At 44.2% G+C, this 57,671-nt stretch carries 48 protein-coding genes (2 of these 48 only partly in view); 30 read left to right on the forward strand and 18 right to left on the reverse strand.

From position 1 onward, the window contains the following. Positions 1–134 carry the 3' portion of a hypothetical protein gene (locus J3L18_RS02590; protein WP_129570641.1) on the forward strand. Its footprint begins 91 nt before the window's first position, so 134 of the gene's 225 nt are visible here — the last part of the coding sequence; its start codon lies off the left edge, out of view; it ends in the stop codon at positions 132–134. Positions 135–297: 163 nt separating this feature from the next. Here the strand turns inward: J3L18_RS02590 and J3L18_RS02595 are convergent, their stop codons facing one another. The 4 genes from J3L18_RS02595 to J3L18_RS02610 form a co-directional block, all read right to left on the reverse strand. Next, positions 298–1,704, reverse strand: coding sequence for a sugar porter family MFS transporter (locus J3L18_RS02595; protein ID WP_129570640.1), 1,407 nt, complete (start codon positions 1,702–1,704; stop codon positions 298–300). 7 nt (positions 1,705–1,711) lie between these two features. Beyond that, the gene (locus J3L18_RS02600) at positions 1,712–4,594 is read right to left on the reverse strand and encodes a glycoside hydrolase family 38 N-terminal domain-containing protein (protein WP_129570639.1); all 2,883 of its coding nucleotides are present in this window, start codon (positions 4,592–4,594) and stop codon (positions 1,712–1,714) included. 53 nt (positions 4,595–4,647) lie between these two features. Continuing rightward, entirely contained in the window at positions 4,648–6,450 is a 1,803-nt protein-coding gene (locus J3L18_RS02605) for a class I mannose-6-phosphate isomerase (protein WP_223266230.1), read from the reverse strand. Positions 6,451–6,520: 70 nt separating this feature from the next. Beyond that, on the reverse strand, positions 6,521–7,255 hold the full coding sequence (locus J3L18_RS02610) for a GntR family transcriptional regulator (RefSeq protein WP_091169993.1): 735 nt from the start codon (positions 7,253–7,255) through the stop codon (positions 6,521–6,523). A gap of 314 nt (positions 7,256–7,569) precedes the next feature. On the opposite strand from J3L18_RS02610, the gene J3L18_RS02615 reads away from it, so the two are divergent. The 7 genes from J3L18_RS02615 to J3L18_RS02645 all read left to right on the forward strand — a co-directional run bounded on the left by J3L18_RS02615 (position 7,570) and on the right by J3L18_RS02645 (position 21,766). After that, positions 7,570–8,868, forward strand: a complete 1,299-nt coding sequence (locus J3L18_RS02615) for a GH36-type glycosyl hydrolase domain-containing protein (protein WP_129570638.1) — start codon at positions 7,570–7,572, stop codon at positions 8,866–8,868. A gap of 206 nt (positions 8,869–9,074) precedes the next feature. Continuing rightward, on the forward strand, positions 9,075–12,149 hold the full coding sequence (locus tag J3L18_RS02620; protein ID WP_129570637.1) for a SusC/RagA family TonB-linked outer membrane protein: 3,075 nt from the start codon (positions 9,075–9,077) through the stop codon (positions 12,147–12,149). Between the two features lie 46 nt (positions 12,150–12,195). After that, a complete protein-coding gene (locus J3L18_RS02625) occupies positions 12,196–13,704 on the forward strand; it encodes a RagB/SusD family nutrient uptake outer membrane protein (protein WP_129570636.1) in 1,509 nt (502 codons plus the stop codon). Between the two features lie 467 nt (positions 13,705–14,171). Then, entirely contained in the window at positions 14,172–17,351 is a 3,180-nt protein-coding gene (locus J3L18_RS02630) for a SusC/RagA family TonB-linked outer membrane protein (RefSeq protein ID WP_129570635.1), read from the forward strand. A 15-nt stretch (positions 17,352–17,366) separates the two neighbouring features. Then, positions 17,367–19,313 (forward strand): RagB/SusD family nutrient uptake outer membrane protein, encoded by a 1,947-nt coding sequence (locus tag J3L18_RS02635; RefSeq protein ID WP_223266229.1) that lies wholly within the window; start codon positions 17,367–17,369, stop codon positions 19,311–19,313. 48 nt (positions 19,314–19,361) lie between these two features. Continuing rightward, positions 19,362–20,540: a DUF5000 domain-containing lipoprotein gene (locus J3L18_RS02640; RefSeq protein WP_189549353.1), complete on the forward strand. Its 1,179-nt coding sequence runs from the start codon at positions 19,362–19,364 to the stop codon at positions 20,538–20,540. Positions 20,541–20,563: 23 nt separating this feature from the next. Further along, the gene (locus J3L18_RS02645) at positions 20,564–21,766 is read left to right on the forward strand and encodes a DUF4998 domain-containing protein (protein ID WP_091169975.1); all 1,203 of its coding nucleotides are present in this window, start codon (positions 20,564–20,566) and stop codon (positions 21,764–21,766) included. Positions 21,767–22,497: 731 nt separating this feature from the next. Here the strand turns inward: J3L18_RS02645 and J3L18_RS02650 are convergent. The 4 genes from J3L18_RS02650 to J3L18_RS02665 form a co-directional block, all read right to left on the reverse strand. Then, positions 22,498–24,048, reverse strand: coding sequence for a RagB/SusD family nutrient uptake outer membrane protein (locus J3L18_RS02650; protein ID WP_129570633.1), 1,551 nt, complete (start codon positions 24,046–24,048; stop codon positions 22,498–22,500). 16 nt (positions 24,049–24,064) lie between these two features. After that, entirely contained in the window at positions 24,065–27,349 is a 3,285-nt protein-coding gene (locus J3L18_RS02655; protein WP_189549351.1) for a SusC/RagA family TonB-linked outer membrane protein, read from the reverse strand. A gap of 203 nt (positions 27,350–27,552) precedes the next feature. Further along, positions 27,553–28,635: a FecR family protein gene (locus J3L18_RS02660; protein ID WP_129570631.1), complete on the reverse strand. Its 1,083-nt coding sequence runs from the start codon at positions 28,633–28,635 to the stop codon at positions 27,553–27,555. Between the two features lie 87 nt (positions 28,636–28,722). Next, positions 28,723–29,298, reverse strand: coding sequence for an RNA polymerase sigma-70 factor (locus tag J3L18_RS02665; RefSeq protein ID WP_129570630.1), 576 nt, complete (start codon positions 29,296–29,298; stop codon positions 28,723–28,725). Between the two features lie 576 nt (positions 29,299–29,874). Between J3L18_RS02665 and J3L18_RS02670 the strand changes: the two genes are divergently transcribed. Both J3L18_RS02670 and J3L18_RS02675 read left to right on the forward strand, forming a co-directional pair. Continuing rightward, positions 29,875–30,228 carry an alpha/beta fold hydrolase gene (locus J3L18_RS02670; RefSeq protein ID WP_129570629.1) on the forward strand — a complete coding sequence of 118 codons (354 nt, stop codon included), beginning with the start codon at positions 29,875–29,877 and terminating at the stop codon, positions 30,226–30,228. Positions 30,229–30,283: 55 nt separating this feature from the next. After that, complete coding sequence (locus tag J3L18_RS02675; protein WP_129570628.1) at positions 30,284–30,514, forward strand: hypothetical protein; 231 nt, start codon at positions 30,284–30,286, stop codon at positions 30,512–30,514. 379 nt (positions 30,515–30,893) lie between these two features. Here J3L18_RS02675 and J3L18_RS02680 read toward each other — a convergent pair whose 3' ends face one another. From J3L18_RS02680 to J3L18_RS02700, 5 genes are read right to left on the reverse strand one after another with little or no spacing between them, the layout of a single operon-like run. Beyond that, the gene (locus J3L18_RS02680; protein WP_129570627.1) at positions 30,894–31,613 is read right to left on the reverse strand and encodes a LytR/AlgR family response regulator transcription factor; all 720 of its coding nucleotides are present in this window, start codon (positions 31,611–31,613) and stop codon (positions 30,894–30,896) included. Further along, on the reverse strand, positions 31,610–32,668 hold the full coding sequence (locus J3L18_RS02685) for a sensor histidine kinase (RefSeq protein WP_129570626.1): 1,059 nt from the start codon (positions 32,666–32,668) through the stop codon (positions 31,610–31,612). The genes J3L18_RS02680 and J3L18_RS02685 overlap by 4 nt, the downstream gene beginning before the upstream one ends. A gap of 9 nt (positions 32,669–32,677) precedes the next feature. Then, complete coding sequence (locus J3L18_RS02690) at positions 32,678–33,082, reverse strand: c-type cytochrome (RefSeq protein ID WP_091169946.1); 405 nt, start codon at positions 33,080–33,082, stop codon at positions 32,678–32,680. Continuing rightward, positions 33,079–33,612 (reverse strand): YceI family protein, encoded by a 534-nt coding sequence (locus J3L18_RS02695; RefSeq protein ID WP_129570625.1) that lies wholly within the window; start codon positions 33,610–33,612, stop codon positions 33,079–33,081. Before J3L18_RS02695 ends, J3L18_RS02690 begins: the two co-directional genes overlap by 4 nt. A gap of 6 nt (positions 33,613–33,618) precedes the next feature. Continuing rightward, positions 33,619–34,638, reverse strand: coding sequence for a metallophosphoesterase family protein (locus tag J3L18_RS02700; RefSeq protein WP_129570624.1), 1,020 nt, complete (start codon positions 34,636–34,638; stop codon positions 33,619–33,621). A gap of 265 nt (positions 34,639–34,903) precedes the next feature. On the opposite strand from J3L18_RS02700, the gene J3L18_RS02705 reads away from it, so the two are divergent. The 11 genes from J3L18_RS02705 (at position 34,904) to J3L18_RS02755 (ending at position 42,081) form a co-directional block, all read left to right on the forward strand. Next, entirely contained in the window at positions 34,904–35,443 is a 540-nt protein-coding gene (locus J3L18_RS02705; RefSeq protein ID WP_129570623.1) for a TetR/AcrR family transcriptional regulator, read from the forward strand. A gap of 98 nt (positions 35,444–35,541) precedes the next feature. Beyond that, on the forward strand, positions 35,542–36,528 hold the full coding sequence (locus J3L18_RS02710; RefSeq protein ID WP_129570622.1) for an alpha/beta fold hydrolase: 987 nt from the start codon (positions 35,542–35,544) through the stop codon (positions 36,526–36,528). Between the two features lie 39 nt (positions 36,529–36,567). Continuing rightward, the gene (locus J3L18_RS02715; protein ID WP_129570621.1) at positions 36,568–36,972 is read left to right on the forward strand and encodes a DoxX family membrane protein; all 405 of its coding nucleotides are present in this window, start codon (positions 36,568–36,570) and stop codon (positions 36,970–36,972) included. Positions 36,973–36,999: 27 nt separating this feature from the next. Continuing rightward, positions 37,000–37,872 carry an alpha/beta fold hydrolase gene (locus tag J3L18_RS02720; RefSeq protein WP_129570620.1) on the forward strand — a complete coding sequence of 291 codons (873 nt, stop codon included), beginning with the start codon at positions 37,000–37,002 and terminating at the stop codon, positions 37,870–37,872. 69 nt (positions 37,873–37,941) lie between these two features. Further along, positions 37,942–38,388: a DMT family transporter gene (locus J3L18_RS02725; RefSeq protein WP_129570619.1), complete on the forward strand. Its 447-nt coding sequence runs from the start codon at positions 37,942–37,944 to the stop codon at positions 38,386–38,388. A gap of 39 nt (positions 38,389–38,427) precedes the next feature. Beyond that, complete coding sequence (locus J3L18_RS02730) at positions 38,428–39,240, forward strand: haloacid dehalogenase type II (RefSeq protein ID WP_129570618.1); 813 nt, start codon at positions 38,428–38,430, stop codon at positions 39,238–39,240. 252 nt (positions 39,241–39,492) lie between these two features. After that, complete coding sequence (locus J3L18_RS02735) at positions 39,493–39,783, forward strand: hypothetical protein (protein ID WP_091169918.1); 291 nt, start codon at positions 39,493–39,495, stop codon at positions 39,781–39,783. A gap of 62 nt (positions 39,784–39,845) precedes the next feature. Beyond that, positions 39,846–40,289 (forward strand): DM13 domain-containing protein, encoded by a 444-nt coding sequence (locus J3L18_RS02740; protein ID WP_129570617.1) that lies wholly within the window; start codon positions 39,846–39,848, stop codon positions 40,287–40,289. 12 nt (positions 40,290–40,301) lie between these two features. Further along, the gene (locus tag J3L18_RS02745) at positions 40,302–41,231 is read left to right on the forward strand and encodes a hypothetical protein (protein ID WP_129570616.1); all 930 of its coding nucleotides are present in this window, start codon (positions 40,302–40,304) and stop codon (positions 41,229–41,231) included. An 18-nt stretch (positions 41,232–41,249) separates the two neighbouring features. Next, a complete protein-coding gene (locus tag J3L18_RS02750; protein WP_129570615.1) occupies positions 41,250–41,717 on the forward strand; it encodes a GNAT family N-acetyltransferase in 468 nt (155 codons plus the stop codon). 70 nt (positions 41,718–41,787) lie between these two features. Next, positions 41,788–42,081 carry a putative quinol monooxygenase gene (locus tag J3L18_RS02755; RefSeq protein ID WP_129570614.1) on the forward strand — a complete coding sequence of 98 codons (294 nt, stop codon included), beginning with the start codon at positions 41,788–41,790 and terminating at the stop codon, positions 42,079–42,081. 12 nt (positions 42,082–42,093) lie between these two features. Here J3L18_RS02755 and J3L18_RS02760 read toward each other — a convergent pair whose 3' ends face one another. Together J3L18_RS02760 and J3L18_RS02765 are read right to left on the reverse strand one after the other, a co-directional pair. Beyond that, entirely contained in the window at positions 42,094–42,441 is a 348-nt protein-coding gene (locus J3L18_RS02760) for a hypothetical protein (RefSeq protein ID WP_129570613.1), read from the reverse strand. A gap of 200 nt (positions 42,442–42,641) precedes the next feature. Then, positions 42,642–43,232 carry a TetR/AcrR family transcriptional regulator gene (locus tag J3L18_RS02765; protein ID WP_129570612.1) on the reverse strand — a complete coding sequence of 197 codons (591 nt, stop codon included), beginning with the start codon at positions 43,230–43,232 and terminating at the stop codon, positions 42,642–42,644. A 259-nt stretch (positions 43,233–43,491) separates the two neighbouring features. Between J3L18_RS02765 and J3L18_RS02770 the strand changes: the two genes are divergently transcribed. The 9 genes from J3L18_RS02770 to J3L18_RS02810 all read left to right on the forward strand — a co-directional run bounded on the left by J3L18_RS02770 (position 43,492) and on the right by J3L18_RS02810 (position 54,330). Continuing rightward, complete coding sequence (locus tag J3L18_RS02770; RefSeq protein WP_129570611.1) at positions 43,492–44,553, forward strand: efflux RND transporter periplasmic adaptor subunit; 1,062 nt, start codon at positions 43,492–43,494, stop codon at positions 44,551–44,553. Positions 44,554–44,562: 9 nt separating this feature from the next. After that, entirely contained in the window at positions 44,563–47,670 is a 3,108-nt protein-coding gene (locus J3L18_RS02775; protein WP_129570610.1) for an efflux RND transporter permease subunit, read from the forward strand. A gap of 10 nt (positions 47,671–47,680) precedes the next feature. Beyond that, positions 47,681–48,973 (forward strand): TolC family protein, encoded by a 1,293-nt coding sequence (locus J3L18_RS02780; RefSeq protein ID WP_129570609.1) that lies wholly within the window; start codon positions 47,681–47,683, stop codon positions 48,971–48,973. A gap of 37 nt (positions 48,974–49,010) precedes the next feature. Continuing rightward, complete coding sequence (locus J3L18_RS02785) at positions 49,011–49,595, forward strand: TetR/AcrR family transcriptional regulator (protein ID WP_129570608.1); 585 nt, start codon at positions 49,011–49,013, stop codon at positions 49,593–49,595. Positions 49,596–49,769: 174 nt separating this feature from the next. Continuing rightward, on the forward strand, positions 49,770–50,360 hold the full coding sequence (locus J3L18_RS02790) for a TetR/AcrR family transcriptional regulator (RefSeq protein ID WP_129570607.1): 591 nt from the start codon (positions 49,770–49,772) through the stop codon (positions 50,358–50,360). A gap of 213 nt (positions 50,361–50,573) precedes the next feature. Continuing rightward, the gene (locus J3L18_RS02795) at positions 50,574–51,671 is read left to right on the forward strand and encodes an alkene reductase (protein WP_129570606.1); all 1,098 of its coding nucleotides are present in this window, start codon (positions 50,574–50,576) and stop codon (positions 51,669–51,671) included. Between the two features lie 28 nt (positions 51,672–51,699). Continuing rightward, positions 51,700–52,503, forward strand: coding sequence for an SDR family NAD(P)-dependent oxidoreductase (locus tag J3L18_RS02800; protein WP_129570605.1), 804 nt, complete (start codon positions 51,700–51,702; stop codon positions 52,501–52,503). 16 nt (positions 52,504–52,519) lie between these two features. Then, the gene (locus tag J3L18_RS02805) at positions 52,520–53,287 is read left to right on the forward strand and encodes an SDR family oxidoreductase (protein ID WP_129570604.1); all 768 of its coding nucleotides are present in this window, start codon (positions 52,520–52,522) and stop codon (positions 53,285–53,287) included. A 38-nt stretch (positions 53,288–53,325) separates the two neighbouring features. Then, positions 53,326–54,330, forward strand: coding sequence for an NADP-dependent oxidoreductase (locus J3L18_RS02810; protein ID WP_129570603.1), 1,005 nt, complete (start codon positions 53,326–53,328; stop codon positions 54,328–54,330). 348 nt (positions 54,331–54,678) lie between these two features. Here J3L18_RS02810 and J3L18_RS02815 read toward each other — a convergent pair whose 3' ends face one another. The 3 genes from J3L18_RS02815 to J3L18_RS02825 form a co-directional block, all read right to left on the reverse strand. Beyond that, on the reverse strand, positions 54,679–55,125 hold the full coding sequence (locus tag J3L18_RS02815) for a carboxymuconolactone decarboxylase family protein (protein WP_208102514.1): 447 nt from the start codon (positions 55,123–55,125) through the stop codon (positions 54,679–54,681). Positions 55,126–55,743: 618 nt separating this feature from the next. Continuing rightward, the gene (locus tag J3L18_RS02820; protein WP_189549349.1) at positions 55,744–56,346 is read right to left on the reverse strand and encodes an alcohol dehydrogenase catalytic domain-containing protein; all 603 of its coding nucleotides are present in this window, start codon (positions 56,344–56,346) and stop codon (positions 55,744–55,746) included. A gap of 106 nt (positions 56,347–56,452) precedes the next feature. Next, positions 56,453–57,671: the 3' portion of an NAD-dependent succinate-semialdehyde dehydrogenase gene (locus J3L18_RS02825; protein ID WP_311086352.1), read on the reverse strand. Its footprint extends 92 nt past the window's final position; the window shows 1,219 of its 1,311 coding nt (coding positions 93–1,311); its start codon lies beyond the right edge, outside the window — the gene reads right to left on this strand; it ends in the stop codon at positions 56,453–56,455.

The following is a 57,671-nucleotide window of genomic DNA, read 5'->3' on the forward strand; positions in this document are numbered from 1 at the left end:
CCGCTGCTAATGCCATCAGGCTTTGGGTGATAAGTACTGCTATTACCGGGGCCTCACAAAGCTCGATTTATCCGACCGGAAGTCCTGCGGTGGGCATACAGGCGGTGCATTTGTTTCAGCAAAAAACGAAGTGATTGAAAATATACCTTTTACGTTATAAAGAACGTTAATGCCCTGAATAATACGATTGGGGGCGACCTGCGATACTCAGAAAATTGCCAACCTGTTGCCGGGAGTGAACCTCAGGCGGAAGGTTAAGCAGCACTCTGAAGTGACCTTTCTGAATGCAAATTCAGGTTAGTGCCCAGCCCAGATTTCCTGAACCTCCTCCAACGATTTTCCTTTGGTTTCGGGAACCATTTTATACACAATCAGTAAAGAAAAAAAGCAACACGCCGCAAAGAACCAGAAGGTGACCGCCGGCCCGATTGAATTTAAAAACATAGGGGTTAGCTGCCCTACGATTGTATCTGCCACCCACATGGTCATGATGCTTAAGCCTAAAGCCCGACCTCGGATCCTTGTTGGATAAATTTCGGATGCGATAACGAATTTTAACGGCCCTATCGAGAACGCGAAACAAGCTAAAAACAGGATGATGCTAACAACTAATGCAATGCCGGTTGTAGTACCTGTATAAAAGCAAACGCCGGTAAAAATAAGGCAAACCGTGGCACCTAAAGCACCGGCTATATATAAGGGCCTGCGCCCCATCTTATCAACTTTCCAAATAGCTATTAGCGTAAAAGCAAAGTTAGCAATGCCAAATATGATTTGGCTAAGCAGGGCGTTGCTGATATTGATGCCTGCATCGCTCAATATTCTGGGGCCATAATAAATAACGGCGTTAATACCACTGAACTGAGAGAACAGCGGCAGCAGCAAGCCAATTAGCAATGGTTTACGCATAGCTGGTGCAAATATCTCGCGGTAGGTGCCTATGTCACGGCTTTGGGTGTTCTTTATTAGTGTGACGTCTTTTAGAGCCGTTGCATAGTCGGTTACTTTTGAGAGGACGGCAATGCCATCGTCGGTTTTTCCGTTTTGAATAAGCCAGCGTGGGCTTTCGGGTACAAAGCACAAGCCAACAAAAAACAGCAGGGCAGGGATGGCGCCCAGGCCAAGCATGCTGCGCCAAACTTCTTTAACCATCACCAGATCGATAATTGTACTTAAGCTATTGCTCTTATGGTGTAATGAAAAATTAAGTAAACAGGCATTGGTAAGGTAAGCTACAAGAATGCCAGCGGTGATAGCCAGTTGATAAAAAGTTACCAGGCGGCCGCGTATCCGTGCCGGGGCAATTTCTGATATGTACAGCGGTGCCACAATTGATGCTACGCCAACACCCATACCGCCCAGCATCCGGGCTAAGATGAGCAAGGTAAAGCCCGATGACAAGGTCGAACCCAGGGCAGAAAGTAAAAAAAGCACCGCCGATAACATCAGCATTTTTTTACGGCCTACCCGGTCGCTTAAGTCCCCCGAAAAAGCTACACCGATAATACACCCAATGAGCGCAGATGATACGAACCAGCCTTCGGTAGCGGCCGATAGTGCGAACTGGCTTTTCACAAACGGGAGCACACCCGAAATAACGGCCATATCAAAACCAAAAAGCAGGCCGCCCAATGTGGCTATAAGGGTTACAGCGGTTAAAAACAGGGCGGAGGTTTTGGTTTCCGGCGATAGTTTTTGTTTCATGGCGATTTTATTTTTCGATGCGTACAGTGATTATTCCTTTTGCCGGAATCTTAAAATTGTTATCAAGTGCGGCCACCTTTTCTTCGGTCAGATTGCTTTTCCAGATCTTTATCGTCGCTTTTGCTTTCGGAGTGATGTTCACTTCGCTATCGCCGGTGCTCACTATCTGTGCAATAACGCCATTGCCATCATCGGCAGGTTTTAAGGATTCTACATAGATCTGCTTACCACCGATATTAAAAAACAGTTCGTCATCCTGATTATCCGAAGCGGAAACTACTAATGGCTGATGATTATTAAGGCCAAACCGGTTGGCATCAAAACTATCGTATCCTAAGGCGTGTGAACGGAAGATATAACGGAAGGTGCCCGGCCCTTTTTCCTGCCCGGCGCGGAAATTGGTATGCCATAAGTTGTTCATTACCCACGAATAAATCTTTGGCGACTGTGCCGTGAATGTTAACCACTGCGGCGCGTGATGCAGACCACCAAGCAAATCGGCAGTTGTGATCTTGCCTATCTCAAACAAAGGCGCATCCGGACTTGACCAGGTAATACCGAACGCCGAGTTTGATACATCAACCCAGCGCTGCATGGTAAACCAATTTTTATTGGCGTTAGGGAGTTGGTCGGCTTCGGCAGCAGCACTTCCCCATGGAATACTATAACGTACCTGCGCACCTGGAACACTAAACGGAAACGCGAAGTGAACGCTCTCTTTAGAGCGAATACTTTCCTTATCAATGGTATTGATCAGCTCAATTTTATCAAGCCCGTTAACCAGCCTTATTTCGCGGGTCAAGCCATAGGCTCCGGGCGCTTTTGAGGTAACCAAAAGGCTCACCACCAATGGCCCATCTTCTTTAATGCTAATGATGGCGTCGGTACTTGTTTGTTGCCGCTGCAGCGAATCGCCGGGCATATAAATGTATTTGTTAAAACCGGTGCTATCCACCAATACCTGTTTTTTGCCACCCTCGATCTTTACTAGTTTGCTTATATCGCCGGTTTTACTGTCAATTGTGACAGTGTAGATGCCGTTAGCCAAGCCGTTTAACGAAATGACAGCTTTGCTCTTTGCAAAAGTTTTACCACGGTTAATGGTGTAAGTTTTTTTACCAAACGCCGGTACCCCGGTGGCTACAAAAGCCAGCTCGCCCGAGCTTAAGCGTTGCGATGGGATTGCATTGCCTGTTGCATCCTTAACCAGGTCGCCCGCTTTGCTTAAACCGGCCGGTACATAAACAACATCGGTACGCGGCCATGACAGGGTGTTGTAAACGTCTACTTTATTTGCTGCTGCTGTTTTTATAGCCAATATCAAATTGCTGAGCGAATCGGTTTGTTTTTGGGCGCTTAGTGCATAGCCTTTTTTAATAGCCCACTCGCTTTTAACTTTTGCATCTTCGGGGTCATCAACGCTGTTATATGCGCCCCAGGTATGTTCATTGTAAAGCAGCAGGTTTTTCCAGGTGTCGTCAAAATCATCAGCAGGGTAGGCCCGCTTATTACGGATGGCCCACAGAGCCGATGCCTGTTTCAGCTTATCAGATGTTTGGCGGCTGATGGCCGTTTCTTTCGCCGCTGACGACACTCCGTCCGTCCAGTACTCAGTATAATCGCCGGTGAACGACGGGATTTTGTCTTGATATTGTTTCTCAAAATCCTGGAAAAATTGTTTTACCGAGGTGATCACCAGTTTTGGCGAAGCAAAATGCTCGTTCCAGCTTTTAACAGCATCGGGAAGTTCAGGATCGATAGGAGCATTATCGCTCATAGCCCAGGTTAACAACGACATGTTATACGGAAAGTTATTTTGTTCAAGGCCGCCGAGATATTGGAAAAGATGCGGGTTTAGAAAATTATCCGATGGGTGACCAGTGTAAAAAGGTTTAGGATCATCTATGGTAAAAAAATTAGGGATCCTGGTTCCTTTTAGCGCATAGCCTATCGAGTAAGGCTGGCATTGCCAGAACAGTAGTTTTTGTTCACCCGATGGGGAAATCCAATAGAATGGTTTATCCTGCCATTTGGCAAGGTTGCCTATCCTGTCGGATGCGTTTGGGCCTGATAAAAAATATTTGATCCCGGTTTGTTCGCTTTGCGCAGCAAGGCCCCAACTGGCACCCGGCACATCGCCCTGGAACATGGTATGGATCTCAACCTCATTCGCCTTAGCCAGTTTTTGAGATTTGGCGAACATTTGCATCAACTGGTAGGAGTCTGTCATGCTGGTGTTGATATTACCGTAAGCGCCATCCAAATTGATCCATCCTTTTTTCACCGCGTTCCAAAAGCGCTCTTTTTTAGCTTCATCTGCCGCTTTCAGGTAATTATCAACTACCCAAATAGCTTCTGTTGTCCATTTATAGCGGGCTTCCACTGGGTAATTGGCCGTTTTTTTAGCCAGATCAATAGCCTCATCAATATTATCCATGTGCAGCTTCAAAACCTTTGCCTGTGTGTTGGTGTAACCGATATCTACATGCGAGTGAGGGAGGATATACATGGTCCAGTTGTTACGGGCCGGTTCAACAATGCAGCGGGCCATATAGGTTTGCCCGCCGGAATTTAAGGTAACAGTAACCTGTGCTGCCGAAGTTATTGGCGAGCCGGGAAGCGGAAGCTCAAATACATCAGTGCCCTCTTTACTGGCCGGTATTATAACATGATCGGTTATGCCATTGAAGGAAACGGTGACCTCTGTGGCTGCGAAGCTTTTACCTTCATGAAATAGTAGCCGGGCCATTCTGCGGGACTGTCCCTGGTAATTGATATAGGCTATTGTTGGTTGCAGGGTGATTCCATTAAAATGCTTACCACCTGTTTGCGCCATTGCTGATGTGCATATGAAAATGAATGCCGACAGGATGGAAAAAATCTTATTCATAACTTAGAAGGTTTTAAGAGGATGCGTTTTTGAGTTTGACTTAAGCAGAGATATTAACAACATTCGTCTTTAACAAAAGCTTTGATAACCTTAGCCCTTGTTTTGCCCGTATTTTTAAGTGTATAGCTTTTAACCGCGGCCGGAATAATAAAGGTTTCGGCATAATGAATAACCTGTTCACGACCGTTAGTGATCACTGCAATGCTTTCGCCCTCAACCAGGCTCAATACATGGCATTGGTTATTGGTATCTTCAGTTATCTCGGTATCAAACTCAAAGCGCTCAATAGCGTAAAAGTGCTCAGGATGAGTTGATAAGCTAATGATCTCCCAGTTATGGCCTTTTTTTAAGGTGGTTTGTTTGGAGATGAGTGTTTCCGTTACTACATCACCTTTCCTTTCGAAATTGAGGTTTTCAAAGGCCCGGTCGATATTCAGCGTTCGTGGATTTCCGCTTAAGTCGGGACGGAGCCAGTCGTACATTTTAAAGGTAAAGATGTACGGCGTGGCGCTAATCTCCAGTACCATATTATTTTTGCCCGAGCAATGTACCGTACCATTCGGGATCAGGAACAAGTCGTGCCTGGTTGCCGGGAAGGTTTGTACGTAGTCTTTGATCTCTACCGGTTCGTTTTGCTCAAAACTGTTCTCTAAAACACTCCTGAAATGTTGTTTATTGATGTTTTCCCGGAAACCAAGGTAAACTTCGGCGCCTGGTTCTGCATCGAGGATGTAATAAGTTTCATCCTGCGTAAAATCTTCGCCGAAGTTATTTTTAATATATTCAACAGAAGGGTGGCATTGCAATGAAAGGTTGCCACCGTCAAAAGTATCCAAAAAATCGAACCGAATAGGAAAGGCATCGCCAAACCTGGCTGCCGCTTTGCCTAAAATGGCTTCGTTATCCAGTAACAGCAAGGTATCCAACGATACCTCTAACATATTGTTGCCGCTTTGCAGCAGGATGCCGTTCTCCGGGGCGATAAGTTCAAATGACCAGGCATAGTTTACAACATCTTTGTTCAAGCCATTGATGTTGTTTTTAATCCATTGGCCTCCCCAAACCCCGGGCTCAAACCATGGCCTGGCCCTAAACATGTGGCTGGACATGGTTTTAAGTCCGTTTCTTAACGCATCGCCAGTTGTCCACGATATTTCATTGATCTTTTGCTCATCGATGATTGCATCTATCGCAGGCAAAAGCTGTTTTTTATGCTTGTTGAGTACTGGCCAATCTATAAAATAAAAACGTTTGTATTGATTTTTGGGATCGGAAGGCTGCTTTTCGCCAAGGTTGCAGATTGTGTTGGCCCTTGACCGGAACTGGATCTCATTTTTAGGAACATCGATATAGAGCAAAGTACATTTCCATCCCGCAAGAGCGGCACCCGCACCATACAATATGTTTAATTTATTTGGTTCGGGTTTAATACTTTGAAGCTTTTCTACGTCAAAAAAATCGCTCAGCTGTCCATTGTATAGCTTACCAAATAACGGGTCATCGTCACCATCGTAATTAGCGGTTATTTCATGAATAATGCTTTCCGGTTTTAATGTTTTATTTACATTAATCCAATTGGCCTGGATGCCTAAAGCGGCAAATTCATCGTTCAGACAGGAGATAAGTACATCCCAATATACGCCCGAATAGCCATCTATAACGATATCATGGTTGCATGCAATGATCCAATTGGCTAAAGTTTTATAACCGGTATATATTGGCCCGGCAATGTCGAAAGTGGGGTAAATGTCATACTCCTGCCTTTTCGCAGCTTTCTTCAAGTCCGGAAGCAGAAACTGTTTGGTGTTCCTCATTGTTTCGATATTAACCGAGTTCAATAAAATAGATTTATTCATGCACTTATATGTTGTAATGTGCAAACATATTTTATTTCGTTTATATTTCAAATAAGTCAAAAAAATAAATTTAGGAACTGCGCCTGCTTTCTACCGTATAAACAAAGCTTTCGGCTTTATAATAGCCCAGGTTATACTCCATCGGCCGTTCGCCCTGATCGTAAACAAACCGTTTCCTGATCAAAACAGGACTGCCCGGATCTATCTCCAGTTTACCTGCTATGAATTTATCGGCTGCCTTGGCGCTTATTTCTTCTTTTGACAGGTCTGCAACTACAGAATGCTCACTCTCAAGCATTTCGTAAAGTGGTTTCTTGAAATCTTCCTCGCCCGTAAGCCCGATTCTCGGATGAAAATACGAAATAAAATATACAAAAGCCTCTTCGGCGTTTCCCCTTAACCTTTCCATTTTCAAAATTTTCTTATCTGTTTTGATATCGAAAAAATTCGCGATATGATCTTCGGGAAAGACCCAGCTAATATGAAGCTCGTAATTTTTTATGGGGATGCTGCGGGCTTCCATCTCCTGTGTAAAGCTCAACCAATTCATTGATTTGGAGCTCATTTTGGCATGGGCCACTTTGGTTCCAAGCCGTTTTTTTCTCACCAGTAGCTCTTCGTATACCAGTTTGTTAATGGCCTGACGTAAAGTGGTGCGCGATATAGCCAGCTTTTTAGCAAGGTCAACCTCATTAGGCAATAATTTACCTGCCTGATATTCAGGCTCGCGGATGAGCTCTCTTAGCAGGTTCTCTGCCTGGATATGTAAGGGTACGGCGCTTTTATGATCGATGGAAATTTTCATAATGAATTAAGTGGCAAGGTAGTAATTTATCAGGAAAACGGCAGGGGCCGGCATGTAGTGGTATCACTTTTGGAGGAGGAACATCTACGGAGCAGAAAAAGGTTGAATTTTTTTATAATACGGTTTTGGGGTTCAGTAGCAGCTTCCTTTACTAAGGTAATTTTCTGACCTCTGTTCATTTTTTATCATAGTTAATAAAAAAACTTTGGAAAAACTTTGGAATATAGTATTATGATACTATGTTTGTACATACTATAACAATCTGTCTCCATTTCTATCTGGTAAGGCAGTAACCTAATTACATATTTACCTGCATGAAAAAACGTTTACTCATTTCTACGGCATTGTCTTGCTTTATTTTTTCCATTGCCGGAGCACAACAGTCCTCCAACAAAGCTTTGGCGGGGAAAATTCTTGCCGATATCCGGCTTGATACAGTCCAGGCGAAAGCTTTACAACTGTTATCCGGTTTTTCTGCAGGTACATCCTACAGCGAGGTGTGGATCCGCGATTTCAACACTTTCATCAATGGCTCATTAAAAGTACATCCCAAAAAAGAAGTAAAAACCAAACTATTAATGTTTTTCCGCATTCAGGGCCAGGGCGGGGATATTGTGGATGGTGTAGTTGACAGCGCTAAAGCCAGTGTAGGTTATAAATATCGCTACTCATCCTTATTGCCGGGTTGGGCAGCGCATAAAAACACGGTAGAGACCGACCAGGAATCGTCATTGATCCAGGCTGTCAAAAAATACATTGATTTTACCGGAGACCAATCTATTTTAAACGAGTGTATTGGTGGTAAAACGATTTTGCAACGAATGGAGGCGGCGCTGGCCTATCTGCATAAAGATCGCTGGTCGGAAAAATATGGTTTGATAACCGGGGCCACCACTATTGATTGGGGCGATGTGCAATCCGAAAACGGCTGGGGCGTGGCCATTAATGATAAAACCAAATGGGCTTTGGATATTTATGATAATGCGATGTTTGTGAAGGCAGTTCAAGATTTCCTTGCGATGGCACCTCGAGGCTACAAAGCCCAAACTGATTGGAAGGCCGTTGCTTCAAAAGTCACTGCCAATGTTCGTAAATACCTTTGGGATGCTGCCGCTCAAAAATATATCCCACATATTTACCTTGACGGCAGCCCTTTCTCATCGGATTTTAATGAAAAAGAGATCTTATACACCGGTGGATCCATATGTGCTATCATAGCGGGGTTTAACACTCCGGCCGAAGTTTTGGAAATAAACAAACAAATGCTTGTAGCCGCGGCTAAAGAAAAGCATGCCACTATCGGCATCACAGTGTACCCCCCTTATCCTGAAAAGCAGTATCCAAACATGAAGCCTTATAGTTATCAAAACGGCGGCGACTGGACATGGTTTGGCGGACGAATGATAGCACCGCTCATTATCAATGGTCACCCGCAGGAGGCTTACGCGGAGTTGTCACCGATGCTCGACAGGATGCTTGCCAACAAGGGCTTTTTTGAATGGTATGATGTGCAATCCGGCGCACCAAAAGGCTCGGGCGATTTCAGGGGTGAGGCAGGTGTTTTATATGATGCCATTACGGCACTAAGGCAATGGGCTGCTAAAAACCGGTAGTCTGCCAGCCAATAAGCTGGACGTAAACTAAAGAAAACTATAATCCAAATTCATGAAAAAAAATGATGCCATAAAGGCAATCCGGACTTTTTTGCCCTTTCTGAAGGGCAACTTCCGGCCTTGCGGCGGTTATAAACCGCCATGAATGCTTCGCAGAGAAGTGTTCCTATAATTACCAGTTTAAAAACAACCTACTAAACAATGTTATGAAGAAAAATCTTATCTACTCAATTCTGCTCACCTTGCTGTCGCTGCACACGATGGCGCAGGTTAAGATCAGCGGCAAGGTAACCGATGCTAAGGATAATTCAGCTTTACCTGGTGTAAGTATCAAAATAAAGGGCACCCAGGGTGGTACCCAGACGGATCTTAACGGAAATTACACGATACAGGTAACCAGTGCCAAACCCGTATTGATATTTTCATATACAGGTTATGCCAGCCAGGAAATATCAACCGTTGGCAAAACTGTCGTTAACGTGCAGTTAGCTGGAACGTCCAGCGCCCTTAACGAAGTCGTCGTGATAGGCTACGGAACCGTTAAAAAATCGGATCTTACCGGCGCTGTTACCGGCATCAAAGGCGATCAGTTAAATGATAAACCCGTGGCTAACGTAACCCAGGCCCTGCAAGGCAAAATAGCCGGTGTGGAAGTTAGTGTTAACAGCACGGCCCCCGGCGCGGGCGCTAAAGTACGAATTAGGGGTATCGGATCCATCAACTCCAATGTCGATCCATTATATGTGGTGGATGGCGTTGTTGGAGTTGATCCAAACTCTATCAACCCGCTGGATATAGCCTCGGCCGAGGTGTTAAAAGATGCTTCGTCCACAGCTATTTACGGTTCGCGTGGTGCCAATGGTGTAATTATGATCACTACAAAACGTGGCCGTACTGGTGCAGCAACTATTACTTATGATGATAACTTTAACGTAAGCGAACTGTATCGCCATTTACGCACTTTAAACTCGGCCGAGTTTGTTAAAGTTTACAATGAATCATTCGCCAACGGTCAAAAATTTGACCCGGCCGGAGGGGTATGGGCACCACCGGTTGCATTAAACCATGCTAATTTCCCTAAGCTTTTTGACGCTAATAATAACCCAATTTATGATACCAATTGGGAAAAAGAAACCTACAAGCCGGCGTTTTCGCAAAGTCACCAGTTAAACATTCAGGGTGGTAGCGAAAAGTCGCTTTACAGTTTATCGCTTGGCTATTTTAACCAGAATGGTCTTGCGCCAACATCGGCCTTTAAAAGATATACCATCAAAATGACAATGGATAACGACCTGAAAAGCTGGTTGAAAGTGGGCGGCAGCATCAACCTCATCAGCAGCAGGCAACGTTTAGTTACCGATGGCAACGGTGGCCTGAACGTGCCAAGGGACGTATCAGAAGAGGTGCCAATAGTACCTGTTAAATATCCTGATGGCACATGGGCAGGTAATTATGACATTGCCGGTCTTGAGGGCGCGCCAAACCCGGTGCAGGTTGCTAACGAGCGTTATACGCTTAACAATAACCTGCAAATGTTAGGTAACATCTATTCCTTGTTCCACATTACAAAAGAGCTGGATTTTAAAACAGATTTCGGCTATAACTTAAGCGCTCAAAAAAATAACTTCTACTCAGCAGGCGATCTGCCGCACTTATCACAGGATCAGGGAGGTGTAGCTAACGTAAACGCTTATAATAATTACTACTGGCAAACAGAAAACTACCTTACCTGGAACAAAAAGATCAACGAAAGGCAGCGCTTCACCGCCTTGTTAGGTATCTCGTTCCAGCAACAAGGGTATGCGCGGGTACGCTCAGAAACGCAGAATTTTATTGATGATATTTTTCAGTACCACTATGAGCAGGCCGGTTCTGTAAGGAGCGCCAATGAAACGCAGGATGAAAAATCATCATTAAGTTCATACTACGCCCGTTTAACTTATAACCTTGATGAAAAATACCTGTTTACCGCAACCGGCCGGTACGATGGCTCATCGCGGTTTGGGGTGAACAACAAGTACGCATTCTTCCCTTCGGTGGGTGCCGCATGGCGTGTATCGCAGGAGAATTTCCTGAAGGATAACCATACCATCACCAACATGAAATTGCGGGCCAGTTACGGTACTTCGGGTAACCAGGAGATTGGTAACTATCGTTCGCTGGCACAGATCCAGCCGAGCACCACGGTTTTGGGTGGGGCTGCTCAGTCAACATTGTTGCCAAGCTATATTGGTAACCCTAACTTAAAGTGGGAACGTTCTGTTCAGTTTGATGCTGGTTTGGAGTTAGGTTTATTTCATGATCGTGTAAACCTTAACCTTGATTATTATAACCGCACAACTAAAGATCTGTTGTTGCAGGCGCCTATACCATGGTCTGCCGGTGAAACCAATGCCAATGTATATAAAAATGTAGGATCGGTGCGTAACTCCGGTGTCGAGGTTAGTCTGAACACCCTAAATGTTAAAACTCCCGATTTTGAATGGAGTACCAATTTTATATTCACTACCAATAAAAACAAAGTTTTAAAACTAAACGATAATGGCGCGGACATCTTCCCGGGCCCTAATTTCCTTGGTCAAAACTTTGTGATCAGGGTTGGCGAACCTATCGGTTCGTTTTATGGTATGACAAGGCTTGGTACCTATAGCACTTCGGCCGAGGATGTAGCCGAAGCCGCTAAACACAGCTTAAAGCCCGGCGACAGGAAATATATTTACAATCCGGATGGCAGTAATTATTATAGTATCATCGGCCGCGCTTATCCTAAATGGACGGGCACTTTCAGCAGCAGCTTCAGATATAAAGCTTTCGATTTTTCGTTCGATATCCGCTTTGTTCAGGGAGTAAATACTGCCGCCAACTACAAACACTCGGTTGAAGACAGGCAAACCCTTTCAAACAGTTTGGCCACCGTGCTTAACGCCTGGACACCTAATAACCAGAATACATATATTTCGCAGGTGCGTAATTACAAATTCGCGCAGGATTCGCATTTCGATACATGGTGGGTTGAGGATGGTTCGTTTATTCGCGGCCAAAACTTTACGTTGGGCTATACCTTGCCACAGCCGGTGCTTAAAAAGCTTCATGCCAATCGTTTCAGGATCTACGCAAGTGTTCAAAACGCGTTCATCATAACCAAGTATACCGGTTATGACCCGGAGGTGGATACCTTCAATTCAAGCTACGGGTCGAACGGTTCGTTCTCGCAGAATTTAGATTTCTTCTCAAACCCTCGCCCCCGTGTATGGAACCTTGGTTTACAGGTGACTTTTTAAACAGCGGTAGTGGATCGATTGATAGTTTAATTTAAATGATATAAAAATGAAAACCATAAAAAATATATTGCTTGTAGGGCTGGTGCTGTTTGCATGCTCCTGCAAAAAGTTTTTGAAGGAGGAGCCTACCAGTTTCCTTACGCCCGAATCAAATGTATCGAGTGTTAAGGTGGCCAGGGCTTTTACCAATTCGGGTTACCAAAACCTGCAGGGCTTTTTATCGGGCCAAAGTGGTTCGTACGGTGGTAATACCTGGAATTTGATGGAATTTATGACCGGCAAATCGGGCAGCGACCTTGGGCAAACCGGTTACGTAAATTACCAGAACCTAACGTATAGCACCACCTCATTTTATTTTGATACATGGTGGCAGCAAATGTACCTTGGTATAGGTGCCTGTAACCTGGCTATTGGTAAAATACCTGCTATCAGCGCCCCCGGCCTTACCGATGAGGTAAAAAATAACATGCTTGCCGAAGTAAAAACCCTGCGGGCGCTTTATTACTTTCAGTTAGTACGGATGTACGGCGCGGTGCCAATGGTTACCGAAACACCTAAGGACCTTAACCTGAATATCCCGCGCACCGCGGCTAAAGATATCTATGATAAAGTGATCATCCCCGATCTGTTAGCTGCCGAAAAATCAACGCTGCCATGGAAGGATAACACAGGCAAAGTATCGATGGGTGCTGTTGAGGCCTTACTGGCCGATGTGTATTTAACCTACGCAGGGGCTGCGATCAATGGCGGTAAAACATTCTACGCCGAATCGGCCAAGCGCTCACTTAACGTGATCCAGAATGGTGGTTATACACTATTCCCGGAATATACCGACATGATCAAACCAGCAAATAAAAATACAGGTGAATTTATATTCCAGGTGCAATATGCGGCGTCGGTACCATCGTCAAATCCGCTTACACCGCTTACTATTCCAAATTTTTCGGGTGTTTCGCAATATTCAGATGAGTATGGCTCGGTTTATCCTACAACTCAGTTTTTAGCATCGTTTGCTGCTGGCGATAAACGAGTACAAGAAAAGCAGTTCTTTTACTCCAGCTATACCAATACAAAAACGGGCAAAAAAATTACTTTCCGCAGCCCCTATATATACAAGTGGTTTGATTCTACCGCAGTTAATACCACGTTAAAATCTGATCTTAACTACACCCTTTACCGTTTGGCCGATGTTGAGTTGATGTACGCCGAAGCATCAAACGAAGCCGAAGGCGCACCAAATGCTACGGCTATATTGATGGTTAATAATATCCGCGCAAGGGCTAAGCTGGCTCCGATAGGGGCGTTAACCCAATCAGCATTTGAGCAGGAGGTGTGGTTGCAGCGGTATTTTGAGCTCTGCTTCGAAAATAAAATGTGGTTTGATATGCTCCGAACCCGCAAAGTTCATAACGATGTTACCGGCAACTGGGACAATTTTATAGGCCATAAAACAGTATTTGGCGCCACGTTTACAGATAAACAGCTGCTGTTCCCGCTGCCTAAACAGGAGACAGATGTCAATCCGAAATTGTTACCTAATAATCCGGGTTTTTAAAGGGAAAGTAATCTGAAATTTATTTATAATACAAACAGTAAAAGGCCGCGCACGCGGCCTTTTACTGTTTGTGAGTTTGACTCATAGCTGCTTCTCAAGCATGCAATTTACAAAGGTAAGATAACCTGCAACGTGGTTTGTCCTGCTGAAGATGCCGTTGCACGCCTTTACATAAAAAACTTCATCCGCTTTATAATAGCCTCTTGCAAAATTTCAAAATCTATCCTGTTTAATAAAATGGCCATACATAATTTAAATGTTTGTACAATTTTATTGATTTTAATTTTATTTATAAAAACTTCTTAAATTAAGAAGTAAAGCCTAATAAGGCTATTTTATTATAACGTACTTAAAACAAGCCTGTTGTTGAATAAATTATTAAACTGCATAATTTGTTAATTTAAATTTAAATATGTAATTATGTATATACAATATAATAAAAAATTAATACTAAACCAAATCATTCTATGGTTCAAAGAATCTTTACCTATCAAAATTTAAAATTCCTGGGTTCTTGTGTTCTTTTAATGTTCCCGATCGGATTGGTGGTACACGGCCAAACTTCGTTTACGGTTAAGGGAAAAATAACGGATACCAAAGGTGTAACCATGCCGGGAGTTAGTGTAACCATTAAGCACAGCCCGCGAGGGGTTGTAAGTGATAACGCAGGCGACTATGTGATCAGTTTACCAAAGGGCAGGGATACACTGGTGTTCTCCTTCCTTGGATTCGTTAAACAGCAAATTGTGCCTGGCGACCGCCGCACCATCAACGTCGTATTACTTGATGATAAAAACGACCTGAACGAAGTAGCGGTAGTAGCCTACGGCACGCAAAAAAAGGAGAGCATGGTAAGCTCCATCACTACCATTAGCCCTAAAGAGATCAAAGGCCCTACCAGTAACCTTACCACCATGCTTGCCGGGCGCATTTCAGGTTTAATATCCTACCAGCGTAGCGGGGAGCCAGGCTATGATAATGCCTCGTTCTTTATCAGGGGAATTACCTCTTTTGGTTCCGGTAAAATCGATCCGTTGATATTAATAGATGGTATGGAATCGGCAGCGAACGAGCTTGCCCGTCTCCAGCCGGACGATATCTCGGCATTTTCGGTTTTGAAAGACGCGGCTGCATCATCATTATATGGTGCACGCGGTGCTAATGGCGTAATTTTGATCACCACTAAAACGGGTAAAAGCGGCGATACACGGTTTAATGTGCGCCTTGAAAATTCAACATCAACCAATACCGAAAACTTCAGGCTCGCCGATAATATCACTTACATGAACCTGGCCAACGAAGCCGCCCTTACCAGGAATCCATTAGCACCTTTACCATATTCGCAAAACAAGATAGATCATACGGTTGCAGGTGATAATCCGCTTTTATATCCTAATAATGATTGGATTGGTTCGCTGATAAAAAAATACACCAATAACCAAAGATTTAACTTAAACCTCACCGGCGGCGGCACTAAGGCGCAATACTATATAGCTGCTACCGCTAACCAGGATAACGGTGTTTTAAAAAACCAAAGCCTCAATAACTTTAGCAATAATGTTAAACTAAAAAGTTACGAGATCCGGTCCAACATCAACGTTAAGCTTACCCCCACTACCGAAGGCATCCTGCGTACCTCCGGCGATTTTGATGATTATTCTGGGCCAATAGGTGGTACAGGTGCTAATGGCAACACCGTTAGTGGTGGTACAAGGGTTTTTAACAGCACGCTTAATGCCAATCCCGTATTGTTTCCGGCTATTTTCCCGGCATCAGATCTGCCTTATGTAAAACACCCGCTTTTTGGCAATGCCGCTCGGGGCACTAATGGCGAGGTGTATACCAACCCTTATGCATCCATGGTATCGGGGTTTCAGCAATACAGCACATCAACGCTTAACGTTCAGCTGGAGTTAAAGCAAGACCTGAAGTTTATTACCGAAGGTCTTTCGGCAAGGGGAATGGTTTATACCAAGCGCTATTCATACTTCAACTTAAGCAGGCAGTACATCCCATTTTATTATGCTGCAAGCCCCTCGGTAAACGATCCTAAAGGTTATACCATTTCTCTCCTGAATGAAGGCACCGCTACTGAGTACCTTAACTACACACAAGGTGATAAACTGGTAAACACCACCACATATGGCGAGCTTGCCTTGAACTATAACAGCACTTTTAACAAGCTGCACAATGTAAGCGGTTTGCTTATCGGCATCAGGCGCAACTACCTTAACGGTAACGCCGGCACCCTTACATCATCTTTGCCTTTCCGTAACCAAGGTTTATCCGGAAGATTTACTTATGGGTTTGATGGTCGCTATCTTTTTGAAACCAACTTTGGTTATAATGGCTCAGAACGTTTTGCTCAAAATAACAGATATGGTTTTTTCCCGTCTGTGGGCGTGGCATGGAATGTAAACAACGAGAAGTTCTTTAAGCCGCTCGAGCATGTTATTAATAAACTCAAGTTCCGCGCAACCTACGGCCTTGTTGGTAATGATCAGATAGGCAACGCCGGCGACAGGTTCTTTTACTTATCAAACGTAACGTTGAATGATCCGGCCTATGGGGCCACTTTTGGCGAAAACGGCGGATATACAAAAAATGGTGTATCTATTTCAAGATATGCCAACGAAGGTATCACCTGGGAGAGGTCGAAAAAATTAAACTTAGGTATGGACTTAGGTTTATTTGATTCCATGAACCTTATTGTAGACGCCTACAAAGAACGCCGGAGCAATATTTTGATGGATAGGGCATATATCCCAACCACGCTCGGCCTTACCGCCCCGGTTAGTGCCAACGTTGGTGTTGCTGAGGCAAAAGGCTTGGATGTTGCTATGGATTACAATAAAAACTTTGGGAAATCGTGGTTGCAAATGCGGGGTACTTTCACCTATGCCACCAGCAAATTGCTGGTTAACGAAGAGCCGCAGTACCCATCTAACATGCTATATCTTTCACGGGTTGGCCAGTCGCTTACACAGGCCTACGGGTTGATAGCAGAGCGTTTGTTTGTGGATGATGAAGATGTGAAAAATTCGCCCAAACAAAACTTTGGCGAAGTAAGGGGGGGAGATATCAAATACCGAGACCTGAACGGCGACGGGCAGATTACCAACCTGGATATGGTGAACGGGTTAGGATACCCAACCACTCCCGAAATTATTTATGGTTTTGGCTTTACCTACGGATATGGTAATTGGGAACTTAGTTCGTTTTTCCAAGGTTCGGCACGGTCATCGTTTTTTATCAATCCAAGCCAGATCTCGCCATTTGTGGCCAACGGGCCCGATCAGCATGGTTTGTTGGATGTGATAGCAAAAGATCACTGGTCGGAAGATAATCGGAACCTTTACGCTTTTTGGCCAAGATTAAGTTTAACACAAAATAGTAATAACAATCAATCATCAAACTGGTGGATGCGTAACGGATCATTCCTGCGGATGAAGAGCGCTGAACTGGCTTATAACATCAGAGAGAAAACACTTAAGCGGTACCATATCTCTTCTATCCGCCTTTATCTCAATGGTACCAACCTATTCCTGCTTAGCAGCTTTAAGCTGTGGGATCCCGAGCAGGGCAGCAATGGCCTTGGTTACCCGGTACAAAAGGTGTTTAACATCGGCGCGAACATTACATTTTAAACCAATTCAAATCGCATGAAAATTTTATTTTTATATAACCAGTATTTCGGGTATGTCCCGGGGAGGATGGTAAAGCTTTTACTATTAGTTGTATTGCTTACCGGGATAGCCTCCTGCAAGAAAAGCTACCTTGATGTAGTACCCGATAATGTGGCCACGCTCGATAACGTATTCGCTAACCGTACCGAGGCCGAAAAATACCTGTTCACCTGCTATTCATATCTTCCGCAGGAGGGCAACCCAGATAAAAATCCCGGCTTTAGCGGCGGTGACGAGGCCTGGACCTATTGGCCCATGACAGAGGATTACTTTTTCCTTGACCCTTACAACATTGCCCGAGGCGAACAAAACAGGGCAGACCCATACATGAACTATTGGGACCAGTTTGATAACCGTAACCTATGGCAAGGCATCAGAACATGTAATATATTTTTGGAGAACATCGACAGAGTGGCGGATCTGCAGCCTTATGTAAAACTAAGATGGATTGCCGAAGCTAAGTTTATCAAAGCTTACCTGCATTGGTACCTCTTCAGGATGTACGGGCCAATACCTATCCTTGATAAAAATCCGCCGATAACAGCCAACCCCGGGGTGCTTAAAGTGTTCAGGCAGCCGGCCGACTCGGTGGTGAACTACATTGCTAAACTGATAGACGAGGCCGCCGCGGGTGATGCCAATACCGGCTTACCAAGCACCATTACCAGTACTACTACCGAATTGGGCCGTATTACCAAAGTTGCAGCTTTAGCTATTAAGGCCAGGGTGCTGGTAACAGCTGCCAGTCCGCTTTTTAATGGTAATAACGATTTTGCCGGGTTTAAGGGAGTTGATGGCAAATTGCTGTTTAATCCGCAATACGACGCTAAAAAATGGACACGTGCTGCCGACGCCTGCAAAATAGCCATTGATGCTGCTGCGGCCGCGGGCCGTAAGTTGTACTATTTTTCAAGTACAGATGTAGCGGTTGATGATGCTACTAAAATTGAAATGAACATTCGCAATGCCATTTGTGAAAAGTGGAACAACGAACTGATCTGGGGCCTTACCTCCGAGGCGGCAGCTTCAACCTTCTGGTTGCAACAATATGCCTGCCCGCAAATTGATCCGGATAACATTAACCTCAGTTTGAAAGGCAAATTGGCCCCGCCGCTAAAAATGGCAGAGCTATTCTATACCAAAAATGGTGTGCCGATAGAGGAAGACAAGACCTGGAACTATGCCGATAGGTTCAAACTGCGAACCGTTACCAATTTGGACACCTGGATGCAGGAAGGCTATCAAACTGTAGGTCTTCACTTTGAACGCGAGCCCCGTTTTTATGCCGATCTGGCTTTTGATGGTTCAACCTGGTTTATGCATAATGGCAACTATAATATCCAAAGTAAGTCTGAACAGTACACCGGCAAAAAGCAAAGTCGCCTGTATTCGGTAACCGGGTATTACACCAAAAAAGTAGTTAACTGGAACCTGGTTTATTCAAAAACAAATGTCACTATCGAATCATATCCATGGCCGGTTATGCGCCTTGGCGATCTGTATTTGTTATACGCGGAAGCATTAAATGAAACAGGTAACCCCGCTGCCGCATTGCCTTATCTTAACCAGATCAGGGCAAGGGCGGGTTTGAAATCGGTTGAAAGCTCATGGGCTACTTATTCAACCAATCCTACCAAATACACTACGGTTGCCGGCTTACGGGATATCATTCGCCAGGAGCGTGGGATAGAAATGGCTTTTGAAGGCAGTCGCTTCTGGGACCTCCGCCGCTGGAAAACCGCGCCACAGGTATTAAGCGCGCCAATATACGGCTGGGATATTATACAATCCACCTACGAGGATTATAACCGTCGGGTATTACTGTTCACGCCGAAGTTTGTTGCCCCGAGGGATTACTTCTGGCCGATAAAAGAAACCGATTTGCAGGTTAACCCCAATCTGGTACAAAACCCCGGATGGTGATTGGCTTAAACGACATTAAAAATGGAGATCATTTTAAAATATAAGATAATGAAAAAGATATTGTTCAGGTGCTGCATCGTCCTGATTGTATTATTGGCCAATTCCTGTAAGCAGGATGAGCTCGCGCCTATTGTTAATGACCATACCCCGCCCGGCCCGGTAAGCAAGGTTACGGTGACTAACCTGAACGGTGCCGCCAAAATAAGCTACACCATACCCACCGATGGCGACCTGCTTTATATTAAAGCGGTATACGCTATCAAAAAAGGTGAGGCCAGGGAAACAAAAGTTAGCCGCTATAATAGCGATCTGACTGTGGATGGCTTTGGTAATAGCATGGATTATCAGGTAAAATTATACGCTGTAGACAAAGGTGAAAACGTATCGGCTCCGGTAGAGGTAACAGTACATCCGCTCACCCCGCCATTAAAACTTACCCGCGATTCGTTAACTGTAACGCCAGATTTCGGTGGTATTAACGTTAAGTTTACCAATAGCACTAAAGCCAGCTTGGCTATCGTGGTGTTAGCTACCGATTCGTTAGGCGAGTTCGCGCCTATCCTTACCAACTATACCAACCTGCAAAAAGGTAATTTCTCAACCCGCAACTTGCCCGCCAAGCCAACCAAGTTTGGTATTTACACCCGCGACAGGTGGGGTAATTTATCTGATACCCTACTGGTAACTGTTACTCCCCTGTTTGAAGAACTTTTAGACCGGACGAAGATCAAAGGCATAGCCCTGCCAACCGACGCGCCACTTGGCCCACAATACGGCGGCGGCATTGATGAACTATTTGATGGCGACGTAACCAACGCCGGTGGCTACTACCACACGGGCGATGCCTCTAAAATGCCGCAACAGTTTACTTACGATATGGGTGTTACGGCAAAACTAAGCCGCTTAAGTTATTTCATGAGGGAGGGGTTCTTCTACTCGTTACACAATCCGCGTGTAGTAGAGATTTGGGGCACTAACACCATTAATCCCGATGGCAGCTATGACGGCTGGACCCTTTTAGCATCACATACTCAAATAAAACCATCAGGACTGCCTGAGGGCCAGCTATCGCAGGACGATATTGATGCCGCACGTGCCGGCGAAACCATCACATTTCCACTGGATGCCCCAAAGGTGAGATACATCAGGTTCCGGACGCTGAAAAACTGGTCGAACGGATCGTATGTGAATTTTAATGAAATAATGATGTGGGGAGATACTAAATAAAACCAACTGATCAATAAAAGTTTATGAAAGTAATAAAATATTTTGCGGTGCTGTGTCTCGTTGCCTTTATCGCAATATTAAGCTCATGCACTAAAAGCGGCGACGCTTATAAAAAATACATGGCGGGCGGTGAGATCACATATCCCGGCAGGCTGGATACTGTACTGGTGCATTCTGGTTACAATAGGGTGCAGTTATCGGCAACGCTTGGTAATGACCCGCTGGTAACCAAAATGAGGGTGTTCTATAATAACCATCATGATTCAACAGAGGTTGCTATTACCCACGCTCCTGGCAAGGACACAGTAAATGTGATCATCGATAAACTGACCGAGGGTAACTACAGTTTTGATGTTTATACCTACGACGCGCAAGGTCGAAAATCTGTAGGGGTAAACGTTTCGGGTGTAGTTTATGGGCCGAGTTATTTAAACTCCTTGATTAACCGGAAGCTGAAAACCGTAGAACAATCACCCGATGGAAACAAAATAGAACTGGGCTGGGGCGAACCGGCAAATGGAGAGCTTGGCGTAGAGATAAATTATACGGCGGTTAATGGTTCTGCCAAAAAGTTCATCGTTCCGGCAAATCAAACCAATACCGAACTGCCTGATTATAAAGAAAGCAGCGTACTTACATTTAAATCCTTATTCAAGCCTGATACCACGGCGTTCGAAACATTTTCGCCAGATCCATCATCGGTCACCTTGCCCAAGTTTGAAAGGCAGTTTGATAAATCTAAATTCGCGGTAAAGATCTTACCTACAGATGTGCTTGAAGGCGGCTATGGTTGGCTGGAAGAGTATTTATGGGATGAAAGTTATAACCCGCCGGGCTTCGCAACAGAATCTACGATTCCATGCTGGTTCACTTTTGATGCCGGTACTTCTACCTCCTTAAGCCGGTTTAAAGTTTGGCAGGCTAACGATAGGCTTTATCAATTGCAAAGCGTAAAAACCTTCGAATTATACGGCAGTAATAACCCCAACATGGATGGAAGCTGGGCAAGCTGGACTAAAATAGGATCCTATACTTCGGTAAAACCATCCGGCCTCCCCGTAGGTCAGAACTCTGACACGGATGTCACTTTTGCCTTGGCGGGTGAAAACTTTTCTGTTCCAGCCTCAACTCCAAAATTCAGGTATTACAGGTTTAAGCTTCTATCTAATTATGGTGGGGATTTTATGACCTTGGAGGAAATTACTTTTTACACGCATGAAAGATAGCCTAAACATAGCAACGTTTATTTATTTCAAAAAAACTGTGTAAGCCGACATGGATATCGGTATCGACATAGTAGCCTGAGGTTAATAATTCATGCCTGGTTTTACTGTTCGACTAATCATTATCGTTGGATCGTAATTCTTTCGATAAGTGTAGAACTGAACAAAGGAAAGAAAACTAACGGGATAGTTGCTAACGGGTACCTGATTGAAGTAATAAATTTTTAATGACAATGGGGGTTCTTCATTTACAGAAATCATGTAAGAGACCGCTTTGATGAAAATAATTACTGGCGTTTCATCAGTGCCTGGATCTGAGATATACTAAAATAATAGAAATGACAAAATCTGCTCGATATCGAACAGACTTTGTTCGGATTTGTCTATAATCCGATATGTACCGGGACTGGGAAATTAATTGAACACATTTATTGCTTCCTGATGATGGTAGAGCTGATTTTGGAGAAATATGAGTAGAAAAAGTTGAGTGAAAAACACGAATAATTGAGCCATTTTTCTTTGTAAAAGGTGTTCAATAAATCAAAATGGGGGATTTATTGAACACCTAATTATTTTAATTCAAAAACTGACTAAATTTATTGGGGCAATACTAAACGCTAAGCTTGCCTTTAGTCGAACTGTTTTATTAGTTCCGATATATGCTGTCTTATTTTGTTACTTATTTACGGTCCGCAGTTCATGCGAGATTGAACAACGGAAAAAGTAAGGAGCAATTACCAGGCACCGTTTTGTTTGAGTACGCCATTTGACGAAGTAACAAAAGTTTGCGGAATCGGAAAATGGCTGAATTTGGCATAATTAAAATTAGTTCTCCCATAAACAGTCTTCAGCAGGTTTTCTGTATAGCCGGTGCCTGAACTGCCATTGGGGCCGGCCACTTTGTTATATCTTACCAGGTCGTACCAGCGATTGAATTCAAGGGCCAGCTCTATCCGGCGTTCATGCCAGATAGCTAAACGCAATGTTGTTTTGTCTGTGGTTATGATTTGTGGAAGGATACCCGCTCCATCATTTTCGCCTGCTGCGACTGATGCAGCGAATGTTTTATTACCACGGGCTCTGAAACGGATCATTTCCAGGTATTTCAACGCATCGGATATATTCCCCAACTCATTATTGGCTTCAGCGGCTATCAAAATGATGTCGGCATACCTCAGATACATTGGGTTCACACTCTGAAAGTTAAAGTTACCGCCGTTCCAGTATGAATATGGCCAGATCACTTTTTTATTGGCATAATTGGTTGATGCCGGGAATGTCACCGGCTGGTTGTTGTTAAAGCCGGGAATGATGTCAGTTTTCGTAAAAATAGTCGCGCTCATTCTCGGATCACCTTTTTCATAACTGCTAACCAGGTTAGGTGAGGGGAAGATATCACCATTTGAACCCAGCGAAGGAAGCCCCTGGTATTGAAGGTAAGGTCCGTACTGGCGTCCGGCGGGCAGGGATGTGTTGTAAATAAATCCACCGGGCATCATATTTTCAGAAGAATACAATTGATCCGGGCTAAACAGGTTGCGGTAATTACTGTAAAGACTGTATTCGCCGCCATTGATAACTGCTTCGGCATATAATTTCGCGTTAGCATAATCCTGCTCATAAAGATAAACCTTCGATAGAAGTCCCTGTGCTGTGCCTTTGGTAACACGGCCAAGGTTGGCCGTTCCCCATTGGCTTCTCGTTGGTAAATGATCGATAGCATACTTCAGGTCTGATATCACCAGCTTAATGATATCCGCGTGCGAACTTTTTGGGATATTATATTCAGCAGTTGACACCGGGTCATGAGCTCTCAGCGGGGCATCGCCGAACACATTAGTCAGGTCAAAGTTGTAATAAGCCCTGAAATATTTGGCTTGGGCTTCAAATAATTGTGCCGAATAGGGGGCTTTTAAAGTCGATGTACGGTCAATTACTACGTTGCAGTAATGGATATTTTCAAAGGCCCGTCCCCAGTAGCGCTCTATCATGTAATTATCCGTGAGGTAGCTGTAATCCTGGAATACTTTAAAGTCAGCATTCCCGCCCACAATAAAGTCATCGCCGCACATTTCTTTTGTTGAATACTGGTGTTGCCCTATCCGGAATTCCCTCCAGGCAATGGAACCATAAAGGCGGTTTACCGCCAAGCCAAGTGTTGTTGTATCGGCCGAAAACGTTGCGCTCGAAAGCACCCCAAGCGGCTCTTTATCAAGAAAACTCTTTTTGCAGGAAGATGTCACAAAAAGCTCTAAAACAACAATGAATTTTATAATATTTTTCATAACTGTTATTTCTTATTTAAAAAGTTAAGTTTATACCCAATCTGGCAGTGCCTGAAACCGGATATGTCCGGAAATCATCGCCTATAGTTGAAACCCCGTAAGCATTTGATACTTCAGGAGAGAAGCCTTTGTATTTGGTTATGTAAAAAGGATTGGTGGTGTTGACATAAACACGAAGCCCCGAAATTCCAACTCTTTTCAATAGCTGCTTGTTGAAAGTATATCCCAGCTCGATAAACCGCGCTTTGATATAAGTACCGTCAAAAATGTTGAAATCGGATGATTGCGTTGTTGACGTGTTAACAGCGTAACGCGGAATGGTGGTATTGGTATGAGTAGGGGTCCAGGAATCCAGCCACTCAACATTCAGGTTGGATAACCCGGAGCTTACAAACTGGTTCCTGGTGTCATTGTAGATCTTACCTCCGAAACTGCCCATCATATCAATGGTTAGGTCAAAACCTTTGTAATCTGCCGAAAGCGTCAAACCTCCGACAAATTTTGCATAAGGCGAACCGATATCTGTTTTATCATTTGCATCCACGAAACCGTCGCCGTTTATGTCTTTGAACAGCAGGTCGCCAGGTTTTAATCCCGACCAGTACTGTTTTGTTGGATTGCCTGATTTTGATGCTGCTGTTGCGTTTAGCTGGTCAATCTGTGCCTGGCTTTGCACAATGCCGAGAGATTGATAACCATAAAAGTCACCAATAGGGGCACCTGCTTTTGACACGTGGGTAGATGGCACCTGGAAATCTGATGTATACGAAGTGAGGCCTTTAAAGTCCAGGATTCTGTTCTTATTGGCGGTACCGGTCACTTTTACACCATATCCAAGCCCCCCGATACGGTCATTCCAGCTTACTGCCAGTTCCACACCGCTGTTCCGCACAGTTCCCGCGTTTGAATACGCAGGGGCGGTACCCGTTGAGCCCCCCGGAACAGGCAATATCAGCAACAGGTTTTTGGTGTCTCTTCGGTAATAGTCGCCTTCAAACCGCAGCCTGTTTTTTAATGTGCCGAATTCGATGCCGGCATCAGTTTGCTGTGAAACCTCCCAGGTAATATTAGGATTTGAAGCAGCTACGATTGTTGCCATCGGATAGAAAACGCCGTTAAATACGCCGTCGTAGGTTGTTTCCTGGTTAAGCAGGTTAAAGGTTTGGTAGTTGGCGATTTTGTTGCTGCCTATCCGGCCCCAGCTCCCGCGTACTTTCAGGTTGTTTATCCACGAAACGTTCTTCAGGAATTTTTCTTCGGAGGCCCGCCATCCGAGGGCTACTGATGGGAAATATCCCCAGCGATGTCCTTCAGCAAATTTTGAGGAACCATCGCCACGGAACGAAGCGGTTAACAGGTACCTGTCCTTGTAGCTGTAATTAGCCCTGAAAAGATAAGAAAGAATAGATTCGCTGGAAGGTAATGCACCAAGTGAATTGATGTTTGATATCGGGTAAACCTGGATATAGCGATAATTGGGATCGGTTGTAGTTAACGGGCCGCTTCCTGTTACGTCCACTCCTCTATAATCAGTATTCTGCGCGGTATAACCGGCCAGGAGGTTCAGATGATGAGATGCGCCAAGCTGTTTGTCATAAGTCAGCGTATTTTCCCATAGCCAGGTTGAAACCGTAGTATATCCATTTTCAATACTGGTTAAACTGCTTTGATTTGCACCCAGGTTGTATGGCGGCGTGTACCTGTTGATATTATTCAAAGTATAATCAATTCCATAGCTGCTTCTAAAAGAAAGGCCTTTAAATAATTCATAGTTCAGGTATCCGTTACCAACAAATTGCAGCGGATGGGTTTGGGCATCTTTATGAAGATAAAGCTCCGCAAAGGGGTTAACAATGTCCACATCCTGGCCTGATGAAAAAGAACCATCGCTTTTGTAAATGGGGATCAAGGGTGATATGCGGGTTATAGAGTTGATACCCCTGCCCGTATTGGAGCCGCCATCGCCATTATAATGGATGCTGGCCAATGAGAGGTTATGCCCGAAGGTTAACCTTTTGCTGATCTTATATTCGTTATCGGCGCGCAGAGTTAAGCGGTTATAGTTGGTGTATTTCAATACACCATCTTCATTATGATAACTGGCACTAATGTTATAATTAACGTTTTCGCTTCCTCCTCCAACAGATAGTTGGTAATCGCTGACAATTCCATTCTGTGTTACTTCTTTGGTCCAGTCGGTTCCGGCGCCTATCTGGCTGATATTGTCGTAAACCGGTGCTGCACCTGCATTAGTTTTAAACAGGTTTACTAATTGGGCGTATTCCTGGCCGTTGGCAACGTGAAACTTACGTGTAAGAAACTGGAATCCCTGACTTGTTAAAAAATTGATAACCGGTTTGCCTGGTTTCCCTTTTTTTGTTGTTACGAGGATAACGCCGTTTGCTCCCCTTGAGCCATATATGGCGGTAGCAGAAGCATCCTTTAAAATTTCCATAGATGCGATATCATTCGGCGCAAGGAAGCTGATATTGGTCACCATCATTCCGTCAACAACATATAGCGGGGTAGGGTCGCCGTTTGTGCCAAGCCCGCGTATCAGTACTGTAGGTGCGGCGCCGGGACCACCCTGGCTCAGTATCTGAACGCCAGGTGTTTTCCCCTGCAGCGCCTCGGCCGCGTTGCTGCCCCCGATTTTAGTTAGGTCGGCGCTCTTTATGCTGGTTACAGCGCCGGTAAGGTCGGATTTGCGTTGAACACCGTAGCCAACTACTACCACTTCGCTAAGCGAATTATCTTTTGCTTTCAGCTTTATGTCGATAACTGCCCGGCTGTCAACATTAACTTCCTGGGCCTCGAAGCCGGTGTAAGTGAACACGAGATAAACGCTACCGTCCGGAACGTTCAATGAATAATTGCCGTTCAGATCTGTTTGGGTACCGGTGGATGTTCCTTTCAACCGGACAGAAACGCCGGGTAAAGGCTGGCCGTTATCATCCGTCACTTTACCTTTCACCACAAAAGCATTAAATTGTGCTCCGTTCAAGTAAATAATGACGGTATTGTCTTCACCGAGCTGGTACTTAATGGCAGTGTTACTGGTTAGCAGGTCCATCACCGCATGGATGGATGCGTTACTTACCTCAATAGATTTAAGCTTATCAATGTGCCTGATCGTTTCATCGTTATAAAGAAAGTGATAGTCAGATTTTTTTTCGATCTCCCGGAATGCAGTCTTCAAGCTTACATTCTTCAGGTTAAGATTGATCGCGGTCTGCCCGAAACCCTTTGAATAGGATTGCAGGGTCGAGACAATGATCAGGAAAAGTATAAATTTTGTCATGAGAAGAACGTTCAAAAGTCGTTCGTGCCGCAAATAACATATGCGGCCTTGATTTTTTTTCATAATTTAGTATCAAGGGTATTTAACTAATTGGTTTATTAAGACGGACTGGTAGTTATGTACCATTTGACGGGGAATGTTGGAAGCATTTCCCGTTCTTTTTTATCGCTGGTCTGTTATTTTATCATACGCATGTTTAAAATTTAATAAATGAAAACCTGGTTATTTATAATTTGATAATTGAAATTGCTTGTTAGCTTAAGCTGCTGCAGCGCCTTGTCAAGCGTTATATTTTCAAATTTTCCGGTTAGGGTCAACTTTTTCAATTCTTCCTTTTTAAAAAGGATGGTGGTGCTGTATTTCCGCTCCATCATTTTTGCTACCTCCCCAAATTCCATGGTGTCAAAAGCTACTTTATTTTTGATCCATCCGGCTTCTGCAGGTAAAGAATCCCTTTTGCTCTGGTGGATTTCACTGAGCTCAACTATCGCTTTTGATGTGGTATCGGTTGACCAATGCCTTGATGCCGATGTTTCAAACGGTTGATTGAACACGGTCAGTTTCTCCGACGGCTTTAAAATTATTTGCCGGTCGGGATTTTTCAATACAGTAAGCTCAATAATACCACGTATCAAAGCAGCTTCGGAGGTTTTATCACCCGGATATGATCTGACGTTGAACCGGGTACCCAAAACCCTGATTTTTATTGTTGGCGTTGTTATTATGAACGGGTGTGCCGGGTCTTTAACAATATCGAAAAAGGCTTCGCCCGACAGGGTTATTTCCCGGTGCCTGGCATCAAATATGTTTTTATAGGTAAGCTTGCTGCCTGCATTCAGGACAACCGTACTGCCATCGGGTAACTGTATGTTTGTCATCCCCCCCATGGGTACCTTGATCTCACAGATCCCGTTTTTTTTGTCGGTTGACCTGAAATAGATCAATGCTATGCTGCTGCAAAATAAAATGACAGCCGCTGCCGCTATCAATATGTATTTGAGCCGGCCGCGATGGATCGATTTGATCGTTTCGGCTCCGTATCCATCTTCAGCAGAAACAGCAGGCACGTTATTTAGCTGGGCCTGCAGTTGTACCCATTGTTCTTCCTTTGGCTCATTATCACATCCTTTTGATATCGGATATGATCGCCAAAGATGCTCCAGCATGGCTATAGGATATTGTGCCCCGTCATCGTCCTTTAAGATCTGGTCGATCTCTTCCAGTTCCGCCGGGGTTGCTGTGTTATTCAGCTTTTTATAAATAAGTATCCAGGTATTGTTGACCATAAGTGTTTTCTAATCTTATAGACAACCAAAAATGGCCCGGCACGGGGAAGGATGAAAAATATTTTTTAATAAAATGAAAAGATGCGGTTATTTGGAGGAAACCTGGGGAGCATTTTTTTTGTAATTCAGGCTTTCTGATAGTTTTTTCAGGGCAATGCTCATATGGTATTCGATGGTTCTTACGGATAAATTCAGAAGCTCGGCAACTTCCTTGTGCGGAAGGCCATCTTCTTTAATCATTTTAAATACCAATCTGCATTGCGCGGGCAGGTTATTAACCGCATGTTCAATCAAAAGCTGGAAGTCTGCCACTATCATTTGATCCTCGATATTCAGGGCAACATCTTCAATTTCTGTCTTGATATCGTCGAGGTTAAAATGTATTGGGAAGTTTCTTTGTTTCAGGAAATTCAGCGATTTATTTTTTACCGCTTTATAGATATAAGAAGTGAAGTCAGTGATGTCTGCCAAAAGTTTCCTCCGTGACCAGATCGAAATAAAGGTATCATTCACTACTTCTTCCGTAGCCTCGGCAGATCGCACATAAAAAGAGGCAAGGTTATATAACCTCTTATAGTATTGAAAATATAGCACCTTGAAAGCCTGCTGATCATCTTCAAAAGCTAATTTCTGTAGCAAGTCCTGAATATTGGTTTCGTTCATACTGATATCCTAACATCCTGGGATGCTTCCCAACTGATGCATATTATTATAATTGGTTATAGTGTTGGTTTTGGCAGGGTCTGACCTGTGATTATTAAATAAGACAGCAGAACAGGATTGTTATACTCAAAAATTTCAGGAAGATTTAACGAGGCATTGACGTGGCTATGTCAAATAAGTAAATCAACTGGCTTTTAATCAAGGGATTTCGCACGAATTATATTTAACGAAGATTCGACCAAGCGGCAAATACCTTCGAAATAGAAGTATACATAGTCTTTGCGATTCAATATTGAAAGTGGGCATCCAGCTGTAGTTTCAATAATAAATGAATTGCAATAGAAATTTAATATATAGTTTATTAATTGTTATATTTATAATTAATAAAGGCTTGAAGTAAGTTGTTACTGGCACTTTCATTAATTAGGGAGTGTTAAAACATCCTCTCACGTGTAAATAATTCTGCCTGACACGAATAAATCTTTTGGAGGGAATTTAAAAGAAAAAGCCCCTAAATTATTTGATTTAAGGGCTTTTGAAGCGATTTTACGCTGCTTTTGTACTGACAGCGGGAGATTGATTGAACACATTTACGGCTTCCTGATGGTTGTAGTGCAGATTTTAGTGCTTCCCGAATATTTCCAGGTCGTCTATCCGTTCATAGGAGGAAAGAAAATAAAGCCGGTACCGCTGGTACTCCACATCCGGGTTATCGATCTGGGCATAACAGTTCCGGACAAAGCCCTGCACGGCTTCTCATATTCGTCCTTTATGTACCGGGATATTATAAATGACCTCGTAGCCGACTACCATTTAATCGCACCTGATTATCCGGGCTTTGGCTTAAGCAGGCGGCCGCCGGTGTATGGGTTTGATTACTCATTTGATAACATGGCCGCTGTGATGGAGGATTTTTATAGGCCAAATTAACCTAAAACACTTTAGTTTATACACGCAGGATTACGGGGCGGCTATAGGTTTCCGTTTGGCGGTAAAACATCCGGAGTGGATAAGCGCGCTAATTGTTCAGAATGTAAATGCTTACAGTGAGGGATTAGGCAGCGGCTTTAAAAAGATAATGACAATGGAAGATGTTGGCGATAAGGCTGAGGTTGAAAATATCCTTAAATCCATCATTTCATCTGAAGGCATCAAGGTACAAAATACACCGAGGTTGCAGCTAAGCCCGCTCATATCAATCCCGATGCTTATTTAATGGACTATCAATTTATCAAAGGGAAGAAAACGAGCCCATCCAAAATGCGCTGTTTCAAAACTACCATACCAATTTAACAAAATATCCCGACTGGCAGCGATACCTTCGCCAGCATCGGCCGCCTGTGCTAATTGTAGGGGGCAAAACGACCCGATATTAAACTTTCCCAGGGCTTTAGCTTATCTAAAGGACCTGAAAAGCGCGGAAGTGCATTTATTGAATGGCGGGCATTTTGCACTGGTGGAATACCATACCGAGATTACGGCTTATATCCGGTCGTTGTTACCAAGTAAGGGTATCAAGTAAACTTTGTTTTTAAAAGCACAGCCCTAAAATAATCGGCCGCGGGCTGTGCATCCTGCTGAGATGCTTTGTGAAGCTATCGCTTGATGAATTTGTCCCTTAAGAGACGCTGCATTACTGCGTCGTGAAAGTTTAAACCAATTGTGATTTTAACCCCGCCCAGCCTTAGCATATTGCCTTCAATGGTTTGCACGTTATTTAGGTTAACGATATGGCTTTTGTGCACCTGCATAAATTTGTCGGCCGGCAGTTTCTCCAGGATGCCTTTAATGGTGAGATACACAACAAATTTACCTCCGTTTGTATATAGCGTAAGGTAATTTGCCATCGCTTCTATATAATTCAGCTCGGCATATAAAATTTTTTCTATTTTGCCTTCACACTTAACAAAAAAATGATCTGGCTTCGCGTCTGTATAAGACGTCTTTTTTTGTTTAAGCGATTTTAACTCCAGCGCTTTTTGAGTGGCTTTTAAAAAACGTTCGAGGCTAAAGGGCTTTACTAAGTAGTCTACAACAGCCATTTCAAATCCATCCAACGCATATTGGCCGTAAGCCGTGGTCATGATTACCATGGGTAAATTTACGGATGACCGTAAAAAATCTAACCCATTCATTTTGGGCATATTGATATCCAGGAATATCAGGTCTACCTCCAACTGGTTAACCAGTCCTGCTGCCTTCAATGGATTTTCGGCAGTACCCACCAAAACCAAAAAATCTGTTTCTTCGATATATTCCTGCAGTAATTTACGGGCAATAGGTTCATCGTCAATGATCAGGCAGTTAAGTTTCATAGATCGAAAAGTGTTAGAATAATTTCATAAGTGTCTTCTTTATCCACTATAAGCAGTTCATGTTTGCCGGGATAAAGCAGTTCGAGACGTCTTTGGGCATTGGCTATACCTAAGCCGGAGGCAACCGTTGGCAGCTGATTGATGAAGGCATCCCTGGTATTGGATATCGAAAATATCAACCTGCCGCTGCTGTAGTTTAAATTGATGTCGATGCGGTTTGCCGTGCACTCGTTAAAGCCCACGTATTTGAACGCATTTTCAATAAAGGTGATCAGCAGCAAAGGCGCAACCTGAATATTACCGTTGATTTCGCCAATGTTGAAGGAAACGGCGATCCGCTCATCAATCCGGCTTTTTTGCATAGCGATGTAATTGCGGATGTAGTTCAGTTCCCTGTTCAGTTCTATTTGCTCTACATTACATTCATATAATTGGTAGCGCAGCATTTCAGAAAAAACCAGTAGCATACCTCGGGCATCTTTGTTCGATTTATCGATATGACCGTAAATAGAATTGATGGAGTTGAATAAAAAATGTGGATTAAACTGAGCCCTTAAAAAATTCAGTTCATTGGTTGCTTTCTCTTTCTCTATCTGCTCGATATAGATCTGAGAACGGGTCTTTTCGATCACCATTTTTGCGGCGAGTATACAAAGTACCCAAAACAGGATATTGATGAACGAGTCAACAAAAATGGTCAACAAATCGAAATGTGGGGTTGGCACTTTAAAAATATAGGTAACCACCAGTATGGATACTGGTATGCGGATAAGCGCAGTAAGCACGATGCCACCAATAAACAGGATACCGAATTTTACATACCGTTTTTTGTTAAGCAATCTGGGTATGGTGTACAGCGCGTTAAAATAGTAGTTTGCCGATATAAACGCCAGATAACAAAACTGTATGGTAATGGTATGGGTAAGCACCAGCGCCCCGTTTCTGAAAATAAATATCCAAAAAAAGTAGGCCAGCGCCCAAAACAAAAGATGATATATTATTTTACTGATCTTCAATACCGGGTTCAAATTACAAGTAAGGTAACAAAAAGACATTTAATTTTTCTATTGCGGTTCTGCCCCATCTGGGAAGGCCTGCCCTTTATGGCAGGTGCTGCATTGTACAACAAGAGCCGGGTCTCCCAATCGCGGGTGTTTGTTTTGCAGCCAGCGCTTATTCAGGTCGAGCGTCATGCGCATCATGGTACGGGTTATGGCCTTTTCGGGCTTGGCATCACTGGCAAAATCAAGGCCATGTCCATCCGGGGCATTAGCATGGCAAAAGCCGCAACTTACACCCAGACCATCTTCAAAATCGTCAGCCATGATACTTTGCAAGTCTCGCGAACTGATGTTCTTAGGCAGGACTTTCAAATTGGTATATTTAGCACTATCGGAAGACCTGATGGTGGCCGCAGCGGTTAAAAACACGGGCAGGGCAAGGCTTACTATCGTTAGGAATTTCTTCATTTTTTTGCGATCAGGTTAATGTTTACCTCCACCTCATCAGACACGGTGCTTGTTCCTCCCAGGCTAAAATCTTTCCGTTTCATTTTAAACGAACCCTTAAAGGCATAACCATCTCCTAAAGGTTCTGCCATGAATGGGAATGTTACGGTTTGCGATTTTCCTTTTATAGTCAGCAAACCATTAAACTGGTATGTGGCTTTCCCGGTAGCCGTGATCTTGTTAGATTCCATTCTGATCCTCGGGTTATTTTTAATGTCAAAATAGCCTTCCCGTTTCAAATGTTCGTCCCGCAGACTGTTATCTGTATTTACAGTAGCAGCGTTAATGGTTACGTCGATTTTGCTGCCCGACGGGTTTTGAGGGTCGAAGTTGATGGTCCCATCAAAGCCGCTAAAAGTCCCCTCAACGCTAAAGCCCAGATTTTTGATGGTGAACTTTAAGGATGATGCTGCTTCAACGGGTTTGTATTGGGCCAGGCTGGTTTTTGACACACCGGCTATCAGTATCAGTAATATGATTTTTTTTATCATCTCAGGTTATTTCTGTTCGATCATGGATTCTGCCAATATCAGCGGCGTATCTGTTATAGCCAGGGTATGGTTGTGTTCCACATAATTAACGCTGGTTAGACCCAGAAAGCTACGCAGTTTATCAGCAGGAACTTTCATTGGCCCCGGTGATGGTGCCGCGCCGGGTGCGGGTTGCGGGAACGCGGTAGAATTGGCCGTATGAAAAGTAATATTACCTTCAACTTTTTGAATGGTTTGATGGATATGCCCATTCAATACCGACACCGAACCGAAGCGTTTTAATAAAGTCAGGGCCTGTCCGCTGTCATCTGTTCCCCAACCCCATTGCGGATAAATGGCCCAAAGCGGAATATGGGCGAATACCACAATAGGCGTACTGTTTGATAGCGGCTTCAGGTCTGCCTCCAGCCATTTTAACTGGGCAGCACCGATATAACCCAATCCGCCATCTACATGGTTAGTTACGTTATTAAGGCCAATGAAGTGAACGCCGTGCGAATCAAAGCTGTACCATCCGTCGCCAAGTGTGCCTTTACCGTAGCGTTCCAGGTATAGCTTGCCGTTATCGGTAACATCATGTTCGCCGGGCACATAAAAAACCTTTTCAGTTTTTACGCTTTTTAACGATTGTTCGAGCGTATCAAACTCATCAGCCTGTGCCAGATGGGTCAGGTCGCCGGTATGTAATACAAAAGATGGCGTTACCGGCATGGTATTGATTTTGGAGATGGCGGCATTTAGTGTCCCTACCACATCTGTATTGGCCGGCTTGGTAAAGCCGATATGGCTGTCGCTGATCTGCACAAAACTGAAATCAGATTTCGGCATAACAAGCCCTTTTTGCAAGGTCCCGGTCGTTTTATCTATCATCTGGCTCATCCCATACGATTTTAATATGCCGCCCGACATCATCCAAAGCACACCGGTACCGGCCCATGCCATGCATTCAAGGAAACCTCTGCGGTCAATACCATCGTTATTTGCTTGCGGGGTGTGTTCATCCCCGTTGTGAAAATGGTTTTTCATGATCTTTGTTTTATTTATTTTGTACGAAGTACCATCAACAAAAACCACTTTCGCAAAATTTTACACCAATCGGGAAATATTCTTGATGAATACAGTTTCCTTAATATTCCCGGATTGTTATCTAAAAGGAAATTACTGCCGTAAGGTGATTAATGAGCGTCTCCCAGATTACTGATCTTTTAGACAAACAACAACTTAGCGTCATACAAAAAATAAAAACATACAAACCTGTCTGTATGTTAAAATTAATTTTTACATTTGTGCCATGAAAACAAGTGCCGTAAGAAACCAGATCGTAGAAACCGCATCCAGATTGTTTTATAAGCAAGGCTATAATGCCACCGGCATTAACCAAATTATTGAAGAGGCAGGGGTTGCGAAAGCATCCTTATACCAGCATTTCCATTCAAAGGAAGATTTGCTGGTAGAATACCTCACTGTAAAGGGGGCAGAAACCAATGCTGCACTGAAAGCCGAAGCTGAAAAATTTGAAGCACCGAAGGAAAAGGTACTCGCCGTGTTTGACTTTTTAGCGGAGGTATCCGTGCAGCCGGAGTATTATGGCTGTAATTTCCTGAATATTGTTTCGGAACTGCCGGTTGACAGCGAAAGGGTACGGGAAATCATACGCAAACAAAAAGATGGTGTAAGGGCCATGTTTGCAGATATATTGAGGCCCGTACATAAGGAAAAACTGGCGGACGAATTGTATATGCTATTCGACGGTGCACTGATCACCAACAAGGTACACGGCAATGCCTGGCCAATTCAGACAGCGAAAACACTGGTAGAAAAAATCTTATAACTAAACATCAGCCAACTACGGCAGCCGAATTGAAAAAAAATTTAACTTAATTAAAACAGACTTGTCTGTTTGTTATTATCAATAAACAAATAAAAAGAATGAAAACAAAGATCATCGTCGCCTCGCTATTGCTGGGCAGTGTATTTAATTCAAGCCCTGTAGTACATGCAGCAACTCAAGCGAAACAGGCGGCTCATCAAGCAGCTAAAGTAAATGGTACTGCAGGCGTGTATTTCTGGACCATAAAAGTGGATGGTTTAGACATCTTTTACCGGGAGGCCGGAGATAAAAGCAAACCCACCATTTTATTGCTACATGGCTTTCCATCTTCTTCCCACATGTTTCGCGACCTGATCAGGGACCTTGCCCCTAACTATCATTTGATCGCGCCGGATTATCCGGGCTTTGGACAAAGCAGTGCGCCGGAGCCAACAGCATACAACTATACGTTTGATAACCTGGCTGCAACCATGAACCATTTTATCGACGCGCTGGGTTTAAAGCAATTTAGCCTTTACGTGCAGGATTATGGTGGCCCTGTAGGCTTTCGCATCGCAAGTGCAAGGCCCGGATTGATCCAGTCCATCATCGTGCAAAACGCTAACGCCTACACCGAAGGATTGGGTGATGCACTGAAGCCTTTAGTGGCCTATATTCAAACCCCCGGCGAATCCACTATTGGCCCGGTTAAAGGGTTCTTAAGCATAGAAGGAACCAAATGGCAATACACCGATGGTGCGGAAGATGTGTCGGAAATAGACCCCGACAGCTACATCACCGATCAATATTATTTGAACAGGCCGGGCAACCAGGATATACAGCTTGCTTTGTTCCGAAACTACGGTACTAATTTGCCCTTATATGCAACATGGCAGGCCTATTTTAAGAAATACCAGCCATTGACCCTGGTTATTTCCGGTAAAAACGACAAGCTTTTTGTAGCCGCGGGGGCAATGGCCTATAAAAAGGATCTCCCGAAGGCAGAGATTCATTTGTTGAATGGCGGCCACTTTGTGCTGGAAGAAAAACACGAGGAAGCGGCCGGCCTCATCAGGTCATTTTTGTTAAAAAACAACATCAAATAATTTATTTGTGAAATTAAAGCAGACTGGTATGTATGATATATGAACGAATACATTGCATTTTTCCTGTTAAGGGCCGGGTTAGGCCTTAACATATTGCTTCACGGGCTGGTTAGGCTTAAGAATGGCCGTTCATTATTCGTAAACGCACTGGGCAGGGAGTTTGAAGGCTCAGGCTTGCCGCCCGTTGTTACAATAGCCACCGGCAACAGCCTGCCTTACCTGGAAACCGGTATCGGCTTGCTACTGGTATGCGGGTTGGAAACTCAGGGTGTACTGATAGCGGGCTGCCTGTTGATGTTTCTCTTACTTACCGGCAAAAGCCTGGTTTCGGATTGGGCCACGGTTACTTTTCAAATGATTTATATCCTGGTGTACTGCATCCTACTGTTTTACCTGCAATTGAACCGTATTTCAGCGGACGTATTTTTCTCGCTGAAACCTTAATTCTTATAAATATCAAACCATTTTAAAATGAAAAAAACAACAATTTACTACAAAAATGAAACCGTAAACGGCGTCAATATTTTTTACCGGGAGGCCGGGAGCAAAGAGAATCCTACAATATTACTATTGAATGGGTTCCCTTCATCATCTATTTCTTTCCGCGACCTGATTAATGACCTGGCAGGCGATTACCATTTGGTGGCACCGGATTACCCGGCGTTTGGAAACAGCGACGTACCATCTCGAGATGAATATGAATATACGTTCCATAACCTGTCAGTCACGATTGAGAAATTTATCGACCAGATCGGTTTGAAGCAATTCAGCTTATACGCTTTTGACTATGGTGGCCCGGTAGGTTTCAGGATCGCCGCCCGCAGGCCCGAGTTGATCCAATCATTGATCATCCAGAATGCGAATGCTTACATGGAAGGTATCGGCCCGGCTTTCGGATTGGCGATGCCGTTTTTACAAAACCGCAACGCTGAAACAGAGCAACCGATCAGAGGATTAATGACCCTGGATGGCATCAGGATATTCTATTTTGACGGGGCTGAAGACCCGGAAAAAATAAACATGGATGGCCCTGTGATGGACTTGTATTACCTAACCAGGCCGGGACTGATAGATATTCATCTAGACCTGTTGCATAACTATTCCACTAACGTGGCTGAATATGCAAACTGGCAAAATTATTTCCGCACCCATCTGCCGCCTACTTTGCTCACCTGGGGTAAAAATGATCAGTTCTTCCCGCTGGCTGCTGCTGAAGCTTACAAAACAGACCTGCCGCACGCCGAACTGCATGTTTACAACACCAGCCATTTTGCCCTTGAGGAATATCATGCGGAGATTGCGGAGAATATAAGGGAGTTTTTAACCAGGAATAATATCCGGTAGATTAATTAACCTGTTTCCCGTTCTTGTCAAACCTAATGATGAGTGCGGGAAACTTTATAAAAGTAAGTTATGAATAACGTTTCCTATATAGCGGCTACAATGATGGTTGGGATGTGCCTGCCGGTTATGGCATCCAGTAACGGCGCATTGGGAAAGGCACTGGGTAGTCCGTACTTGGCGACTTTATGCGCCTTTTTAATCGCGGCGATAATAGTAAGCTTGGTGATAACCGTTACCCGCACGCCTTTGCCTGGTATCGCGCAAGTGTTAAGTACGAATTGGGTGATGTGGCTTGGCGGAGTTATCATCGCCATGAACATCTTAACCTTCAGTATTGTACCCCAGAAGATTGGTGTGGGTAATACCATCATTTTTTTTATCGCCGGGCAAATCATCTCATCGGTGCTTATAGAACATTATGGCTGGCTGCATTACGCTGCGCACCCTGTAAACTGGGCTCGGGCGGGTGGTATCGTACTTTTGGTTACCGGCGTAATACTGATCAAAAAGTTTTAGGCTTCGCAAAATTTCAACTTACAAAATAATCCTATAAGTATGGCAAAGAAACAAATAATATCAGAAAATGAGTTCAGGAATGTGTTTTCCCGTAGAGGGTTTATCGCAACTATCGTTACCGGCTTACTTGCCACACAAATCCCCTTAAAAGCGGTAGGCTCCGGGAAGGGATCAAGATCAAATAGCGTGAAGAAAGCAATTTTATTTGATGGCTTTGTAATTTTTAACCCGGCACCAGTATTTGCGCTTGCCGCAGAATTGTTTGGAAGCCAAAGCACTGAATTAGTTGCCCTATGGCGAACGAAACAATTTGAATATTCGTGGATATTGACTGCGGCCAAACAATATAAGGATTTTTGGCGGGTGACGGAAGATGCCCTCACGTTTGCAGCAGCAAAAATAGGCTTGGCCATGACTGATGAGAACAAAGCGCGGTTAATGAACGTCTATTTAAATCTCGACATCTGGCCTGATGTTGTTGCAGGGCTGGAAACTCTGAAAAAGATGAATATCAGCTTGTCCTTTCTGTCCAACTTTACGGTGGACATGCTTAAGTCTTCCTTAAAGAAAAACAATATCAGCCAGTATTTCGACCATCTGCTAAGCACCGATGAGGTACGTGCCTTCAAGCCGAGCCCCGCTGCCTATCAAATGGGGATCGACACTTTAAAACTACCCAAGGATGACATCGTTTTTGCGGCCTTCGGTGCCTGGGACGCCTGCGGCGCTAAATTCTTCGGTTTCCCCACATTTTGGGTAAACCGGGGCGATAGCACTCCCGAGGAACTGGGGGTGTCTGCAGACGTAGTTGGGAGGGAACTGCCGGAACTGATCGCCTATATGAAAAAATAGCGAGTACGGCGTGCCTTTTAGCGAAATGGAATTGACTCGCGCAGTAGCGGGCAAACGGGCTGATTTTTGAAAAAACAGCTTCCTGCCGGTTGAACGCCTCATTAAGTGTGGAGGCATCCCATATCAAAACTGGCTTGCATTAATTCAAATAGAATAAAGGCCAATCGCTTTTTGTCGACAACAATGCCAGGAAACAAAAGGAATCGAATAAACTGAGAGATCTTCTATATTAAATTTTAAGATCAAATAAAAATGACCTTTGGTGCCCTGGTGATTTTTTCTCTTGCTGCCTGCAAAAAAGATGAAAAATCTACGCTTCCTACAGAACAGCTGAATAACAACACGGTAGAAACTGTACTGAATTCCCAGCCGCTCGTAGAATCCGGGACCTTCCAGGGATTAGTACGCCTGCGTTTATCCGGCTTGACCAATCGACGAATAAGTAATGTGGCAGTTGCTTTAGCCGGCATCGTGAATTATCGAAGGTACATAATCGATGCTGATTGTTTTAACATTGGCCGCATAACCGGTGATTTCTTATAAATTGATGTAAGGTTTCCCGGAATATGTCGTCTAAACTGCTAAAACCATAATTATTAATCATCATGAAAACACCAAATTTCTTAAAAATAAGCATTATCGTGCTCTTGACATGTACGATTTTGGCGGGTTGCAAAAAAGGGAGTACGCCAACCGCTACTTTGAATGAGAGGATTGATGCGTCCCAATCTAAACCTGCAAGCAATAGCGGCGATTTTAGCAATGGCCCATACGGCACCGTCACGGGTACTGCCAGGGTCTTTTTAACGGGAGGCAAATATCAACTGGCCCTGGAGGGTTTTTCTACCAGTAACGGGCCGGATCTTAAGGTTTATATCAGCCAGGAACAAAATCCGGTTCATTTTGTAAACCTTGGGTCGCTAAAATCTACTTCCGGCAACCAGGTGTATGATATCCCTTCGGAAGCGAACGTGAAAGATTACGCATACGCTTTGATCTACTGCCAGCAATACCACCATTTATTCGGTTATACACAACTCACTTTTTAATCGGGGCATATCATGAAAACTATATATCTATTTGCTATTGCCATGGTAATAGCCTTAAACGGGTTTGCACAGGGCTGCAGCGATGCAGGGTTTTGTAGCCTTGGCGTATTGAAAAATAATATTGAAGATACAGTAGGCACATTGCCCAAAAAAAATGCTATTGACTTTGGCATAAATTACGGGTTAGGAGAACAGAATACCAGCACGATCAATACTTATGTCCAATACCAGGTAAATTTAAACAATCATTTTTCTTTTCAATCAAAATTAACCGCAACGTATGCTACTGGCTTTTTAGGGCATGCATTTAATATCGGCGATGTGTACGGAACGCTCAATTATACACCCCGTTTAAATTCGGCCAATAGCCTTAATTTCATTGGCGGCATAAAGATCCCGGTGAGCACCGGGAACGATAAAAATAATGAGGGCAAGCCTTTGCCTTTAGATTACCAGGCAAGTATCGGCACTTACGATGCCATTGCAGGTGTTAACTATATCGTAAACCGGACATGGGAATTCGATGCGGCTGTACAGTTGCCTGTCATACAAATAAATAAAAGCACGTATTTCCCTGATGAATATAATGACCCGAGGGCACTGGAATTCGCGCCAACCAATAATTTCAGGCGAAAAAGCGACCTGCTTGGCCGGATTGGTTATTACATCCACTTACCACAGTCTTCCCTTACGCTTAAACCCAGTCTTTCAGCGGTTTATCATATTGGAGATGATACCTATGAAAACAAATTCGGTTACAAGACTTCGATCGATGGATCACAAGGGCTTACATTAAATGGCAGCATTGTCGCCACAAAGACTTTCAAAAATGCGAACCGTTTTGAAATTGTTGTCGGAACGCCGTTTATCGTGAGAAAGATAAGGCCGGATGGATTGACCAGAAGCGGTGTGATCAATTTTCAATACACAATTGCTTTTTAACTTAATGATGATCCAACCATGATTGATCAAACAGCGATCCGGCTATTAAAAAAAACAGATGCCATCCCCTACGAACTTTTATTGCTTGCAGATGAGGAAATGCAGGCTATTGAGCGTTATATATTCCAATCGGCTATTTATGCGGCTGAAACCGGCGGCATCGTGATTGCTGTTTACGCACTTTATCCCATTGACGAACGCAGCGCAGAGATAAAAGCCATCGCTGTAAACGAGGCTTGGCAGAACCAGGGGATCGGCAAGCTGTTGCTCAAAGATGCAGAGACCAGGGCTACGGAGCAGGGTTTCCGCGAACTAATCATTGGTACACCTACCATCGCCGGAAAGCAATTAGCCATTTACAAAAGAGCAGGTTTTGAATTATTTGAAATCAAAAAAGGATTCTTTTTGACCTATTATTCAGCACCGATATTTGAAGATGGCGTCCGGCTAACGGACATGGCTATGCTTAGGAAGCTGCTGAGATAAATTGGGCTTATTTTTTTAAAATACCGTAAGCATTCCAGCTCGTTCACGACTAAACTCGTAAAAACATCGCATGGAAAAATTAGGAGTGTTGGTACGCCTTGAAGCAAAGCCGGGGAAAGAACATCAGGCAGCAGATTTTATTATAAGCGCACTATCGTTAGCGCGGCAGGAAACATTTACGGTAACCTGGTTTGCTTTGCAATTAGGCCAGTCAATTTTTGGCATTTTCGACACATTTGAATCTGAGGAGGGGCGTATTGCGCACTTGAGCGGGCCAATAGCGCAAGCTTTAATAGCAAATGCGCCCGACCTTTTGGCCACCGACCCGCTAATTGAAATGGTAGACCTGTTGGCCGTGAAATGAACAGATTGCTGATTATGAATACATTTCGGGCAATAAAAACGATTTTCTTGAATTGGTAATACCCTTCAAACCAAGCTCATGTATTTTTTTGATGAGTAACTTTGATTCCTGACTTTGGGTCATACCTGGAACCGGTGAAGAGCTGTTTGCATTCAGAAAAGTAGTAAAATTAAGCTTACCTGCCCATGCTTTTATCGTATTCCTTGAAACCCGGTATTTACGGCTGGCTCCCAAGCAACTGATCATCCCAGTTTTTATCTCTTCTACAATCTTTATTTTGGTCTGTTCTTCGACCTTGTCAAATGGCTTGCGTCTTACGACAGCCGCTACTTTCTTTTTCTTCCCTGGAATTGTTTTCATTTTCTTGTCTTTAGTGACAAGCTATAGCAGGACGAGACAATTAACCATTTATGAATTTAAAACTGTAAAAAGTTGAAAACATCGCAGTCTTTTGGTGGGCATTTAACCATCAAAAAGAAAAAGCAAAAAATGGCGTTGCCAGCGTTTATGCCATTGTTACCGTTATTAGGAAGAGCAGCACCAACAATCCGTTTCAATGGTTATAACAAACCCTTATGCAGCATCTGCGCCAACCAGGCCACCTGGCTGTCGCTTTGCGGAAATTTTCCAAAAACGAGTACTTCCTGTTCAAAACTTTTGAAGGCAGCATTCAATGTTTCTGACAAAAAATCAATGTCTTCCTTTGTCAGTTCGCCAATATCCTTGTTTTCGACGCCCCATACGATGATTTGACTGACAACGGCAACCTCTTTTTCAGCAAATCTCCTCAATTTGAATATAAAGCCTGAAGGGTCTAAACGCAAGTCGTCAATGGCTAACTTGTACTTTGAGACCATCTGACGGAGGTTCTTTAATTTGGTGATATTAAAAGATTCGATATTAGCCGAAAAGGAGCGCCTTTTACTGATGGTAGCTTCGCTCTCCGCCAGGCAATTCAAAAAAATCTTCTCGCAAACCGCATCCAGCACTTCCTCCTTATTTTTAAAGTAATGGTATATGGTGCTTCGGCCTTTCTTACATTCATTAGAAATATCCTGCATGGAAACCCGGAGATAACCGTAACGCTCAAAAACCGCTTCAGAAGCTAAAACTATTTCTTCCCGCACCTGATCATTTTCTACTCTTTTCATAGTCGACAAAAATACATTATTTGTTCAATACGGGTGTCGTCTTTTATTATATGGGCGCAAAGGACCCGACTTAAGGAATTTATGACAATTAAATTGGAAAAAATACAAATACAAAAAATGTATATTTGTCGAAATTAAAATAAGTTGGTTTCGGGAAGATGGATTATTGTTCACCCCAATAAGGTAGAAAAAGAACGAAATCTGATGTTTCCTATGAACAAAAAATCGACAAAAAAACAATAAACGTTCAATTAACTCAATGAAAACAACGATCACACTGGCCGGAGCGGTATTAACTGCCCTATGGATTACCGGCTGCTCCAACAACAGCAAATTGAAGCCGGGACCTGATACCCTCACGGTAAAAGTATTTAATTTGTCGGCAGAGGCCCAGGCAATCAATGATCGCATTGTTTATGACGGAACCCTGGAAGCAGAAAAAACGATCGACCTGAGTTTCCAGGTTTCGGGTACCATTTTGTCATTCCCGTTCAAAACTGGTGATTACGTTAAAAAAGGTCAACTGGTCGGGTCTGTGGATGAAACCACCTACCGCAGCCAATACAACGCACAACTGGCGCAGGCTAAACTGGCCAATGAAAACTATACCCGTATCAGCGAGGTTTTTAAAAAGGGAAGCGTTGCCGAGATCAAAATGCTGGAGGCTAAGTCCAATTACGAGCAAGCGACTTCAGCTGCTAATGCAACCTACCAGAATATAGCACATACACATCTTTACGCCCCGGTAAGCGGATATGTTGGCGCTAAAATGGCAGAAGCCGGTGCGGTGGCCAATCCAGGCCAGCCGGTGTTACAATTATTGGATACCCATTCGGTAAAGGTGCTAGTCGCCGTGCCTGAAAGTGAGATCAACCACTATAAAGCCGGAACCCCGGCATTCATAAAAATCGATGCGCTCGGCGATCAGACTTTACAGGGTAAAGTGACCGAAGTCGGCGTGCTCGCTTTGAACGGCAGTGCCAATTACAATCTAAAAATAGCCGTACCCAATACCAGCGCCCAATTAAGGCCAGGCATGCTATGTAAAGTGTCATTTGGCGCAGCAGATAAAAAAGGGAATACCTCAGTAGATACTAAAGAGATCATCGTACCTGTACAGGCTGTACAGGTTGACGATAAAGGAAACAACTTCTTATTCATTATGAATGCCCAAAATGAAGCGGTACGTAAAGATGTGACCACCGGACAACTTTACAGCAACGGTATCGCCATCAAGTCAGGCCTGTCAGGTAACGAACAAGTGATTACCTCCGGCTATCAGAAGCTTGCCGATCAAACCCCTGTTATCGTTAGTAAATAATCGCCTATCATGAAGAAGAACTCGAATTTAATAGCATGGGCGATGGAGTACCATGTGTTCCCGCTTGCGCTATCGGCCATATTGGTGCTGCTCGGCCTATCCGGGCTGTTCAATATGCCCCGAAACGAATTTCCGGATTTCACTATCAGGCAGGGCCTCATCGTTGGGCAATACCCCGGCGCTTCATCCAAACAGGTAGAAGAGCAATTGACAAAAAAAGTAGAAGAATACCTTTTTAGTAATAACGAGGTTAACAAGAAAAAAACCTACTCCTTTTCCCGGGATGGCGTGATGTACATCTTTGTGGAGGTAGCAGATAACCAAAATGCTATCCAAACCAAAGCGTTTTGGAACAAAATCAAAAACGGGATGCTGATCCTGCAAAGCCAGCTTCCTAAAGAAGTTAAAGGCTTCTATATCGATAGTGATTTCGGTAACACCTCTGCCATGCTTTTGTCCGTAGAGTCAAAGACACGGCCCTATAAGGAACTGCTTCGTAATGTAGAAGACATCGAGGCAGAACTGAGGCAGGTACAGGACGTTGCCAAGATATCCCATACCGGCAACCTGAACGAGCAGATCACCATTTATGTAGATAATAATAAACTGCTGCAAAAAGGGGTATCGATCAATAATGTGATGCATGTGCTACAAAATGATGGCGCTATTAACGCCACCGGTAAAGTAGAAGGAAAGGTGGTAGATGAGCCTATTCATTTGAGCACCTACTATAAAACCGAGGCCGAGCTTGCTGAACAGATCATCAGGCAGGACCCCGGCGGCAACTCAGTGCGCCTTCGTGATGTGGCTACCCTGAAACGTGAGTATGACGAGCCGGACAGCTACGTAACCTCCAACGGCACCAAATCCATCGTGATATCACTGGAAATGATCACCGGCAAAAACATTGTACAGTTTGGTAAGGAGCTGGAAGAACATATAGAAAAAGTAAAGCAGCATTTGCCGCCTGATATCCAACTGGTAAAACTGGCCGATCAGCCTGAGGTGGTGGATGATTCGATCAGCCACTTTATGAAAGAGTTTGCTTTTGCGCTTATCGGCGTAGTGTGCGTTGCCTTACTCTTGCTTCCTTTCAGGGTTGCCGCAGTTGCAGCGGCAACTATACCGATTACTATAGCCGCAACGCTGGGTATTATGTATATGACAGGTATAGAACTGGACACTGTTACGCTTGCAGCGTTGATCGTGGTGCTGGGGATTGTGGTTGACGACCCTATTGTGGTAATTGATAACCACGTAGAAAAGCTGGACCACGGCATGTCGGTTTGGGATGCCGCCATTAGCAGTGCCAAGGAATTGTTTCCATCAGTGTTTACGGCTACGCTGGCCATATCAGCAACCTTTGTACCCCTGGCATTTTTTATGACCGGTACGGCAAAAGATTTTATCCGCCTGTTCCCGGTAACGATTATGATCGCTCTGACACTGTCGCTGATCATCTCTATGATGGTGGTGCCGTTTTTCAATACGCTGTTCATCAAAAAAGGCTTGCTGCATAATAAGGCAGATGAAAAAAGATCTTTCCTGGACCGATTACAGGATTTCTTTAATAACCATATCGGCAATTCTATGAAACACTACAAGCTGACCGTATTTTTTGCGGTACTGTCTGTAGTGATCGGCATAGGGATTATGGGAATATTGCCGCAACAGTTGTTCCCTAAAGTAGAGCGAAACCAATTTGCAATGGAAATCTACCTGCCATCGGGTTACAGGCTTTCGCAAACGGACAGCGTGGTGAAGGGAATGGAAAAAATATTAAAACAGGATAAGCGCATTCTTAATTATACCAGCTTTATCGGCAGCAGTTCGCCGCGTTTCCACTCGGTATATGCACCAAATCTTCCGTCAAAAAATTATGCGCAGATCCTGGTCAAAACAGTATCTGAAGATGCCACCGCAGCGGTGATTGTTGACTATCAGCATAAATACAGTAACCTGTTTCCGGCTGCTTATGTCCGGATGAAACAATTAAACATGATCAATGCGCTGGCAGCTATCGAGGTAAGGATCAGCGGAAATGATATTCCAGCCTTAAAACAGGTAGCCAATCAGGTTTTAGCCATCGGCAAAACGCATAAACAGGTTACCTGGGCCCGGACAGATTATAACGAGATACAGCCAACCCTAAAAATAGATGTAAAAACAGCAGAAGCGGCGCGGCTTGGATTAAGCAAGGGCGATATTGCTAATGCAATAGCCATGCATTCAGAAGGGATTACAGCCACACAGGTTTGGGAAAATAATTACGCGGTAGATGTAAAGATCAAATCGCCTAAACTGTCCCGGACTGACCTTTCAGCCCTGCGTGACCTGAATATCGTAGCGCCACAAACTAAATCCCTGATCCCTTTAAGACAGGTTGCAGACGTAAACCCGGAGTGGAATGATGGCCAGATTGCCCGCAGAAACAGTGTACGTACGCTGACGGTACGTATGGATGTAACCCAGGACGCTGTTGCCAATGCCGTGTTGCAGGAACTGCAACCGGCCATCGAAAAAATAAAACTTCCCGCCGGCGTTGAACTGCGTTACGGGGGCGAACTGGAATTGCAGGGAGAGAACCAGGGTCCAATGGGTACCGCGCTTGGGGTAAGTATAATATTGATATTCCTCATCTTATTATGGCACTTTAAGCACCTTAAACATGCCCTGTTGAGCATTACTACTATGCCATTAAGCTTATTGGGGGCATCTTTTGGCCTTTTTATCATGGGCTATCCCTTTGGCTTTACGTCGTTCCTCGGTTTACTTGCGCTCTGCGGAATTGTAGTTCGTAATGGTATCATCCTGATAGATTTTGCGGAAGAACTACGATTACATGAGGGTAAATCTGTTTTTGAAGCTGCAAAACTTTCTGCCGAACGCAGGATGCGGCCCATCTTTTTAACCTCTTCGGCAGCGGCCGTGGGCGTAATACCGATGGTGATCAGCAGGTCATCCTTATGGGGACCGCTGGGTACTGTGATCTGTTTCGGGTTACTGTTATCCATGTTGCTGACCCTATTCGTGTTGCCAACGCTATACTGGCTGTTCTTCCGCAAGGAGGATCAAAAGCATCCGGAAAGCAAAACACCGGAATCCGTAACTGCATAAGCTCATTATCATGAAAACATTCCTATTATCAATATTCACTTTTACATGTCTGCAGGCCGGGGCTCAGCAGCATATCATGTCCCTGCAGGAAAGCAAGCAGGCTGCCATAGCCTACAGTTACGCTTTAAAAAATGGTGAGCTGAGGATAAACTCTGCAAAAACCGATGTCGCTGCAGCCAAGTCAGATTATCTCCCATCGGTCAGCGCAACCGGGCTGGGTTTATTGGGGTTTAAAGACTTCATATCGGCCGCGCCGCCATTATTGGAAAAAGGTATCAATAACTTTTACCTGTTTGGCGTAACCGGTACGGAATCCCTTTATGCCGGCGGCAAAATTAAAACGGGTAACCAGTTAGCGGCATTGCAGCTACAGGTCAGCCAGATCAGGAAAAAACAATCGGCAGATTCTGTGATACTGCTTACCGAGCAGAAATACTGGAACCTGGTAAATATACAGGAACAGCAGAAAACCATACTGGTCAATGAAGCATTGCTTAACACTGTACTGAAAATGCAAAAGGACATGCTGGCATCCGGATTGATTGCCCGGAATGATCTGCTCAAAGTAAAAGTTCAGCTAAGCCGGTTGCTGGTTAATAAAAGCAAGCTTCAGAACGGCCGTCGGGTGGCCCTGCTTGATTTTTCCATGTATACAGGTATTGCCTTTGATTCGCTCATGGTGATGCAGGATACCTTTAACAAAAACGGCACGCCGGTATTGCCTGCCCTGCAGCCCGATACCAACCTGGCCCGCAATGCCAATTATCAGCTACTGACCAAACGCATAGAAGGCGAGAAGCTACAGACCAAGTTAGCCAATGGCGATAACTTGCCGAGTCTGGCAGTTGGTCTAAGTGCATCACAAACAGGGTCAATCAACAGCGGGATCGGGAGCAACTTTGCACCTGCCAGTTTTGTTACCCTGAGTATTCCCATCTCCGGCGGTTTATGGGGCCGAGGCAAGCAAAAGATGCAGAAGCAAAGGATCAATGAGCAAATAGCTCAAAACGATTTCCGCGACGGACAAAACCAGCTGAGAGTAGGCATTATACGTTATTGGTATGATATGCAGGACCAGCTTACACAAATTAGCTATGCAAAAGACAACCTGGAACAGGCTACCGAAAATCTGAAAGTTAACCAGGATAATTACAAAGCCGGTTTGGCCACCATTTCGGAGGTGCTGGATGCCCAGGCTGCTTATCAGCAGGCCTCAAGCACTGTTGCTACAGCATTTGCTGATTTTTACGTAAGGTCGGCTGTATATAATTATATTACCGCCAAAACTGAAAATCAGCCCTGACCTGAAACTTTAAAAGTTAACAAATTAGCAACCGGGAATGGAAGATAAAAGAAAACGTTTGATTGATATTACTATAGAGCTTTTTATCAACCATGGTATCATCAGTGTAACAATGGATGAAGTAGCGAAAGCTGCCGGTATGTCGAAGAAAACCGTTTACCAATGTTTTGCCAATAAGGGACTCCTTGTAGAAGCTGTTGTTCATCAACTGATCGGTCAATCTAAAAGCATCATCAGTTCAAATACCAATGCCGCAGATGACCCGGTACAGGAGTTGGTTCTTCAACAAGGGCTTTTTAAACATTTGATCGCCTTACGGTACCTTTTTAACGACACGATGTTGAAAAGGTACCCGAGGGCCATGAAAGCTTTCCATGAGTTTAAAATTAATCATCTGAAGATAATTATTGAATCAAATTTAGCGGATGGCATTGCAATGGGATTGTACCGCACTGGTCTGGATGTGCCGGCCACAGCAGCCATCTATATATCCGTGGCAGACTTTTACCTGTTTAATAATACTGTGAAAAAAACAGCTGATATATTTGAAGCGCTCCAGCTATTTATAAACGGAATAATTACCGATGATGGGCGTCGGCTTCTCGCGGATTATACCAAGTAAAAGCAAACGCCTCTATGTAACCTATTGTTAAGCAGGCTAAATCAGGTAGCGCCACTTCGGATATTTTTAAGGATCACCATGATTGTCATTCTCCTATCACAAAGTTAAGAATATACTAAAAAGTATTTTTAATTAGACTTTTTAGTATATTTTTGTATCGTAAAATTTATTAACATGCTTACTAAAGCCGAAAGAACAAAGCAATTCATCCTGGAAACAGCGGCGCCTATCTTTAATCAGAAAGGAATATCCGGTGCTAACATAGACGATGTGCTCGCTGCCACGAAACTGACAAAAGGATGCCTTTACGGTCATTTTGAAGGAAAGGAAGACCTCGCTCTGCAGGTTGTTGACCACATGCTGAATACTAATGGCGAGAAAATGCTACAAACCATTAGTAAAGGTAAAACAGCGAAGGCTAAGGTATTTGCCTTTCTCGATTTTTATAAAGATCCTTTGAATACTTACCTTAAAGGCGGATGTCCTGTATTTAACATTGCAGTTGAGTCGGATGATAACTTTCCGGCTGTTAAAGAAAAGATAGCCGGTGTTATTCGCCATGGACAGGAAATATTTGTTAGTATTTTAAATCAGGGCATTGCCGATGGTGAATTTTCTGACAAACTTGATCCTGCTGTCTATGCATTCAAAGCGGTAGCTGCGGTTGAAGGTGCAGTTGTAATGTGCAGGGCGATGAATACTGCAAAACCGATGGCCGGTTTACTCAGGGACCTGAAAGCGGAGTTAGAAAGTTATGCAATATAATTTTTTTGATATTAAATATACTAAAAAGTCTTTTTTGTAGACAGTGGGATTGTATTGGAGATTAAGTGTTCAACGGACTACCGCATACTTGATTTAGCAAGGGATACAAGCAATCAAAATGAAATAAAATATACTAAAAAGTATAAAATAGAATTTAAACAACTAAAAATCAGGGTTGGAAACCTGCTTCCTGATCTATTTGAAATTAAAACAATGAATGAGCAAATTATTTTCGAGCCATATAATTTAAATGGCCTTGCACTAAGCAACCGCATAGTAATGGCACCTATGACGCGCAGCCGGTCTGCTAATCCGGGCAATGTGCCAACCGAACTGACAGCACGCTACTACCAGCAGCGCGCCTCGGCAGGGTTGATTATCACGGAAGGAACTTACGTCAGCCGTGAGGCTGTAGGGTATGTTAATGTGCCCGGAATTTATACCGAACAACAAGTTGAAGGCTGGAAACTGGTTACCGATGCGGTGCACGAGCGGGGCAGCAAAATTTTCGCCCAGTTATGGCACGTAGGGCGCATATCACACCCTGATCTGCTTAACGGTGAACTTCCGCTGGCGCCATCCGCATTAAATCCGCTTACCAAAGTATTCACCCCCGAAGGCTTAAAAGACACGGTTGATGCCAGGGAGATGACAACTGCGCAAATCCAAAAGACCATTAACGATTTTAAACAGGCTGCCGCAAACGCGGTAGAGGCGGGGTTCGACGGTGTTGAACTGCATGCCGCCAATGGCTACCTGCTGCACCAGTTCTTTAATCTTTACTCCAATAAACGCCAGGATCAGTACGGCGGCACTATAAAGAACCGCGCGCGGATATTATTCGACATTCTTGATGAACTGCGCACGGTAATTGATATCACGAGGGTGGGTGTAAGGTTAAATCCTTCTCTTCACGGCATTCAGGGAATGATGCTCGACGAGGAAACTATCGCCGTCCACGATTATATCGTTGCCAAATTGAATGAATATAGCCTGGCTTACCTACACCTCACCGAGCCTTTTACCGATGTATCGGGCAATCCCTGGGGTATTGAAGAAGTGGCCAAACGTTACCGCCCGCTCTATGATGGCACTATCATCATTAACCGCGGATTTAACAAGACAACAGCCAGCCAGGTATTGAACGACAGTGATGCTGACCTGGTATCATTCGGGGTTCCCTTTATTGCCAATCCGGATCTAGTTGAACGCTTCAAAGCAGACGCGCCGCTCAATCAGCCCGATCAATCAACATTTTATACGCCGGGCGAAAAAGGTTATACCGATTATCCGGTGATGGCTGAACAATAATGCTTTTTAATAATTAAAAGACATCAAAATGAAACACACGATTTTAGTCACAGGAGCCTCATCAGGGATCGGGCTGCTTGTTGCCAACAAGCTTCATCAAGAAGGCTACCAGGTGATCGGCACAAGCCGGAGCCCGGAAAAACACCAGGCGAAACTGCCATTTAAGTTACTGGCGTTGGATCTGAATGACGACCGATCCATCGCATCCCTGGGCAAGCAATTGTTCAGTGAGATCAAAACTTTAGATGTGCTGATCAATAATGCAGGTTACCTGGTTAACGGACTGGCAGAGGAAACCCCCGTTGAGTTAGGCAAGCAGCAGTTTGAAACCAACTTTTGGGGAACGATCAAATTAACAAACGAACTACTGCCTTACTTCAGGAGGCAAAAACACGGAAAAATAATCACGCTCGGTTCCCTGCTGGGTTTAGTCGGCCTTCCTTATGTAGCCTATTATGCGGCTTCCAAACATGCCCTTGAAGGTTACTTTAAATCGCTCCGGTTTGAATTGAACCAGTTCAACATCAAGGTGGTCATGCTTGAACCGATGAGTTTCAAAACCAGCATCGGCGAAAGCGGGACTGTAGCGGAAGGAAATATCAGGGATTATGACCTGTTCAGGAAAAAGATTACTTCATATACCAAAAGCACATTTGATAAGGCGCCGGAGCCTGCGCCGGTTGTGGCTGCTTTATTAAAGGCAGTAAAAGAAAAAAATCCGACATTTAGCTACCCTGTCGGCAAAGGATCGTCGATCATACTCCTGCTTCAGCATTTCGCCTATAAAATCTTCGAAAAATCTATTTTAAAATCAATCAACGCCTCTAAATAATTCAAAAATAAGGATTATGCAAATCAAAGGAAAAACGGTATTGATCACCGGCGGTGCATCAGGTATCGGGTTGGAAGCGGCAAAACAATTCCGGCAACAAGGCGCAAGGGTGATCGTGACCGGGCGCAATAAAACTAAACTCGATGCAGTCAAACGAAGCTATCCCGATATGACGGTCTTCCAAAGTGATGTATCCAATGAAAGTGATGCAAAGAGACTCTTCGAGGAGATCGAGCAAATAGGCGGTATTGACATACTTTATAATAACGCTGGGGTTGGCGTGTCGCCATTAAACCTGGGAGTTGCGAATGATAAACATCTCGAAGGGGCAGTATATGAAATGGAAGTGAATTACTTTGGGGTAATACGCCTGAATAATTTATTTATGAAAATGCTTAACTCACGCCACGAATCAGCGATCATTAATACCACTTCATTGCTCTGTATGGTACCTTCCGTGTTAGAAGCTACCTATTCCGCGTCCAAAGCGGCCTTGTCGTCATATACAAAAACCTTAAGGGCACACCTGCAAGCGATCGGCAGCTCCGTCAAAGTGTATGAGTTGCTTCCACCGCTGGTAGACACCGATATGGTGGCAGATCGGCCAGATAAAAAGATCAGCCCGGAAAAACTGGCGAAAGCGCTCATCGAAGGTTTAAAGAAAGAGCTGTTGACCATCCGGGTCGGCGATAGCAAAGCAGTTTATCTCATCAATCGGCTTTTTCCAAAAGTGGCTTTCGGGTTAGTCAATCCTAAAAAAAGTTACCAGGTGTTAGTATCATAGAAATCATTCCAATCCTAAAAATAAATTAAAAAAAGATCATGCGGGCATTTATAGTCAAAAGCTACGGCAAAAAGGAAAAACTGCATCTCATCGAATTACCTGAGCCAATGGTAAAGGAAAACGAGGTGTTGGTACAAATACATTCGGCAGGTGTCAATTTGTTGGATTCGCTTATAAAAAATGGTGACTTCAAATTGTTTTTACCCTACAAGCCACCATTTGTAAACGGCCATGATCTGGCAGGTGTGGTAACTAAAGTTGGTTCGAACGTCGGCCGGTTCAAAATTGGCGATGAAGTGTATTCAAGAGTGGGCGATCACAGGATAGGTACTTTTGCGGAATACATCGCTGTAAATGAAGGCGACTTAGCCTTAAAGCCTAAAAACCTTACTATGGACGAAGCAGGTTCCATTCCATTGGTTGGCTTAACCGCGTGGCAGGCACTTGTTGAGATCGGGAATGTAAAAAAAGGCCAAAAAGTTTTCATTCAGGCAGGCTCAGGTGGTGTGGGTACATTAGCCATTCAGCTGGCGAAGCATTTAGGGGCCTATGTTGCCACAACCACCAGTTCAGCGAATACTGATTGGGTTAAAAAACTGGGTGCAGACCTGGTGATCGATTATAAAACAGAAGATTTTGAAACCAAACTTAAAGATTACGATCTGGTATTACACAGCAACCGGGATCCTAAGGTGCTGGAAAAATCATTCCGTATTTTGAGATCCGGCGGACAACTGATCTCATTGGTTGGTCCCCCAACCCCGGAATTTGCACAAGAACTGGGCTTGCCCTGGTATTTAAAATTGGTGACAAAATTATTGAGCTTCGGCGCAAAGAAAAAGGCAAAAAAGGCGAATAGCAGTTTCCGGTTCCTGTTTATGCGGGCTGATGGCAATCAACTGGCAAAAATTACATCACTGATAGAATCAGGTGTGATTAAACCGGTAATAGATAAAATATTTCCAATTGAACAAACCAACGAAGCGTTGGCCTATGTGGAATCCGGGCGAGCGAAAGGTAAAGTGGTTATTAAGATTAAATAGATAATAGAATGAAAGCAGTACGATTTCACCAAACCGGAGGGCCGGAAGTTCTGTTACGAAGATGTACCCGACTTATCACCTAAACAAGGAGAGGTTCTGATTAAAATTGAAGCCATCGGCTTGAATTATTCGGATACCATGCGCCGCCGCGGCGACCCTTGTTCCTGTACCGTCACCCACGCCACTTACATTGGGCGTGGAAATAGCGGGTACCTCAGGTTATAAAAAAAGATTTTTTTATTAAGAGAAGGCGATGTTAGCCGTTTTGAAGCTAAACCGCGGGAACCGCCAGCGGATCGGTCATGGCGTAAACATAGTTGGTGATGATCCTCAGGTCGGTCAATAAAATCACATCGATGAGCTGCCTTTAGTGTACCCCCTGGGTAAGGAAGTTATCAACTGCTTCGGGAGCTGCATGTCCTTTGTTCTCAGAGATGCTTTTGCCAGTTTTACCAGGGCTTCAAACTTAGGATCGAAGGAGGCCTGGCCGATTCGTATTTCCATGATTTGCTCATCTGTAAACCCGTTCATTTTTGCAAATTTGCTGTGCGCACTCAGGCAGTATTCACAGTTATTAACCTGGCTTACGATCGGGTTAACGATCTCTTTTTCTTTATTGTTAAGGGAGGTTTTGGCTCCCTGAATTGTTAAAAACGCAGACAGGGCATCAACGGAGTACGCAAAGTTTGCATACAGGTTAGGGACGAAGCCTATTGCTTTAATCAATGTATCGAAGATAGCTTGATTGGCCGCAGAAACCTCGTTTCTTCCGGGCACGTTAAATGTGGTTTCCATAGAAGTAAAATTAGGGGCTGTGCTTTTCTGTTCCTATGCATGATAAAGCGTTTCTGTGGTATCAAACGAATATTTATAGAGCAGCGGCCGATGTGATTTCGGTTTTATTAATACAAACCTGCCGGCAGATAGCTGACCATCAAAAATGAAGCCCGAGGACTGACGAGCTGAATATCAGGACAAACTGAAGCATCTTAATAAAGCTGTTTTTTTGGCAGAAAAAGAAAATGCACGAATCAGCTGATCCGTGCATTAAAAGTAGTATCGGTGTAAACTGATTCCAGTATTACCACTCAAAAACTACAAATAAAATAAGGACGAGACAACATGGGGATATTCCGCATCCATTGACGAATGCATTCCGAAAAAGAGTTCTGAGCGTTCTATTACGCTTTGACCATGCTATCTTCTTGGTTTAGATATTTAAATTTAAAATTTATTAACAGAACCCGCTGCTCTAATGAGCACGAAACAGGGTGGTTAAGTATGCCGGAATATCCAGCACAGGGACTGAATTGTTTATAATTGCGAGAAGTGCTACCGGATAAATATAAGATGATTATTTCAGCTGGGAACGAAGCCGCAATTCGTCCAGGTCTATCTCTCTTGACTGTGGCCCTAAGCTTGCCTTCCACCGCGAATGAGATGGCTTCTTCCATGTCCTTGCGGGTTCCGACGATGGAGCCCCGGATCGTTGTGCCATTGAGTATTCCCGGGTTTGGCCTTTGTTTGCTTTAATCCCTTATAAACGGTAACCCCGGCACAAATTATCGGAGCCATTTCTGTAAATTTAATATGGGAAGGGAAATGCGCGACATACTGCGCGTCAGCCACGACGTATTCGGCAAATCCGCCGTCAACGCTGTAGCCGCCATTTTGTTGGGTTTCGCACAGGGTTTCCCAGCCCGTATAACAGTAGTCGCAACAGCCGCAGGCACTGTAAAGCCAGGGAACACCCACGATATCGCCTTCCCTGATCTTATTGACGCCTTTTCCCAAAGCAACCACGTAGCCGATGGCTTTATGGCCGGGGACTAAAGGCATTTTCGCTTTGGCCGGCCAGTCGCCCTGGCAGGCATGCAGATCTGTATGGCAAATACCGCAGGCGATCACCTTTATCAGGATCTCGTTTTTACCGGGTTCCCTCACGGGCATTTCTTCGATATGCAGCGGCTCTCCAAATCCATGAATGACGGCGGCTTTCATTTTTTTGGGTATCATAAACTTTATATTCGTGTTGGTTTGACAGCACTGAAATTACGTCCTGGTTTATCCAATAAGAAAGCCGGCAAAACTGTGAGCTTTCTTATTAAACGGCTGGGCTAAATTAATAGGCGCTTTCCGGCGTAGTCACCCGGATCAGTTTGGAGTTGACGAATTCGTATATCGCAGCCTGTGATTGCTCCCTGCCGTAACCGGAATGTTTGGTGCCGCCAAAAGGCAGTTCAGGGGCGATTCCGGTCACATGGTTGATATAGACCATGCCCGTATCGATCTGCCTGGCGACCTTAACCGCACGTTCATTATTCGAACTGAACACGCTGCCGCCCAGACCGTAGTCGGTGGCATTGGCCAGGTCAATTGCCGCCTGCTCGTCCTTTACTTTGTAAAACATAAACACGGGGCCAAAGATCTCTTCCTCATACGCCGCAGTTCCAGGCTGTATACCGGTCAGGATCGTAGGCTCCATAAATGCGCCAGGACGATCAATGCGGTGCCCGCCTGCTAAAACGGTCGCGCCCTGTTCTACCGCTTTTTGTACTTGTTTGATCACGTCTTCGACCGCTTTTTCGCTGCTGAGGGGGGCCAGATCGGTTTGTTCGTCCATCGGGTCACCTACCTTTAAAGCAGCGAATTTGGCCTTTACTTTGTCCAGGAACAGGTCGGCTATTCCTTCCTCTGCGATTACCCTTTTCGGCGATACGCAGACCTGCCCGGCGTTCCACATACGGCCACGCACGGCAGCCTCGGCGGCTTGTTCCACATCGGCATCGTCCAGCACGACAAAAGCGTCGCTGCCGCCTAATTCCAGCGTAGATTTCTTGATATATTTTCCGGCAGCGGCGGCGATGGAAGAACCTGCCGGCTCACTCCCGGTCAGCGTTACCCCTTTGATCCTCTTATCGGCTACTAAAACATCAATTTTGCTGCCGGGAATAAATAAGTTCTGGTAAACACCTGCGGGAAAACCAGCTTCCAGGAAGATATCTTCCATGATCTGGGCGCATTGTGGTACGTTTGAAGCATGTTTAAGCAGCATGGTATTACCTGCCATCAGGTGTGGCGCTGCGGAACGGGTGATCTGGTAGAAAGGGAAATTCCAGGGCTGGATACTTAATAAAACCCCGATCGGCTCAAAACTTAAGAAAGCTGAACCCTGCGGGGTTTCCAGCGGCTGATCGGCCAGGAACTTTTCGCCGTTCTCCGCATAATAATCAAAAATAGCAGCGCAAAGCCCCACTTCCGCACGGCTTTCCGTTACCAGTTTTCCCATTTCCAGTGTGGCCAGTTTTTCCAGTTGAACTGATTTAACGCGCATCAAGTGG

It is taken from the genome of Mucilaginibacter gossypii (assembly GCF_017569325.2).
GTDB lineage: Bacteria > Bacteroidota > Bacteroidia > Sphingobacteriales > Sphingobacteriaceae > Mucilaginibacter > Mucilaginibacter gossypii.

Bases quoted from the DNA above. Each gene is read 5' to 3' on its own strand.
- J3L18_RS02595 (WP_129570640.1), bottom strand. From the start codon at position 1,704: ATGAAACAAAAACTATCGCCGGAAACCAAAACCTCCGCCCTGTTTTTA.
- J3L18_RS02600 (WP_129570639.1), bottom strand. From the start codon at position 4,594: ATGAATAAGATTTTTTCCATCCTGTCGGCATTCATTTTCATATGCACA.
- J3L18_RS02605 (WP_223266230.1), bottom strand. From the start codon at position 6,450: ATGAATAAATCTATTTTATTGAACTCGGTTAATATCGAAACAATGAGG.
- J3L18_RS02610 (WP_091169993.1), bottom strand. From the start codon at position 7,255: ATGAAAATTTCCATCGATCATAAAAGCGCCGTACCCTTACATATCCAG.
- J3L18_RS02615 (WP_129570638.1), top strand. From the start codon at position 7,570: ATGAAAAAACGTTTACTCATTTCTACGGCATTGTCTTGCTTTATTTTT.
- J3L18_RS02620 (WP_129570637.1), top strand. From the start codon at position 9,075: ATGAAGAAAAATCTTATCTACTCAATTCTGCTCACCTTGCTGTCGCTG.
- J3L18_RS02625 (WP_129570636.1), top strand. From the start codon at position 12,196: ATGAAAACCATAAAAAATATATTGCTTGTAGGGCTGGTGCTGTTTGCA.
- J3L18_RS02630 (WP_129570635.1), top strand. From the start codon at position 14,172: ATGGTTCAAAGAATCTTTACCTATCAAAATTTAAAATTCCTGGGTTCT.
- J3L18_RS02635 (WP_223266229.1), top strand. From the start codon at position 17,367: ATGAAAATTTTATTTTTATATAACCAGTATTTCGGGTATGTCCCGGGG.
- J3L18_RS02640 (WP_189549353.1), top strand. From the start codon at position 19,362: ATGAAAAAGATATTGTTCAGGTGCTGCATCGTCCTGATTGTATTATTG.
- J3L18_RS02645 (WP_091169975.1), top strand. From the start codon at position 20,564: ATGAAAGTAATAAAATATTTTGCGGTGCTGTGTCTCGTTGCCTTTATC.
- J3L18_RS02650 (WP_129570633.1), bottom strand. From the start codon at position 24,048: ATGAAAAATATTATAAAATTCATTGTTGTTTTAGAGCTTTTTGTGACA.
- J3L18_RS02655 (WP_189549351.1), bottom strand. From the start codon at position 27,349: ATGACAAAATTTATACTTTTCCTGATCATTGTCTCGACCCTGCAATCC.
- J3L18_RS02660 (WP_129570631.1), bottom strand. From the start codon at position 28,635: ATGGTCAACAATACCTGGATACTTATTTATAAAAAGCTGAATAACACA.
- J3L18_RS02665 (WP_129570630.1), bottom strand. From the start codon at position 29,298: ATGAACGAAACCAATATTCAGGACTTGCTACAGAAATTAGCTTTTGAA.
- J3L18_RS02680 (WP_129570627.1), bottom strand. From the start codon at position 31,613: ATGAAACTTAACTGCCTGATCATTGACGATGAACCTATTGCCCGTAAA.
- J3L18_RS02685 (WP_129570626.1), bottom strand. From the start codon at position 32,668: ATGTCTTTTTGTTACCTTACTTGTAATTTGAACCCGGTATTGAAGATC.
- J3L18_RS02690 (WP_091169946.1), bottom strand. From the start codon at position 33,082: ATGAAGAAATTCCTAACGATAGTAAGCCTTGCCCTGCCCGTGTTTTTA.
- J3L18_RS02695 (WP_129570625.1), bottom strand. From the start codon at position 33,612: ATGATAAAAAAAATCATATTACTGATACTGATAGCCGGTGTGTCAAAA.
- J3L18_RS02700 (WP_129570624.1), bottom strand. From the start codon at position 34,638: ATGAAAAACCATTTTCACAACGGGGATGAACACACCCCGCAAGCAAAT.
- J3L18_RS02705 (WP_129570623.1), top strand. From the start codon at position 34,904: ATGAAAACAAGTGCCGTAAGAAACCAGATCGTAGAAACCGCATCCAGA.
- J3L18_RS02710 (WP_129570622.1), top strand. From the start codon at position 35,542: ATGAAAACAAAGATCATCGTCGCCTCGCTATTGCTGGGCAGTGTATTT.
- J3L18_RS02715 (WP_129570621.1), top strand. From the start codon at position 36,568: ATGAACGAATACATTGCATTTTTCCTGTTAAGGGCCGGGTTAGGCCTT.
- J3L18_RS02720 (WP_129570620.1), top strand. From the start codon at position 37,000: ATGAAAAAAACAACAATTTACTACAAAAATGAAACCGTAAACGGCGTC.
- J3L18_RS02725 (WP_129570619.1), top strand. From the start codon at position 37,942: ATGAATAACGTTTCCTATATAGCGGCTACAATGATGGTTGGGATGTGC.
- J3L18_RS02730 (WP_129570618.1), top strand. From the start codon at position 38,428: ATGGCAAAGAAACAAATAATATCAGAAAATGAGTTCAGGAATGTGTTT.
- J3L18_RS02735 (WP_091169918.1), top strand. From the start codon at position 39,493: ATGACCTTTGGTGCCCTGGTGATTTTTTCTCTTGCTGCCTGCAAAAAA.
- J3L18_RS02740 (WP_129570617.1), top strand. From the start codon at position 39,846: ATGAAAACACCAAATTTCTTAAAAATAAGCATTATCGTGCTCTTGACA.
- J3L18_RS02745 (WP_129570616.1), top strand. From the start codon at position 40,302: ATGAAAACTATATATCTATTTGCTATTGCCATGGTAATAGCCTTAAAC.
- J3L18_RS02750 (WP_129570615.1), top strand. From the start codon at position 41,250: ATGATTGATCAAACAGCGATCCGGCTATTAAAAAAAACAGATGCCATC.
- J3L18_RS02755 (WP_129570614.1), top strand. From the start codon at position 41,788: ATGGAAAAATTAGGAGTGTTGGTACGCCTTGAAGCAAAGCCGGGGAAA.
- J3L18_RS02760 (WP_129570613.1), bottom strand. From the start codon at position 42,441: ATGAAAACAATTCCAGGGAAGAAAAAGAAAGTAGCGGCTGTCGTAAGA.
- J3L18_RS02765 (WP_129570612.1), bottom strand. From the start codon at position 43,232: ATGAAAAGAGTAGAAAATGATCAGGTGCGGGAAGAAATAGTTTTAGCT.
- J3L18_RS02770 (WP_129570611.1), top strand. From the start codon at position 43,492: ATGAAAACAACGATCACACTGGCCGGAGCGGTATTAACTGCCCTATGG.
- J3L18_RS02775 (WP_129570610.1), top strand. From the start codon at position 44,563: ATGAAGAAGAACTCGAATTTAATAGCATGGGCGATGGAGTACCATGTG.
- J3L18_RS02780 (WP_129570609.1), top strand. From the start codon at position 47,681: ATGAAAACATTCCTATTATCAATATTCACTTTTACATGTCTGCAGGCC.
- J3L18_RS02785 (WP_129570608.1), top strand. From the start codon at position 49,011: ATGGAAGATAAAAGAAAACGTTTGATTGATATTACTATAGAGCTTTTT.
- J3L18_RS02790 (WP_129570607.1), top strand. From the start codon at position 49,770: ATGCTTACTAAAGCCGAAAGAACAAAGCAATTCATCCTGGAAACAGCG.
- J3L18_RS02795 (WP_129570606.1), top strand. From the start codon at position 50,574: ATGAATGAGCAAATTATTTTCGAGCCATATAATTTAAATGGCCTTGCA.
- J3L18_RS02800 (WP_129570605.1), top strand. From the start codon at position 51,700: ATGAAACACACGATTTTAGTCACAGGAGCCTCATCAGGGATCGGGCTG.
- J3L18_RS02805 (WP_129570604.1), top strand. From the start codon at position 52,520: ATGCAAATCAAAGGAAAAACGGTATTGATCACCGGCGGTGCATCAGGT.
- J3L18_RS02810 (WP_129570603.1), top strand. From the start codon at position 53,326: ATGCGGGCATTTATAGTCAAAAGCTACGGCAAAAAGGAAAAACTGCAT.
- J3L18_RS02815 (WP_208102514.1), bottom strand. From the start codon at position 55,125: ATGGAAACCACATTTAACGTGCCCGGAAGAAACGAGGTTTCTGCGGCC.
- J3L18_RS02820 (WP_189549349.1), bottom strand. From the start codon at position 56,346: ATGATACCCAAAAAAATGAAAGCCGCCGTCATTCATGGATTTGGAGAG.